The 42845-nt window shown below is 70.7% G+C and carries 44 protein-coding genes and 2 pseudogenes; 23 read left to right on the top strand and 23 right to left on the bottom strand.

The features are described from left to right. The first annotated feature begins 210 nt into the window (after positions 1-210). Positions 211-798, top strand: coding sequence for an SMI1/KNR4 family protein (locus tag ACIRRH_RS40380; RefSeq protein WP_403077926.1), 588 nt, complete (start codon positions 211-213; stop codon positions 796-798). A gap of 352 nt (positions 799-1150) precedes the next feature. On the opposite strand, the gene ACIRRH_RS40375 is transcribed toward ACIRRH_RS40380, so the two are convergent. Continuing rightward, entirely contained in the window at positions 1151-1639 is a 489-nt protein-coding gene (locus tag ACIRRH_RS40375; protein ID WP_403077924.1) for a MarR family winged helix-turn-helix transcriptional regulator, read from the bottom strand. Positions 1640-1794: 155 nt separating this feature from the next. Here ACIRRH_RS40375 and ACIRRH_RS40370 point away from each other — a divergent pair, with 155 nt between their 5' ends. Both ACIRRH_RS40370 and ACIRRH_RS40365 read left to right on the top strand, forming a co-directional pair. Beyond that, positions 1795-2826, top strand: coding sequence for an ABC transporter permease (locus tag ACIRRH_RS40370; RefSeq protein WP_403077922.1), 1032 nt, complete (start codon positions 1795-1797; stop codon positions 2824-2826). 43 nt (positions 2827-2869) lie between these two features. Continuing rightward, positions 2870-3646, top strand: coding sequence for a pentapeptide repeat-containing protein (locus tag ACIRRH_RS40365; RefSeq protein ID WP_403077919.1), 777 nt, complete (start codon positions 2870-2872; stop codon positions 3644-3646). Positions 3647-4089: 443 nt separating this feature from the next. On the opposite strand, the gene ACIRRH_RS40360 is transcribed toward ACIRRH_RS40365, so the two are convergent. Further along, positions 4090-4749, bottom strand: coding sequence for a response regulator transcription factor (locus ACIRRH_RS40360; RefSeq protein ID WP_403077916.1), 660 nt, complete (start codon positions 4747-4749; stop codon positions 4090-4092). Positions 4750-4754: 5 nt separating this feature from the next. Next, positions 4755-5951, bottom strand: a complete 1197-nt coding sequence (locus tag ACIRRH_RS40355) for an ATP-binding protein (protein WP_403077914.1) — start codon at positions 5949-5951, stop codon at positions 4755-4757. An 86-nt stretch (positions 5952-6037) separates the two neighbouring features. On the opposite strand from ACIRRH_RS40355, the gene ACIRRH_RS40350 reads away from it, so the two are divergent. The 6 genes from ACIRRH_RS40350 (at position 6038) to ACIRRH_RS40325 (ending at position 10403) form a co-directional block, all read left to right on the top strand. Further along, positions 6038-6568, top strand: coding sequence for a hypothetical protein (locus ACIRRH_RS40350; RefSeq protein WP_403077911.1), 531 nt, complete (start codon positions 6038-6040; stop codon positions 6566-6568). Next, positions 6565-7611, top strand: a complete 1047-nt coding sequence (locus ACIRRH_RS40345; protein ID WP_403077910.1) for a peptidoglycan-binding protein — start codon at positions 6565-6567, stop codon at positions 7609-7611. Before ACIRRH_RS40350 ends, ACIRRH_RS40345 begins: the two co-directional genes overlap by 4 nt. Continuing rightward, positions 7608-8327 carry an ABC transporter ATP-binding protein gene (locus tag ACIRRH_RS40340; protein ID WP_403077908.1) on the top strand — a complete coding sequence of 240 codons (720 nt, stop codon included), beginning with the start codon at positions 7608-7610 and terminating at the stop codon, positions 8325-8327. The genes ACIRRH_RS40345 and ACIRRH_RS40340 overlap by 4 nt, the downstream gene beginning before the upstream one ends. Then, positions 8324-9577: an ABC transporter permease gene (locus ACIRRH_RS40335; RefSeq protein ID WP_403077906.1), complete on the top strand. Its 1254-nt coding sequence runs from the start codon at positions 8324-8326 to the stop codon at positions 9575-9577. The genes ACIRRH_RS40340 and ACIRRH_RS40335 overlap by 4 nt, the downstream gene beginning before the upstream one ends. Positions 9578-10014: 437 nt before the next feature. Then, complete coding sequence (locus ACIRRH_RS40330; RefSeq protein ID WP_403077929.1) at positions 10015-10170, top strand: hypothetical protein; 156 nt, start codon at positions 10015-10017, stop codon at positions 10168-10170. After that, on the top strand, positions 10167-10403 hold the full coding sequence (locus ACIRRH_RS40325; RefSeq protein WP_403077928.1) for a hypothetical protein: 237 nt from the start codon (positions 10167-10169) through the stop codon (positions 10401-10403). Before ACIRRH_RS40330 ends, ACIRRH_RS40325 begins: the two co-directional genes overlap by 4 nt. Here ACIRRH_RS40325 and ACIRRH_RS40320 read toward each other — a convergent pair. From ACIRRH_RS40320 to ACIRRH_RS40305, 4 genes and pseudogenes are all read right to left on the bottom strand, one after another. Next, positions 10340-10553 (bottom strand): annotated as a pseudogene (locus ACIRRH_RS40320) (transposase); the annotation flags it as partial. The gene ACIRRH_RS40325 and the pseudogene ACIRRH_RS40320 overlap by 64 nt on opposite strands. A 146-nt stretch (positions 10554-10699) precedes the next feature. After that, entirely contained in the window at positions 10700-11461 is a 762-nt protein-coding gene (locus tag ACIRRH_RS40315; protein ID WP_403077904.1) for a lysostaphin resistance A-like protein, read from the bottom strand. A 387-nt stretch (positions 11462-11848) separates the two neighbouring features. Continuing rightward, on the bottom strand, positions 11849-13354 hold the full coding sequence (locus ACIRRH_RS40310; protein ID WP_403077902.1) for a phospholipase A2: 1506 nt from the start codon (positions 13352-13354) through the stop codon (positions 11849-11851). A gap of 160 nt (positions 13355-13514) precedes the next feature. Further along, positions 13515-15194 carry a hypothetical protein gene (locus ACIRRH_RS40305; RefSeq protein ID WP_403077900.1) on the bottom strand — a complete coding sequence of 560 codons (1680 nt, stop codon included), beginning with the start codon at positions 15192-15194 and terminating at the stop codon, positions 13515-13517. Positions 15195-15272: 78 nt separating this feature from the next. Here ACIRRH_RS40305 and ACIRRH_RS40300 point away from each other — a divergent pair, with 78 nt between their 5' ends. Further along, positions 15273-17342 (top strand): hypothetical protein, encoded by a 2070-nt coding sequence (locus ACIRRH_RS40300; protein ID WP_403077898.1) that lies wholly within the window; start codon positions 15273-15275, stop codon positions 17340-17342. 527 nt (positions 17343-17869) lie between these two features. Here ACIRRH_RS40300 and ACIRRH_RS40295 read toward each other — a convergent pair. After that, positions 17870-18112 carry a hypothetical protein gene (locus ACIRRH_RS40295; protein ID WP_403077896.1) on the bottom strand — a complete coding sequence of 81 codons (243 nt, stop codon included), beginning with the start codon at positions 18110-18112 and terminating at the stop codon, positions 17870-17872. A gap of 9 nt (positions 18113-18121) precedes the next feature. Here ACIRRH_RS40295 and ACIRRH_RS40290 point away from each other — a divergent pair, with 9 nt between their 5' ends. From ACIRRH_RS40290 to ACIRRH_RS40275, 4 genes are all read left to right on the top strand, one after another. Continuing rightward, positions 18122-18349, top strand: a complete 228-nt coding sequence (locus tag ACIRRH_RS40290; protein WP_403077894.1) for a hypothetical protein — start codon at positions 18122-18124, stop codon at positions 18347-18349. 110 nt (positions 18350-18459) lie between these two features. Next, on the top strand, positions 18460-18624 hold the full coding sequence (locus ACIRRH_RS40285; RefSeq protein WP_403077891.1) for a hypothetical protein: 165 nt from the start codon (positions 18460-18462) through the stop codon (positions 18622-18624). A 284-nt stretch (positions 18625-18908) separates the two neighbouring features. Next, positions 18909-19304, top strand: a complete 396-nt coding sequence (locus tag ACIRRH_RS40280; RefSeq protein ID WP_403077889.1) for a nuclear transport factor 2 family protein — start codon at positions 18909-18911, stop codon at positions 19302-19304. Positions 19305-19939: 635 nt separating this feature from the next. Next, a complete protein-coding gene (locus ACIRRH_RS40275; protein ID WP_403077887.1) occupies positions 19940-20983 on the top strand; it encodes a Kelch repeat-containing protein in 1044 nt (347 codons plus the stop codon). A 101-nt stretch (positions 20984-21084) separates the two neighbouring features. Here ACIRRH_RS40275 and ACIRRH_RS40270 read toward each other — a convergent pair whose 3' ends face one another. Further along, a complete protein-coding gene (locus ACIRRH_RS40270) occupies positions 21085-21489 on the bottom strand; it encodes a helicase associated domain-containing protein (protein ID WP_403077884.1) in 405 nt (134 codons plus the stop codon). A 260-nt stretch (positions 21490-21749) separates the two neighbouring features. Here ACIRRH_RS40270 and ACIRRH_RS40265 point away from each other — a divergent pair, with 260 nt between their 5' ends. Together ACIRRH_RS40265 and ACIRRH_RS40260 are read left to right on the top strand one after the other, a co-directional pair. Then, positions 21750-21989: a hypothetical protein gene (locus tag ACIRRH_RS40265; protein ID WP_403077882.1), complete on the top strand. Its 240-nt coding sequence runs from the start codon at positions 21750-21752 to the stop codon at positions 21987-21989. 184 nt (positions 21990-22173) lie between these two features. Further along, complete coding sequence (locus ACIRRH_RS40260; RefSeq protein WP_403077879.1) at positions 22174-22785, top strand: hypothetical protein; 612 nt, start codon at positions 22174-22176, stop codon at positions 22783-22785. A gap of 1255 nt (positions 22786-24040) precedes the next feature. On the opposite strand, the gene ACIRRH_RS40255 is transcribed toward ACIRRH_RS40260, so the two are convergent. Together ACIRRH_RS40255 and ACIRRH_RS40250 are read right to left on the bottom strand one after the other, a co-directional pair. Then, positions 24041-24673, bottom strand: a complete 633-nt coding sequence (locus tag ACIRRH_RS40255; RefSeq protein WP_403077876.1) for a hypothetical protein — start codon at positions 24671-24673, stop codon at positions 24041-24043. A 622-nt stretch (positions 24674-25295) separates the two neighbouring features. Continuing rightward, positions 25296-26225, bottom strand: a complete 930-nt coding sequence (locus tag ACIRRH_RS40250; RefSeq protein WP_403077873.1) for an NADP-dependent oxidoreductase — start codon at positions 26223-26225, stop codon at positions 25296-25298. An 87-nt stretch (positions 26226-26312) separates the two neighbouring features. Here ACIRRH_RS40250 and ACIRRH_RS40245 point away from each other — a divergent pair, with 87 nt between their 5' ends. Beyond that, positions 26313-27248, top strand: a complete 936-nt coding sequence (locus tag ACIRRH_RS40245) for an AraC family transcriptional regulator (RefSeq protein WP_403077870.1) — start codon at positions 26313-26315, stop codon at positions 27246-27248. Between the two features lie 77 nt (positions 27249-27325). On the opposite strand, the gene ACIRRH_RS40240 is transcribed toward ACIRRH_RS40245, so the two are convergent. After that, positions 27326-27589, bottom strand: a complete 264-nt coding sequence (locus ACIRRH_RS40240; protein WP_403077868.1) for a DUF6221 family protein — start codon at positions 27587-27589, stop codon at positions 27326-27328. A 255-nt stretch (positions 27590-27844) separates the two neighbouring features. Between ACIRRH_RS40240 and ACIRRH_RS40235 the strand changes: the two genes are divergently transcribed. Further along, entirely contained in the window at positions 27845-28375 is a 531-nt protein-coding gene (locus tag ACIRRH_RS40235) for a hypothetical protein (protein WP_403077865.1), read from the top strand. Between the two features lie 303 nt (positions 28376-28678). On the opposite strand, the gene ACIRRH_RS40230 is transcribed toward ACIRRH_RS40235, so the two are convergent. Beyond that, on the bottom strand, positions 28679-29476 hold the full coding sequence (locus ACIRRH_RS40230) for a hypothetical protein (RefSeq protein ID WP_403077864.1): 798 nt from the start codon (positions 29474-29476) through the stop codon (positions 28679-28681). Between the two features lie 310 nt (positions 29477-29786). Between ACIRRH_RS40230 and ACIRRH_RS40225 the strand changes: the two genes are divergently transcribed. Beyond that, the gene (locus tag ACIRRH_RS40225; protein WP_403077862.1) at positions 29787-30563 is read left to right on the top strand and encodes a hypothetical protein; all 777 of its coding nucleotides are present in this window, start codon (positions 29787-29789) and stop codon (positions 30561-30563) included. A gap of 439 nt (positions 30564-31002) precedes the next feature. On the opposite strand, the gene ACIRRH_RS40220 is transcribed toward ACIRRH_RS40225, so the two are convergent. The 5 genes from ACIRRH_RS40220 to ACIRRH_RS40200 form a co-directional block, all read right to left on the bottom strand. Then, positions 31003-31536, bottom strand: a complete 534-nt coding sequence (locus ACIRRH_RS40220; protein WP_403077860.1) for a hypothetical protein — start codon at positions 31534-31536, stop codon at positions 31003-31005. Positions 31537-31806: 270 nt separating this feature from the next. After that, positions 31807-32028 carry a hypothetical protein gene (locus ACIRRH_RS40215; RefSeq protein ID WP_403077859.1) on the bottom strand — a complete coding sequence of 74 codons (222 nt, stop codon included), beginning with the start codon at positions 32026-32028 and terminating at the stop codon, positions 31807-31809. Between the two features lie 64 nt (positions 32029-32092). After that, positions 32093-32515 (bottom strand): hypothetical protein, encoded by a 423-nt coding sequence (locus ACIRRH_RS40210; RefSeq protein WP_403077858.1) that lies wholly within the window; start codon positions 32513-32515, stop codon positions 32093-32095. Positions 32516-32720: 205 nt separating this feature from the next. Continuing rightward, positions 32721-33521, bottom strand: a complete 801-nt coding sequence (locus tag ACIRRH_RS40205; RefSeq protein WP_403077855.1) for a hypothetical protein — start codon at positions 33519-33521, stop codon at positions 32721-32723. Positions 33522-33625: 104 nt separating this feature from the next. Then, on the bottom strand, positions 33626-34360 hold the full coding sequence (locus ACIRRH_RS40200; RefSeq protein WP_403077854.1) for a helix-turn-helix domain-containing protein: 735 nt from the start codon (positions 34358-34360) through the stop codon (positions 33626-33628). A 391-nt stretch (positions 34361-34751) separates the two neighbouring features. Between ACIRRH_RS40200 and ACIRRH_RS40195 the strand changes: the two genes are divergently transcribed. After that, entirely contained in the window at positions 34752-35063 is a 312-nt protein-coding gene (locus ACIRRH_RS40195; RefSeq protein WP_403077851.1) for a hypothetical protein, read from the top strand. A 222-nt stretch (positions 35064-35285) separates the two neighbouring features. On the opposite strand, the gene ACIRRH_RS40190 is transcribed toward ACIRRH_RS40195, so the two are convergent. Next, positions 35286-35501 (bottom strand): hypothetical protein, encoded by a 216-nt coding sequence (locus ACIRRH_RS40190; RefSeq protein ID WP_403077848.1) that lies wholly within the window; start codon positions 35499-35501, stop codon positions 35286-35288. A 381-nt stretch (positions 35502-35882) separates the two neighbouring features. Then, positions 35883-36353 (bottom strand): hypothetical protein, encoded by a 471-nt coding sequence (locus ACIRRH_RS40185; RefSeq protein ID WP_403077845.1) that lies wholly within the window; start codon positions 36351-36353, stop codon positions 35883-35885. Positions 36354-36702: 349 nt separating this feature from the next. On the opposite strand from ACIRRH_RS40185, the gene ACIRRH_RS40180 reads away from it, so the two are divergent. Beyond that, positions 36703-37089, top strand: coding sequence for a hypothetical protein (locus ACIRRH_RS40180; protein WP_403077843.1), 387 nt, complete (start codon positions 36703-36705; stop codon positions 37087-37089). Positions 37090-37145: 56 nt separating this feature from the next. Here the strand turns inward: ACIRRH_RS40180 and ACIRRH_RS40175 are convergent, their stop codons facing one another. The 3 genes from ACIRRH_RS40175 to ACIRRH_RS40165 all read right to left on the bottom strand — a co-directional run bounded on the left by ACIRRH_RS40175 (position 37146) and on the right by ACIRRH_RS40165 (position 40947). Beyond that, entirely contained in the window at positions 37146-37613 is a 468-nt protein-coding gene (locus ACIRRH_RS40175; protein ID WP_403077840.1) for a hypothetical protein, read from the bottom strand. 721 nt (positions 37614-38334) lie between these two features. Continuing rightward, positions 38335-38715 (bottom strand): hypothetical protein, encoded by a 381-nt coding sequence (locus ACIRRH_RS40170; protein WP_403077838.1) that lies wholly within the window; start codon positions 38713-38715, stop codon positions 38335-38337. Positions 38716-39723: 1008 nt separating this feature from the next. Beyond that, the gene (locus ACIRRH_RS40165; protein ID WP_403077835.1) at positions 39724-40947 is read right to left on the bottom strand and encodes a polymorphic toxin type 28 domain-containing protein; all 1224 of its coding nucleotides are present in this window, start codon (positions 40945-40947) and stop codon (positions 39724-39726) included. On the opposite strand from ACIRRH_RS40165, the gene ACIRRH_RS40160 reads away from it, so the two are divergent. Both ACIRRH_RS40160 and ACIRRH_RS40155 read left to right on the top strand, forming a co-directional pair. Next, positions 40849-41418: a group II intron maturase-specific domain-containing protein gene (locus tag ACIRRH_RS40160; RefSeq protein ID WP_403077833.1), complete on the top strand. Its 570-nt coding sequence runs from the start codon at positions 40849-40851 to the stop codon at positions 41416-41418. The genes ACIRRH_RS40165 and ACIRRH_RS40160 overlap by 99 nt on opposite strands. A gap of 20 nt (positions 41419-41438) precedes the next feature. Then, positions 41439-42524, top strand: a pseudogene (locus tag ACIRRH_RS40155) (IS701 family transposase). Positions 42525-42845 lie beyond the last annotated feature (321 nt).

Raw genomic sequence — 42845 nt, 5'->3', positions numbered from 1 at the left:
TCCACCAGCACCGTCGTGCCGCTCAACACATCTCCCAAGTCCGTGGTTGCACCGGAGAGACATGATCACCCCGGCAGATTCCACGTAACTTTTAAGATGCTCAAGCGCCAGATGTTCGGACGGGCCGGCTTCGCTCTGCTGCGGAAGAGGGTTCTTCTGGCCAGCTGACCACAGCCACCCATAGGGTGACGGGGACGAGAGAAGAGCACGATGGATCCCCGCATACCCCGCCTGCGTCGCAAGCTGGCCGCGATCCCGTTCCAACCACTCCGCAGCCACTCTTTCGGGGAAGAACAGCACAAGTTCTGCCTCGATCCGAAGCTGACGGAAGCACGCGTCGCTGCGTTCGAGGCCGAGCACGACATCGCCCTGCCCGACGCCTATCGACAGTTCCTCACGCATATCGGCGGCTCAGGCGCGGCACCCTTCTACGGCCTCATGCCGCTGGAGCAGTGTTCCCTGCTGGTCATGAATCCCCGCGGAGAACCAGGGAAACCCCGCGGCTTCGACGGCAGAGACCCCAGGGCCCACGGGCGCGACCTGTTCCTCCACATCATCGAGATGGGCTGCACCGACGTATGCGTCATCGCGGTGACCGGCCCCCTCACTGGCCGCGTCCTCATTGGTAACAGCGACGGCTACTGGGGCCCAAACGTCTCTTCCGCTACCGACTTCCTCGACTGGTACGAACGCTGGCTCAACCACATGAGCGCCGGACTCGACAACCGGGCCCTGGAACTCACCTCACCGAGGCTTCGCGCTCATCCAAACCGCCATCGTCTGGCTCCCAAGATCTGACTCTCCGTAATTACTCCACGGAAAGTGAGCCAGAACCCGAGAAATGACGTCACCGCGGTGGGGTGTCACCGGAGTACGGCAGAAACGGACCGCGCTTTTGATCATCGGTCGTCAGACTCCCGGGGCCCGGCGCCGTCGGCTTCAGCGACCGGCTCCTGAGCGGCTTCGTCGGCGTCGGCGAGCGCCCGGTACACCGAGGCCACCGACGGGTGCTTCCCTGTGTTCTTCCCGGTTTTGATCTCCAGCTTCCGGGTGATCTCCGGGACGGGGTCGCGCTTCCGTCCGGACTGGTGGTGCAGTGGCGCGGCCGGGGCACACGGGTCGCGCCACGAGCCCGAACGATTGCGGAGGGCTACCCGTCGCTTCGCCGTGGCTCTGCGAGTGCGGGGCCGGCGGGGGTGGGCGACGTGTCGGCCAGGGTGCTGTTGAGTATTTGCAGTGCGGTGAGTACCGCGTCGACGTCGGCGTCGGGCATGCCGGGAAGGATCTGGCGGAGCGTCGGTTCGGCGTCTCGGCTCCGGGCGTGTGCCGCCTTGGCGCGGGCGTGATCGGCGATGCGGGTGACGGTCCGGCGGCGGTCGGCGGGGTCGGTCTCCAGCTCGACCAGGCCCCGCCTGCGAAGGGACGACACCACGGTGGATACCCGGCTCTGGGCGAAGCCCGTGTGCTGGGCGATGCTTCCCACCGGCTGCGGTCCGGTGGTGTAGAGGCATTCCAGTACCAGCAGTTCGGTGGGCCCCAGTTCCGAGGCGTCCTTCATAGCCGAGACGGCGGCGGCTGAGAGCCGCCTGCCGAGCTGATGCATGTCGGCAAGGCTCATCGGATGGGTCGGCGCTACCAACGCATGCCTCCTTCGGGAACGTCCCCCAAGAATACATCTCCCAGGATGCATCTCGAAAGATGTATCTTTGGAGATGCGTTTCTCGGGGTTGCGCACCCCGTACCGCCAAGACACTCCGAGGAGGAGACGTGGCCCGTCCGACGGTCTGAGTACTGGTGTTCCCGTTCGCGATGGTCGTCCTGCTGGTCGGCATCTACACCGCCGCCATGCACGCTCCGGCTCCGCACCACCTGAAGATCGCGGTCGCCGGACCGGCCTCTGTCACCTCTGCGACGGCCGCTTCCCTGCGCGAGGCGGCAGGCGACGCGTACGACGTCAGCACCGTCACCACCGCCGAACAGGCCCGGCACCTGGTGGCCCACCGGGCCGTGGCCGCCGCCTACCTGCCGGCCCCGACGAGCGATGACCGTGCCGCGGGCACGCCGAGCACGCCCCCCTCGCCCAGCGGGCCCGTGCTCTACGTCGCTTCGGCCGCCGGCGCCGCCCAGGTCAGCCTGGCCGCCGCGCCGTTCGAAGCCGTCGCCGTCCAGCAGCACCAGTTCCTCCAGGTCCGCGACCTGGTCCCGCTCAGCGGCCACGACACCAGCGGCACCAGCACCATGTACGCCGCGATCGGTCTGACCCTCGCGGGCTACCTGTCAGCGGTCATGCTCTCGACCGCGTTCGGCACCGCACTCATCTGGCGGCGCACGACGGCATCGCTCGCCGCCTTCGGCGCGGTCGCCGCGTCCACCGTCTGGCTGATCACCGGCCCGATCCTGGGCGCCGTACACGGTTCCGCCGCCGCCATCCTCGTCACCGGCTGGCTCACCGTGATGGCCGTCGGCGCGGCCACCGTGTTCCTGTCCCGCCTGTGCGGGCGCATGACCGCGCTGCCCGCCGTCGCCATCTTCATGTTCCTCGCCATGCCTGCCTCCGGAGCCGCCCTGCCCATCGAGACCATGCCCGCTCCCATCCGCACCCTGCACGACCTGCTCCCCATGACCTCCACCTACGGCAGCCTGCGCCAGATCACCTACTTCGGCAGCGACAGCATCGGCCGCTACTGGCTGGCCCTCACCCTGTGGGCCCTCACCGGCCTCGCCCTGACCCTCGCGTACGACACCCTCAAGGCCCGCCGCACCCCCCGCCGCGGCGCCACAGCCGACCTCTCCGCCCCCGCCGCCGAGCCCGCCCCCGCCCGCTGACCGCACCCCGGCACGCACCGACCCCCGAAACGAGAACTCCTCCATGACCGACACGCCACTGCCGTTCCCCGACCACACCACCGCCCCGACCGGCCCGACCGATGACCCGCTGACGTTGCTCGCCACCGAAACCGAGCTGACCGGCCTCGACTTCACCGGCCTGGACCTGCGCCCAGCCCTGCGCCCAGCCCTGCGCGGCGCCCCGCAGCGCCGCACCTTCACGCGCTGCGTCTTCACCGAAGCCAACCTGCGCGGCACCCACCTCGCGGACGCCGTCTTCACCGACTGCACCGCCGTGAAGGCCGACTTCACCGGCGCCGTGCTCGACCATGCCCGCTGGCAGGGCGGAAGCGCCGCCGACGCCAACTTCACCGACGCCGACTGCGACGACCTCACCTGCGACGGCACCGACCTGGCCAACACCAAGTGGAGCGGCGCCCTGCTCGCCGACGCCGCCTTCACCGGCTGCCGCATGATCGGAGCCCGCCTCACCCGCCACCGCGGACTGGGCCTGCGCCTGACCCGCTGCAACCTGGCCGTCGCCAACCTCAACGGCGTCAGCCTGCGCGGCGCCCACCTCGTCGGCATCCGCTTCACCGAAGCCGACCTCGGCGGAGTCGACTTCCGCGACTGCCTCCTCGACGACTGCCGGCTCGCCGAAGCCAACCTCCGCGCCGCCGACTTCACCGGAGCGGACCTGCGCGGCGCCGACCTCGGCGACCTCACCATCGCCACGGCCGCCCACTTTCGCGGCGCGATCATCTCCCCCAGCCAAGCCGCTCAGATCTGCAGCGCCCTCGGCCTGACCGTACTCGCCTGATCGTCACCACCGCTCGGGCGACGCCAGCAGTCAGCACGGGTATACGGTCCGATGCTGCCCTGGCAAGTACCGCGGTGACGTCGAAACTCGGGTTCTGGCTCAAACGGAAAGTGAGCCAGAACCACAACTCATGATTAAAGCCACCGGTGGTTCTTCTGCGCGTCCGGCGAAGCCGTCCGCGCCGACCGGGGCCGCCCCGACCGGCCGCTCCCGGCACCGCGCCAACTGCACGTAGGCACCACCGCAGGTACCACCGAGGGCAGCAGCGCAGCTACCACCGCAGCTACCACCGTAGGTACCCCGTCGCCTTCGCCCGCCGCCGAGCGTTTCCGCAGTTCAGAGGCGGTTTTCGGGGTGCCGGAAATTCCGTCGTGATAGACCCCATCACCGCAGGCGCGGGGAGTGGAACGGTCCTGGTCGCCTGGGCGGAGTCCCTTCGGGCCTCACGTCAGGCGGTAGCCGCGGCCGACGATGGTGGTGATCGGGTCGGGGGCTCCGAGCTTGTGGCGCAGTGTCTTGACGGTGGTGCGGACGGCCGTGGTGAAGGGGTCGGCGTTCTCGTCCCAGACGCGGTTGAGGAGGTGTTCGGCGCTGACGAGTTCGCCGTCGGCGCGCAGCAGTTCGGTCAGCACACCGAACTCCTTGCGGGTGAGGGTGACGTGGCGGCCCGCGCGGCGGACCTCGTGGCGGCCGATGTCGAGGTGCAGGTCGCCGCGGGTCAGGACGGCGGGCCGCCGGTCGGGGGCCCGGCGGCCGAGCGCGGTGACGCGGGCGACGAGCTCGCGGAAGGCAAAGGGCTTGGCGAGGTAGTCGTCGGCGCCCAGCTGGAGGCCCTCGACGCGGTGGTCCAGGGTGGCGGCGGCGGTGAGCATGAGGATGCGGGCTGGGGAGCCTTCGCGGATCAGGGCCCGGGTCACGTCGTCGCCGTGTAGGACCGGGAGGTCGCGGTCGAGGACCAGGACGTCGGGGGCGAGGTCGAGGGTGCGGCTGACGGCGGCGGCGCCGTCGTGGACCACGTCGACGACCATGCCGTGTTCGCGCAGGCCGTCGACGATGAGGCCGGCCAGGACGGTGTCGTCTTCGACGACCAGGACTCGGAGCACGGTGTTCACCTGACGGGAAGGGTGAGGGTGACTGTCAGGCCGCCGCCGGGGCGCGCGGCGGCGGTCAGCCGGGCACCGTGGGCGTCGGCGATGGCGTCGACGATGGCCAGGCCCATGCCGGCGCCGGTGGTGCCGGTGCGGGTGGCGCCGCGTTGGAAGGGCTGGCGCAGCGCGGGCACGTCGTCGGGCCGGACGGTGGGTCCGGTGTTGTCCACCCGCAGCCAGCAGGTCAACTCGCCGTGGCCGGTGGCGAGCCAGACGTCGCCGCTGGTGGTGTTGTAGCGGGCGGCGTTCTCCAGAAGGTTGCGCAGGAGGAGTTCCAGCTGCGTCGGGTCGCCGGCGCAGGGGGCGGCATGCAGGCTGGTGTGCAGCCTGGGGGCGTTGGCCGGCCAGGCGATGGCGGCGTCGGCGGCCAGCCGGTCGAGGTCCACGGGGGCGCGGGTCGGGCTGTGCCGGGTCTGGGCGAGGTGGAGCAGGCTGGTGAGGATCGCGTCGCTGCGGGCGGCGGCGGTGGCGATGGTGGCCAGCGCTTGGCGGTACTGGGCCTCGGGGCGGGTGTCGCGGTCCAGGGCCATCTCGGCGGCGGTGCGGATGATGGTCAGGGGTGTGCGCAGTTCGTGGGAGGCGTTGGCGACGAACAGGCGTTGGCTGCGGAACGCCCGCTGCAGGCGGTCGAGCATGGCGTCGAAGGCGTCGGCCAGGGTACGGATCTCGTCGCGGGGTCCCGGCAGGGTGATGCGGGCGTCCAGGCTGTCGTGGGACAGCTCGGCGGCGGTGGAGGTGATCTGTCGCAGCGGGCGCAGTGCGCGGCGGGCGACCAGCCAGCACAGCAGTAGGGACACGGCGGTCAGGACCGCGAACAGTGCTCCGGTGTCGACGACGATGGTGCGCAGGGCGTCGGTGCGGGCCTGGGTGGTGGCGGCCTCGACGATGTCGGGCGGATGTGTGGAGGGGGAGGGTAGCGGTGTGCCCGCCATCGGGGTGGCCGCCATCACGCTTGGCTGGGCGGTGGGGCCGGTGGGACCGGCGTTGCCGGGCTCGATCGCGACGGGGGTGCCGATGCCGTCGATCACCGCCTGTCCCGCGCTGATGAACTCCCGGCGCACCAGGTAGTACATCGCGGCGAGTACCGCCGCCCCGGTGGCCACGAAGACTGCGGCGTACCAGAGGGTGAGGCGCCCGCGGATGGTGATCATACTCATCCGCCCATTGTGATCACACCGGGTGTGTGATCCGTGTGTGTCACCGCCACACGGGGTTGCCACCGCGCGGCAGCGAGGGTGGTGGCATGAAGAGGACATTGCAGGCCCTCGGGTCCATCGCCGCCGTCGGGGTGCTGCTGCTGACCGGGACCGCCGGGTGCTCATCCGGGCCGGATGCGGACGGCGGCAGCGAGTCGGGTGGCGGGGACCGGGCGCAGGCCATGAAGTTCGCGCAGTGCATGCGCGAGCAGGGGGTGGACATGGCCGACCCGCCGACCGGGGAGATCGGCGGCGGTCCGGGCCCCGCCAGGCCCTCCGGCCCGCACGCGAACAACAGCCCCAGCGAGCCGGACCCGGGGGCGGGCGGCGGCGCGTTCGACAAGTGCCGTACGTTCCTTCCCAACGGTGGGATGCCGCGGCCGCTCAGCGCCGCCGACCTGGCGCAGCGGGTGAAGTTCGCGCAGTGCATGCGCTCCCGGGGGATCGACTACCCCGACCCGTCCGTGGACGGCCAGGCGGATGGCGTGCCGGTGGATCCCACCGACCCGCAGGCCACCAAGCTTGACGAAGCGTCCCGCGCGTGTGACGCCGCGGGCGCGGACGGGGCCGCGAAATGAGCCGGCGCACGGTCGTCCTGGCGACGGCCGGTGCGGTGGGCATCGTGGCGGCGGTCTTCGCCACCCTCGGCCACGACGGGGGCGGGCCGGCGGCCGCACCGAAGCCGCCCGCCCCACCGACGGCGCCGGTGACCCGCACCACGCTCGTGGACCAGGTGCGCCTGGCGGGCCGGGCGGACTACGGGCCGGCCCGGCCGCTCGCGGCCCGTACGGCGGGTACCCTCACCTCGCTTGCCGCGCCGGGCACCGTGCTGGAGCGGGGCGACGCGGCGTACCGGATCGACAACCAGCCCGTGATGGTCCTGCTTGGAGAGCTGCCCGCGTACCGGGCACTGGCCGACGGGGCGACCGGTCCGGACGTGCGGCAGTTCGAGGAGAACCTGCGGGCACTGGGCTACGGCGGGTTCAAGGTCGACACCGTCTTCGACCAGTCGACGGCCGCCGCACTGAAGAAGTGGCAGAAGGCGCTGGGCCTGCCGGAGAGCGGCGTCCTCGACCTGGGCCGGGTCGCCTACGTCGCGGCCCCGGTGCGGGTCGCCGAGCAGAGGCAGCACGTCGGTGACGCGGCCGCGCCGGGCACCGCCGTGCTCACCACGACCGGTACCGCCCGGTCGGTGACCGTACTGCTGGAGGACCGGCAGGCGTCCCTGGCGAAGGTCGGCACCAAGGTCCGGCTGCAGGCCGCGGGCGGCACGCCGCTCGAAGGCACGATGACGGCGGTCGGCCGGGCGGTCGCGGCCGACGGCGCCGACGCCGGGCAGAAGGGCGACGGCAAGACACAGGTCACCGTCACTCCGGCCGACCAGGCCGCGCTCGGCGACGGCGCGGTCGAGGTGACGGTGCTGCGCGGGGAGAAGAAGGACGTCCTCACCGTGCCGATCGTCGCGCTGCTCGCCGTCGGCGAGGGCTACGGCCTGGAGGTGTTCGGACCCGGCGGCCGGCACGTGCTGCCGGTCGAGGTCGGCATGTTCGCCCAGGGGCGGGTCGAGATCAGCGGACCCGGCCTCGCCGAGGGCACCCGGGTTGGGGTGGCCGGCCAGTGACCGTCCTCGCCCTCGAAGCGGTCCGCAAGGAGTACCCCGGCGGGGTGGTGGCCCTGGACGACGTCACCCTGGACGTCGCCGAAGGCGAACTCGCCGCGATCGTCGGGCCCTCCGGCTCGGGCAAGTCCACCATGCTCCACCTCGCCGGCACCCTCGACCGCCCGACCGCAGGCCGCGTCCTCGTGGCCGGCCACGACATCTCCACCCTCGCCGACCGGCGGGTCGCCGCACTACGGGCCCGCACCATCGGCTTCGTGTTCCAGCAGTTCCACCTCGCCCACGGCGTCACCGCGCTCGACAACGTCGCCGACGGCCTGCTCTACCTGGGCGTGCCGCTTCGCCGGCGCCGCGAACGGGCCGGGCAGGCGCTGGAACGGGTGGGCCTGGGACACCGGCTGACACACCGCCCGCACGAGCTCTCCGGCGGCGAACGCCAGCGGGTCGCCATCGCCCGCGCGGTGGTCGCCTCCCCGCGGCTGCTGCTGGCCGACGAGCCGACCGGCAACCTCGACAGCGCCTCCGGCGCCGCCGTGGTGGCCCTGCTCAAGGAACTGAACGCGGCCGGGACCACCGTCCTGGTCATCACCCACGACCGCGACCTCGCCGCCGGCCTGCCCCGCCAGATCCTCATGCGCGACGGCCGCGTCACCGACGACCGCCACGCCCCCGCCGGCCCGAGCGGCGGCGCGTGGGCCCCAGCCCGGAGCCGGCCATGATCGACCGTCACATCACCACCGCCGGAACGGACGGTGGCTCCGCCGCAGCCTCGCGAGCAGCCCTGAAGCGGACCCGGCTGAGGCCCGCAGACGTCGCCCGGGTCGGCGCGGTCGGCCTGCGCACCCGCCCGGTGCGGGCGGCACTGTCCGCGCTCGGCATCTCTATCGGGATCGCCGCGATGGTCGCCGTCGTCGGCGTCACCTCCTCCAGCCGCCTCGACCTGGAGCACCGGCTCGCCCGCTACGGCACCAACGTCCTCACCGTCACCCCGGGCACCGACTTCTCCGGCGCGCAGGCCACCCTGCCCGACACCGCCGGCCCCATGGCCGCGCGGATCCCCGACATCGAACACCTCTCCGGCACCGGCCGCACCACCGCGTCCGTCTACCGCACCGACCACGTCCCCGCATCCAACACCAACGGCATCACCGTGCTGGCCGCCCGGGCGGACCTGCCCGCCGCCATCGGCGCCACCGTCGCCGACGGTGTCTGGTTCAACGGTGCCACCGAGCGGGGCGAGGCCGTCGTCCTCGGCGCCGACGCCGCCCGCTACCTCGGCATCGACGCCGCCTCCCCCGACACCCGGGTGTGGCTCGGCGGGCAGTGGTTCACCGTCATCGGCGTCCTCGCCCCCGCCCCGCTGGCGCCCGACCTCGACGCGGCGGCCTTCGTCGGCTGGAGCGCCGCGCAACAGCGCCTCGGCTTCGACGGGGGCACGAGCACCCTGTACATCCGGATCGCCCCCGCTGCCATCGACGATGTACGGACCCTGCTGGGACGCACCGTCAACCCAGAACACCCCAACGAGGTCCGCGTCGCGCGGCCCTCCGACGCCCTCAAGGCCAAACAGGTCGCCAACCAGACGTTCACCGCCCTGCTCCTGGGCCTCGGCGCGGTCGCCCTGCTGGTCGGGGGCGTCGGCGTCGCCAACACCATGATCATCTCGGTTCTGGAGCGCCGCGGCGAGATCGGCTGGCGCAGATCCCTCGGTGCCACCAGAGGCCAGATCCGTATCCAGTTCCTCACCGAAGCACTGTTGCTGTCCGCCCTCGGCGGTATCGGCGGCATCGTCCTGGGCGCCGCCGTCACTACCGGATACGCCGCCACCCAGCACTGGCCCGTCTCCGTCCCCGCCTGGGCCCAGGCCAGTGCCCTCGGCACGACCCTCCTCATCGGAGCCGCCGCCGGCCTCTACCCCGCCATCCGCGCCGCCCGCCTCTCTCCCACCGAGGCACTCGCCCAGCCGTGACCCCACCTGTCCAGGTCCCTGCCCGACCGCCAGAGCGGCCTGGGCCGGGCCATCCCCGACCCCGCCCTGCCGCAGACGGACGGCGCGATCTGGCTACGCTGGACCGGCCGGGACGACATCCGTAGCCTCCACCACGGCGCCGGCCTCTCCCGCGCCTGGGTCGAACAGACCGAGGACGGCTGGGCCACCCTGATCGACGGCCGCCTCGTCGCGCGCCTCACCCAGCTGTTAGGCGACAGACTGTTTTCAGTGCTGGTACGTCAGATTCCGTTCAGCGGTCAGCTCGCTGGGGTGATGCGGTCACGCCGCTGAAGACGTGTGTCGTTGGGGCTGAAGGCTTCTGTCGTTTTCCGCTGAAGGTTTCGTGTCGTCTGGGATGGCCCGCGAGGCTCGGTGGTCGGTGGTCGGTGGTCGGTGGTCGGTGGCGGCCCGGCCGGGTGGAACGCTGGCGCCTGCACCAGGGCTCCACCACCTGGGTCGCCCTGGTCCGCGGGGGCCCAGGCTTCGACGACTGGGCCTGGTACCTCCACCACCCGCACACCATCCGCCAGGCCCCGGAACCCGCCGACCCCCGCGGCCCGGCGAGCTGGTGAACACCGGCAACGACAGCGAGGCCGCCGCCACCGACCTCGCCGACGCCCTCGAAGCGTTCGCCGACCACGCGACCGCACCCGGCACCGCCACCGGGGACGACGTCTGGGTGACCATCGGCACCCCGTACGGAATCGAACAACGCACCCTCCGCCTCCCCACCGGCGTCGCCGACTGGATCACCGAACTGCTCCTCGCGTACTTGGTCGGCATCCCAGGAGGCCCGGCTGAGTAGGTGCTGCATGCCGGCCGGAGTCGCGTCACCGGCGTGCTCGGCGATCGTCCAGCAGTTCTTCCGTGGCAGGTCCGCCAGCAGGCCCAGCACGAATGCCGTTGCCCGGCGACGCGGTTCCACCCGGGCGAACCGGCCCGCCACCCGGGCCATCAGGCCCTCGAATACTGATTGCCACTGGGCAGGGTCTACGCTGTGGCCCACGGCCACCGGCTGATCTTCGTTTGTCGACACAACTCACGATGATCAACGGTGGCCGTCTCCGTCTGCGGACCAGCCCCGCCCGGCAAGATCGAGATCTACAGCTGAGACGGAACACTGCCGGCTCGCCCCGGCGTCGGCACACGCCGCAAGCGTCGGTGCAGCAGCGCGAGGCCCAGTGCGAGGCTGACTGCCATGTCAAGTCCCTGCAGCCAGTCCGGGGTTCGGCCGGGCGAGTAGATCTCCAGGTAATCCGCTAGGGCGTGTACCAGGACCAGTGGCCAGACGCTCCCGATGGCGAGGCGTGCCGCGCCGAGGCAGAACCCGAATAGACCCGCCGACAGCATCTGCCACTGCGTGTTGTCCCAGGACGCCCCGAAGAACAGGAAGTTGTCTACGTGGCCCGCCCCGAACAGCACTGCGCTCAGCACCACCGCGCGCACCACACCCAGCGATTGTGCGACCTGCAGGATCAGCGCGCGATAGCCGAGCTCCTCGCTGAGGCCGATGCTAAGCGTGAGCGCCGCCCCGCCGATCAGCGTCGGCGCGCCACCTGCGAGACCGGGCAGCGCCGCGAGGCCGGCCACCACCGCGACCGGTAGCAGCACCGGCCAGCGGGCGAGCCTGCCCCACGTCGCCACCCCCGCGACCCGCACCAGCCCCCAGGCCCGCAGCAGCACCAACACCGCCACAGCGGCCACCAGGTTGACCACCGTCGCACCCAACTGCGGGAACCAGTGAGGCGCCAGCGGAGGCAGTACCTTCGCCACCAGTACCACCACGCTCTGCCACCCCAACGCGAGCTCCACCGCCCCGAGCGCCGGCCTCCGGCGCACGTGCTCTCCCCAGCGCGTCACCATGCTGCGAGCATAGGCCAGGCCCTGGACATCGGAGCCCCCGCCGCATGGGTCACCGGCGACGAGGTCTACGGCCGTGACCCGAACCTGAGCGCCGGGCATGGCGCGACCTACATCCAACACACGCTTCCGCACCAGACCCACGCTGGAGGCCGGCTCCGGTGCCGCCGGCCGCGCCCGGGGCGACGGCCAGGACGCCGGGGTCGGATCGGTCTGGTGGTGACCTCGGCATCTTCCGGTTTTGCCTGCGTGGTGTGAGCGGGCGCCGTTTCGTCGAGGATCTCGTGTCCGGCGGGGCCGGAGCGTACATGGTGGGTCAGTCCTGGCAAGAATGCGCCGACCACCCGGTGTTCCGGGTGGTCGGCGCGGGTCGTCCGGGTGGTTGGCGGGTCAGCCGAAGGCGATGACCGCCTTGACGTATTTGTCGGCAGTGAAACGGCACGCCTCGCGCTCGGAGGCGGTGTGCTCTGGCATGAAGCCCGGCGCGTCGCAGATGTTGTACAGGTCCTGGCGGAAGATGTCGTCGACGCGTTCCTTGGGGGACGGGCCGGTCAGGCTGTAGCGGAAACCGTTGTCCCCGAACAGGTCCTTGTAGTTGTGGTACCCGAAGTCGTGGCGGATGCAGGCGAGGCTGAAGTCGTAGCCGGGGATCTTGTCCGGTGCGGGGGAGTTGCAGACGTTGGTGTCCCAGTTGAACTCGTAGCGGTCGGGCTGGTGGGTGCGGTGGGCGCCGAGCGCCTCGTACCAGGCGTCGGTCGCGGCTTGCCCGGGCTGGGTCAGCTGTTCGAGGCGTGCGATGCGCTCCTCTCGGCTGGCCGGGGTGACCGGAGCCCCGCGGTTGGTCCAGACGTCGTTCTTGCCGGTGTATTCGTTGAGGGCGGAGCCGTCGGGGGTGATGCCGTAGAGGTGGTCGCCGGACGTGGCGAACGCGGCTCCGGGGTTGCCGATGCGGTTCCACTTGTTCGGGTGCCCGTTGTACTTGAAGATGTCACCGGTTGAATCGTCGGTGGCGAAGAGGGTGTTGGCGGCGTAGATGTGGCCGGTGCGGGTGGTGCGGACGGGCTTCCACTTGTCGCCCGGGCCGGTGTACTCGGACACACTGGAGTGGTCGGTCGCGAGGCGGTAGAGGTTGTTGTCGGTGACGGCGAACTCGGTGCCGGGGCCGCCCAGACGGGTCCACGCCGTGGCGCGGCCGTCGTACCGGTAGATGTCGCCGGAGCTGGGCTGGGTGATGTACAGGGGGCTGTCGGTGGGGTAGTCCGTGGCGAGCAGCGGGTTCGGCTTCGTGGTGGGCGCCTTGGTGATCAGCGGGTCCCGTTTCATGGCGGGTGTCTTGCCGGTGTAGGTGTAGAGCCGGTCGGCCGGACCGCCGACCTTCGTCCACGTGTCGCCTTGGCCGGTGTACTCGTAGACGGCGGTGTGGTCGGGGCTGATGCCGTAGAGGTGCTTGTTGGTGGCGGCGAAGTCGGCGCCGGGCCCGCCGATGCGGGGCCACGACTCGGTGTCGGAGTCGTACCGGTGGATGTCGCCGGTGTCGGGGTCGGTGGCGTAGACGGTGTCCTCGCTCGCGTAGATGTTCGCGGCCTTGTTGCCGACCTTGATCCAGCGGTCCTGGTTGCCGGCCCACCGGTAGATGGCGGAGCGGTCCTTCGTCAGGGCGTAGGCGCTGTTCTTGGTCGCGACGAGGTCGCCCAGCGCGAGCGTCTGGGCCGGGGAGGGCTGGGCGGTGCGGCGCTTGCCGGTGACGGCGTTGGCGGACACGCCGAGGGCGAGGACGCCGGCGACCACCAGGCACAGCAGCCGGATGATCCGGGTCAGCGGTGCGGGCGAGGGTTGCGGGGAGTGCTCGGCGGCCGGGCGGCCGCGTCGGGGACGGGCGGGGAGCCGGAGCTTCACGGGGTTCCTCCTGGAACGGGTAGGTGTTTGGTCGTGCGGGGCAGTGCAGGGGCAAGGGTTGGCGGCCGGTCGGCCGGGTGTGCTTTTCGGGTGGCCGGGTGTGGTGGCGGGTGGCCGGGGCGGGACGCCTTTGGGCCGGGGCTCCTGCGTTCGTTCCGGATCAGGTGGCGACGGGGCCGCTGACCTTGGTCCAGGTGCCGGGGGTGCCGGTGTACTCGTAGATGCCGGAGTGGTCGGGGCTGACGCCGTACAGGTGCTTGTCGGTGGCGAGGAAGTTCGCGCCGGGGCCGCCGATGCGGGTCCAGGTGCGGCGTTCGCGGTCGTACTGCCAGATGTCGCCGCGGGTGCCGGCGGTGACCGTGTCGGTGGCGTAGAGGGTGCTGCGGCTGGTGTAGATCCGGTCGGTGCCCGTGCTGCGGACGCGGTCCCACACGCCGGGTGTGCCGGTGTACTCGTAGACGGCGGTGTGGTCGGGGCTGACGCTGAACAGGTGCTTGTCGGTGGCGGCGAAGTCCGCGCCGGGGCCGCCGATGTCCGTCCAGCGGCCGCTCGCGGCGTCGTACTGGTGGATGCCGCCGCCGGCGGCGGTGGGGGCGGTGTCGACGGCGTAGAGGGTGCCGGTGCTGGTGAGGATCCGGTCGGTGCCCGCGAGGCGGACCCGGTTCCAGATGCCGGGTGTGCCGGTGTACTCGTAGATGCCGGAGTGGTCGGGGCTGACGCCGTAGAGGCGGTCGGCGGTGGCGGCGAACTGGGCGCCGGGGCCGCCGATACGGATCCAGGGGCCGTCGATGCCGGCGGTGTGGAGCTCGCCGCCGGTGTTCTTGTGGGCGGGGTCGTACTGCCAGATGTCGCCCTTGCCGTTGTCGATGGCGTAGAGGGTGCTGCGGCTGGTGTAGATGCGGCTGGTGGCGCCGCGGATCTTCGTCCACGCGCCGTTCGTGCCGGTGTACTCCTCGACGGCCGCGTGGTCCGGGGTGATCCGGTAGAGGCGGCTGCCGGTTGCGGCGACGCTGGTGCCGGAGTCTGCGGGCGCGGGCGCGGGCGCGGCCGGAGGCGGTGCCGGGGTCGACGCCGGGGAGGGCGTGGCCGGTGCCGGGGCGGTCGGTGCGGCGGGTGCCGGCGGTGTGGGAGGCTCCTGTGCCGGTGCCGGTGCCGGTGCCGGTGCCGGAGCCGGAGCCGGAGCGGGTGCGGGGGGCGGTGGCGCGAGCGCCGCTGGGGGCGGGGTTTCGGCGATTTTGCGGTACCGCAGCGGCTGGTAGCCGGACGCGTCGTGGCCGGCGATCTTCCGGTCGTTCCGGTTGGCGGAGGCAGCCATCGTCGGCACTCCGCGCCGGCTCTGCGCGAAGTAGCGGAAGATGCCCTTGGCCTTGTCGGTCCAGCCGGCGAACAGGATGGCGTGTCCGCCGCTGGTCGTGTTCAGTACGTCTCCGGGCTGCAGTTGGTCCCAGGTGGTCTTCTCGGCGACATCCGGCAGGTTGTCGGTGGTCCGGCTCTTGTCGAGCTGCCAGGCCATGGAGATGAAACCGGAGCAGTCCTGCCGGTAGGGGCCGCCGGTGGGATCGTCCTGCCAGAAGTCGAACTTCGGGCCGTTGACTCCCTGGTGGGTGTACGGCACCTGCTTGGCTACCCAGTCCTCGGCGCGGTCCATGATCTGTTCGCGGGTGACCTGCCCGCCCGGGGCCGCGCCGTGGCCGATGGCACCAGTGGAGAGGGGCAGGACGTCGGTGGTGTCGTGCGTGGCGGTGTCGGCATGGGCGGGCAGGACGGCGGCGCCGACGACGAGGGCGAGGCCGGCGAGCGCGGCCAGGCGTTTCGGGCGACGCGACAGGGCATGGTGCATGGCGGTCCCTTCGGGTGGTGGACGGGCCGCTGCCGGGTTGTCGGAAGCGGTGGATCACCACACTGGAACCTGATGTGATTGACCGTCAGGGTAGAACGCTGTGCTTTGGCTGTCGCCGCAGGTCAGCGGGCTCAAAGTGACGCGAACATCGCGAACTTCGGCGAACGTCCGCGAACGTCGGCGAACGAGACGGTCATCATCGAGGGGGAATTCATGGGCAGAGCAGGGCGGGCACAGGGGCCGCTGAAGGGGCGCACGGAGCAGGCCAACGCGCTCGCGTGGTTCGTGCAGGAGCTGACCGACGGCCGCACGGGCGGCGAGCTGCACGCCCGGTACGGGAGAGTGAGGAGCGTGTGGAGCGAGTACCGCTCCGGCATCAAGATCATTCCGTGGGAACGACTCGAGAAGGTGACCGAGGACCGCTTCCCTCACGGCTCCACGCGCGTGGCCAAGCTCCAGGAGGCCCGCCGGCTCTATTTGGCCGCGCGGCGGGCCCAGGCCGAACTCTTGGCCGCGGCGTCCCCGCGTCCGTCTCGTGGCGGCGAACGGCCCGCGCCCGTCGGCGAACGACCTGCGGACAATTCCCCGACCAGCGAGGATGTGCCCGCGCCGGCCCGCGAACAATCGACCGACGATGTGTCGGCCGCTCAGGGCGACGGGTCCGGGGACACCGCCGGAACGGACGTCGGGACGGTAGCCGTCGGCCGTGCGGAGCCTGACAAGGCCGGGCCGGCGGACCCCGGCCTTGGGCCCGCGTCGGGATCCGCGGCTGAGTCCACCCCTGAGCCCTCGGCTGAGTCCACTCTCGAATCCGCCGCCGAGTCCAAGGCTCCCGGCTCAATCCCTCCCACAGTCCCGGTCGGCGGTGCCCCTGCGTCGCCTGCCCGTGGACCCGCCTCGGCGTCATCGGCCCCCCAACCTGCCGACGCTCCTACCCCTGCATCGCCGGCCCCTGAACCCGCCTTGGCGTCATCGGCGCCCCAGCCTGCTGATGCCCCGGACAGTGCCCCGGTACGCGTCCCCGGTAGCCGGAGGCGCTGGCGGATCTGGGCGCAGTGGGCCGCTCTGCTGGCGCTGCTCGGGGCGGTGGTGATTGCGAACCGGTACCAGCAGCCCCGGCACGGCAAGGACACGGCCGCCCCTGCCGTGACCGCCTCGCCGGACGGCCTCTCCCTGCCGTCCGGCCTGGACCTTTCACCCACGCCCGGGCCTCCGGCCACCACGGCGGCGACGCCTCCCACCGAGGCCGCCGGCCCTCCACCCACATCGGGCCCAGCGGCCCCCGCACCGACTTCCCGCCCAACCGCGCCCCCATCCGCAGGTGCGCCGGTGGCCGGCGCGCCCGCTGCCGCACCCGGCGCTCCCACCGTCGCCGCCACCGGCTCCCACCTGTACCGGATCACCCCGGACCACACGGCCGTCGAGGAATACACCGGCAAGAACGGCGCATGGACGAAGATCCGTGGCGCCGCCGGCCAGATCTTCACCAGCAGCAGCACGTTGTACGCGACGGATGCGGCGACCGGTGACATCGAGCAGTACGACCGCGCGCGCGGGACCTGGACGCGGATCGGGAATCCTGGCAGCGGTTTCGCGGCCACCGGCGACCACCTGTACGGCGTGAGCGTCAACCACTTCGGGGTCTTCGAATACACAGGTGCCGGCGACACCTGGGAACAAGTCCGCGGCGCGACCGACCGCATCTTCACCAGCAGCAGCACGCTGTACGCGACGGACGCGGCGACCGGCGACATCGAACGGTACGACCGCGCGCGCCGGACGTGGACGCGGATCGGCGACCCGGGCAGCGGCTTCGCGGCCACTGGTGATCACCTGTACGGCGTGAGCGTCAACCACTTCGGGGTCTTCGAGTACACCGGTACCAACAGCGACTGGAAGCAGATCCGCGGCACCACCGACCGCATCTTCACCAGCCGCACCACCCTCTACGCGACGGATGCGGCCACTGGCGACATTGAACAATACGACCGCGGGCGCGGGATCTGGACCCGCATCGGCGCACCCGGAGCCGCTTTCGTCACCACCGACGACCACCTGTACGGCGTCAGCCCCGACCACTCCGGCGTCTACGAATACAGCGGCGCCAACGGTGTCTGGTCCAGGATCGGTGGCCCAGTTGCTCCCTGACCGCCGGTCACCGGCAGGAACGCAGACCAACTCACCGACTGACCAGGGCGCTCGCCACGGAGGACCAGCAAGACGGTTCCCGCAGCCGCGCCCACGATGAACTCCGCCCCCGCAAATCCGCTCAGCTGGGACAGAAGGGAGACACCCCCAACCGAACACCCCACGACCCGGTCGACGCCGAGGACTACGCGGCCGACGTCGATGCCCTCGAACGCGACGGTGGTGACCCCGAACAGGGCGGGCGCATCTGGCGCAGGATCCTGCGCCTGGCCGGCCCCGCGCTCGCCACGACCGTCGCCACCGGCGGTCCCGGCCGGGGAGGCCCCGGGCGGTCCCGGCTTCGCCCAGGCCCTGCGCCGGATCGCGGCCGACGTCGCCCGCCACCAGGCCGGCCGCTACCAGGAGCCCGCGTGGTGGCGCGACTACAACGGCGCCCGCCTCGGCCTCGACTCCCTGGCCCGTGATGCGCTGGCGGGCCCCAAGGCCCTCGCCTTGCTCTCCCGCTTCGCCCACGAGGAGAGCCGCGCTTACACTGTCGTCGTCTTCGACAGCAGAGCGACGCGGACATCGAGATCGAGGGCGCACGGATCTTCGGATGCCTGCTCCACCTGGCCGGACACTCCGTCAGCGCCGCCTTCTGGTGGAGGATCGCCGCCGGCGCGGGCGACCAGCGCGCCGCCTTCGCCCTCTACCTCCAGCACCTCGGCGGCGGCGAACTCGACGAGGCCCAGTGGTGGCTGACCCAGTCCTGCAACTCCGCCAACGGCCAAGACGCCGCCGTGGCGGCCGGCCTGCCGACGATGCCCGGCTACTACCAGGCCCTGCCCACCGTGATGGGCCCCTGGCACACCACCGAGAACCCCGCCCCCGCCGCCTCGCTCGCCGACGAGGTCGACCGCCTGGTCGTCTACGCCGACGAAGCGGGAGCCGCCCACATCGACGGCATCGCCCGCCGACCCGGACCGAGCCTGGCCAACCGCCTCGAAGAACTCGCCGGCCACCGCTGACCCACCCGGCCCCGGACCATCGACCACGACGGTCCGGAGCCCGGACCCTGGCACCGGACTGACGCCGGACCGATTCCGGCCCCACCCAGCCACGACACCACGGAGCCCAGATGCCCGCCGTCCTTCAACACGCCGCCCTCATCACCGCAGCAAGCGCCACCTGGCATGCCCTCGCCGTCTCCACCGCTGCCATCACCGCGGTCCTCGCCCACAGCGACGCCCGCCGCCACGACACCCGGGAAGTGCTCAAGGTCCTCGTACGCCGCAGCCGCTGACCGCAGAAGCGGAGCCGGGAATACGCTGCGCCACAACAGGCCTGACAGACCCGACTCGAGCGGACAAGCGGCATCCGGGCCCGCGTGTGCCGCCCACGCCAAGCGCCGCTTTCCGCGCCGGACCTGCAAGGGGAAGCCGCAGACACCGCAGGTGTAGCCGACCGGGCCGTCATCCTGGGCGGGTTCCCCACCGCGTGGCGCGGGCAATGGTCCTGACCTCCGGCGAGGATGAAAAGGGCTCCATGAGAGGAGTGCTCCGAACACACGAGAGGAGGAGGCCTGTGATGTTGAACGATCCCATGGCGGCGGTGGTCCGGTACGTCGATGCCTTCAACCACGGTGACGCGAAGGCGATGGCAGCGGCATGCGCTGACCCGATGCAGATTCTTGACGGAATGGCACCGCACGTGTGGCAAGGGCTGACAGCCAGCGAAGACTGGTGGAGAGACGTGCTTGCCGAGAGTGAGCGCGTAGGGGCTTCGGGCTACCGCATCACCCTCGGTGAGCCACGGCACGTCGATGTCACCGGCGATCACGCCTATGTCGTTCTTCCCGCGACCATGACAATGGACCTGTGGGGCGAGCAGGTCACCCAGACCGGCTCGGTCTTCACGGTGGCGCTTCGTAAGGCGGACACGGAGTGGCGACTCACAGCCTGGGCGTGGGCAAAAGGGGCTTGATCGCCTTGCTGGGCCTGCAAGGGCCCACTGGGCGGCACCGAGGGCTCCGGCCGGGAGTCTCGGCGAGCCCGCGCGCTCGCCGAGCCGGCACGGCCAGGGGCTCAACCTCGCCCCGGTCGACCGTGATGCCGATCTCCCAATTCCCCTGCGCCGCTCGCTGCGCGCCCCAGCCCCGCGCCCAGTGCACGTGCTCCGCCGTGACCTTGCCCCCGGGCCTGGGGTCCAGCCCTGCGTCACGCAGCGCGGGGACCACAGCGGCTGGGGTGCTCCAGGAGGCCGTCTGACTCACGTGATTTTCAGCCATTTGCCGACCGCAGCCTCTTGGAAGCCTGGAGCGGTGATCCTCAAACTTCCCGTAGGTGAGTGTTTCTGTAGCCACGTCAGGGATGAGGTGCCGGATGGGTGGGAGTCTCAGGACAAAGGCGCGCACGAAGGTCTTGTCTGCGTACAACCGTGTCGCGCGAACGGCGGCGGCACGCGCGGTCCCATGGTGCGCCCCCATGCAGGGGGTGAGCCCCTCGATCTCGCCCCCACGCTCCTGGCGCCGGTGGCTGCTTGCAGGGACGCTGACGCCCCTGCTGGCCTGGGCGCCGACGCCCGCCAACGCCGAGGGCGCATGGTTGACGCTGCCTCCCATGCCCACCGCTCGCACCGTGCTGGCGGGCACCGCAGCGCCCTGCCCTGACGACGTCGACGGGCTGAAGGGCACTTGCGTCTACGCACTCGGCGGCTTCTTCGCCCCGCCCAACACCTTCCTGAACACGGTCGAGGCATACAGCCCGGCCACCAACACGTGGGCGACACTGCCCTCGATGCCGACCGCCCGAGCCAGCCTCGCGGCCACGACGGCGCCCTGCCCTGACGACGTCGACGGGCTGAAAGGCACCTGCGTGTACGCCCTCGGCGGCCGCAACGCCACCAACGGGGCCCTGAACACGGTCGAGGCGTTCAGCCCGGCCACCAACACGTGGAAGACGCTGCCCTCACTGCCCACCGGCCGCAGCGGCCTGGCCGCGGCGACGGCGCCCTGCCCGGAAGGCGTCGACGGGCTGAAGGGAAAGTGCGTGTACGCCTACGGCGGCGGCAACGCACTGAGCACCGTGGAGGCGTTCAGCCCGGCCACCAACACGTGGGCGACACTGCCCTCGATGCCCACCGGCAGCGTCGACATGGCGGGGGCTGCGGCACCCTGTCCCAAGCACGTCAAGGGACTGGAAGGGACCTGCGTCTACGCCGCCGGCGGCAACGGCCAAACCGTCACCTTCCTGAACACGCTCCAGGCGTACAGCCCGGCCACCAACACCTGGAAGACGCTGCCCTCGATGCCCACCGCCCGCAGCGACCTGGCAGGAGCCGCGGCACCCTGCCCGGACGTACTGGAGGGCGCCTGCGTGTACGCGGTCGGCGGCACTCCCGACTTCACCAGGACCCTGGGCACCACCGAGACCTACAGCCCCGCTTCCAATATCTGGGCGACGCTGCCCCCAATGCCCACCGCCCGCCAAGACCTGGCAGCGGCTTCGGCACCCTGCCCGGACAGACTGAAGGGAACCTGCGTCTACGCCTTCGGCGGTGACAACAGCTCCGGCGACCTGCACACGCTGGAGGCATTCCGGCCACAGCGGCCTGACAGCAAGGACGCAGACGGCCACGCACGGCCCGAGACGTCGAAAGGGTAGACGGAGCTGACCCGACCAGCCCGAGCGGAACCTGGCGGCCGTCACCTCACGGGGTGACGGCCGCCAGCGCTTCTCAGGCACCGACCTCGGCCAGGGCGGTCCTACCAGGCCACGCCCAGGGCCTCCAGCTGCCCGAGCTGCTCGGTGGTGAGCTTGTCCCGCCTCGCCTTCTGGTTGTTCAGCCAGGACCCGAGGGACACCCCGCCCTCCTTGTGGGTGCGCGGCACCCGGACGTGCCCCTCCCGCTCGACGAAGGCCGTCAGCGCCGCCAGGCCGGCACCGAACCGGCCAGCGCGCGACACCTTCGGCTTCGCCTCAGCGGCAGCCTTCGCGGCCACCAGCCCCTGGTCCTCCTCGATGCCGATCGCGGCGAGCAGGTCCCGCTGGTCTTCCTCCAGGCCGGGCCAGCCGGCCCGCTGCGCTTTCACCCATCGCCCGAGCTGCTCACCCTCGAACACGACGTCGGCGGGCAGGCCGCCACCCCGAGGGGACGGCCTCCAGCACATCCTCAGGGCCTGACTACGTACCGCCGGCCCGGCCAGGACGGTTCACCCCTGCCGTGCAGGGCGGGCGGCCAACGTGATGCTGTGCACGCCGGCGAGCGCCAGGACGCCGTCGACGCTCGGCGGGAGTTCACCGGCACCGACCCGCGATACCTCTACCCCGAGGAGTTCCGGGCCTACTACCAGTACGAGCTGTCGGTCGCCCCCGGATGGAAGGTCGGCGGCTGGGGGCCGTGGAGCTTCCGAGACCCAAGGACGATGCGGTGCACCGCCTGCAACTCCGTCATTTCGTCCCGCCGAAGGGCTGGATGGGCAAGCCGGAACGCGGCGGCGGTTTCGAGGACGCCTACGGCAACATCTGGAAGAAGGCGACGGACGGGAAGGACGAGTGGGACGTCCAGGTGAAGAAGGGAACGAAGTTCTCCATCTTCTCCAGCGGCAAGAACCAGGGGAAGGACTTCGAGCACGCCAACATCTCCCCGGACGGATACGTGACGCACTGACCCCGGTGAACCGCCCAGGGCGGTAACACCTTCCGGCCCCGATGGAGAAAGCTAACATCGGGGCCGGAACCGTCCCTTCTCCCGCATTCCCCCAACACCGTTCCACCGTCAGCGAATCGACCGGAACGACCGGCCACGAACTGCCCGGCACCACCGACCGCCCCACCCTGGAGACGACCGCACCATGGCCCTGGCCCCTCACCGACTCGTCTGGATGAACCTCTGGCTGGACGCCCCCGCCGAACAGGACACCGCGCTCACCCGTGAGATCGCCGCCGTCCTGGCCCCGTTCGGCCGCGTGACGGTCATCTCCCGGGGCCCGTACCGGCGCACCCCGGAACTGCTCTCCTACGACGTGGAACTCGTGCCCTCGTCGTCCACCACCGACTGCCTCCGCGCCCTGGGCCTGAGCCCCGACGAGGACGGCGACTGGCCCGCCTGGGAACGCACCGGAGCCGACACCTTCCTGCACCCCGCCGTCCGCGGCGCCCAGGTCGGCGAGGAGGAGGCCGCGACACCACCGCCGTTCGAGAACGGCGACGTGGTGACCGTCCTCGACAGCCCGGCCGCCCGTGAGGAGGGCCTGGTAGGCGCGCAGGCCGTCGTCCACAACTCCTTCTACCTCCCGGACGAGCCCGACCCGCTGCTGCGCCGCTGGTACCACCAGGTGATGCCCGAGGGCCGGGAGACCTTGGAACCCTTCGAGAGCACCGACCTGCGCCCCACTGGCCTCCGCACCGCCGTCACGCACGTCCCCGACCCCGTGCACACCGCCTACGCCGGCCCGCCGGCCTGACCTTTCATGCTCCACATCCCGGCCACCTTCGGATACTCGGCGGCCGGCGGCTGTACGAGGCCCGTGACGCCGGAGCCACCCAGGTCCAGCAGGAGGCGGTCCTCACCGAGGCCCTGCGCGACCAGTACTTCAGGGACGGTGGCCGCCGCGCCCGTGGCCTCGACGTCGAGCTGAACGACGTCGCCTGGATGGACGTCGAGGTGTAGCCCTTGCTGTCGGCACCGGCGCCCGGCACAGCCGCCTGCGCGGCGAAGGCCAGCAGGCGTTGACGCTTTCCCCAACTCCCTGGAAGTTGTGTTGAGTTCGCTGTACCTGGTCGACGGTCAGCGCGTGTACGCGCCTGCCGCCGCGGTCGGCGGCCGTGCCGAAGTTCTGCACCTGGCGGTCCTGGTCGGCCGCAGCACAGAGCCGTGGGCCGGGTGCGGCCGGGCGAACCGCCTGGACGAAGATGGGCTGCTGTTCGCCAACGAGACCGGCACCGCCCGGCTGCGCCGGCCAGCCGTGGAATCGGGGCCGCGGAGCCCGATCGGCACACCGCTGACAGCCCCACAGCGACCCCGTGTCGCCGAAAATGCCAGTCCTGGCCGCCCTAAAAAGGCGGCCGGGATTTTTCTTGTGTACCACCTGACCGAATTCATGGAATCGCAGCGGAGGAAATCCATGAACGAGGCGACTGACGGGTACCGCGAGCATCCGTTTCAGCTGCCGGTGCACCGTGGCCAGGACGGCGCGCTGGTGGTCCCGGCCGCCGCCGTCACCAACCTGCTGTCGCCCTGGTCTGGGAGGGCGGGGCGCAGGGCAGCCAGCCCGGCGACCCGCGACCACCACGGGGCTCTGCGCGGTGCCGGCCGACCTCGCCTGGGCCGGTCAGGCTGCGGAGGCCTGCGAGGCGTCGTTGTCCGGGCGCCCGGCCTGCTTGAGCTTCATCTCGACGCCGGTTCTCCACTGAGCTTCCCCCGGTGTGCGGGAGGTGCTGATCACGGAGAACGCGGACCGCGTCTCCGCCCCTCCGGATGGCATGTGCACGGCCGAAAAATCCCAGACCACAGCCCTGGCCGCCTGCTGACCAGCGGGTCTAGCATTCCCGGCACGGCGGCCCCACCACAGCACCACCGGGCTGCCGAGCGGAGCAGCCGCGCCGTGACCCCGGCGTTGCTGGCCTCCCACCGGCCGGGCCCCGCGGAACACCCCCCTGCCCCCCCCCCCCGGGACCCGGCCGTCTGCGCCACCCCGTGCCGCGCTGACCTGCGGTGCGTCAGAACCGCTCGGTCGCTCGCGCGTCGCCGGTCAGCGCGTACCGGCGGCAGGCGAGCAGTTCCTCGGCGCTGCTGCCGATCTCCTCGCCCAGGACGTGCAGGACCTCTTCGGCGTCCCGCTCGGCGACGTAGCCGGGTACCACCCGAAGGGCGAGCAGCCCGAGCTCGCGGTGCGTGATCAGTCGCTCCTGGGCCAGGCCGTGCCCCCGGGCCACCAGCGCCCGCCATGCCTCGACCGGGTACCCGTCCGGGCCTGGCGCGCTCTCCAACTCAGCGTCCGGCACGTCCGGCCGCCCGCGCAGCTCGGCTACCGCTGCCGCGACCGCCGCACCGATCCGGCCCGGATCCAGTTGCCGGCCGCCGACGTCGGCGCGAGCCTGCGCCAGGTGTTCGGCGACCAGGTCCGCGAGCTCCGCCAGGCGCCCGCGGATCTCGACCACCGCCCGCACCGGCAGCACCAGGGGGCTGTCCCACGCGTGGGACAGCTCCGGCCCGGCCTGGCGGCCGACGACGTCCTCGATCGCCTCGGCGACGGCCGCCAGGTCCAGCAGCCGGTATGCCGTCGACCGCGAGACACCCAGTTCCCCGGCCGCGTACGCGCCCCACGACGGATAGCCCAGAGCGATCCACACCCGGCCGTGTCCCCGGCTGGGAGCGGCTCCCACGCGGTCAGGGCCAGCGCGTCGTCGATCACCGTGCACAGCACGGGCAGCTCACGCACCGGGTCGTTCAGCACCGTGACCGGCATCGCCGCGACCACCGCGCATACCGCCGCCAGCGCGACCCGCTCCCCGGCCCCCAGCACCGGCAGGCCGCCGGAATACGGGTTGCCGGTCACCAGGCCGGCGGCCAGGGCGTAGCGCAGTTCGTCGTCGAGCTGTCCCTCGCCGCCGGGGACGATCTCCCGGCTGCTGGTCTGCTCGATGGCGTCGGCGGCCCGCTCCAGCACCGCGCAGTGGCCCTCCTCGATCTGCCGGGCGGCGAGTTCTGGCACCCATCCGGCGGCCCGTCGGCCCGCTTCGCCCGCTGTGGCGAGCGCCTCGTTCACCGCCTGCCGCCGCTTCCCTTCTCCCTCCTGCTGCGCGTCCTCGGGGGTACCGGGCCGCGTCGCGCCCGGGCAGGGCAGTCACCGTCGTCTTCGTCGTCGTGACCGGGTGAACCTATGTAGGGCCGATCGTTTGCTCAGCTGCGTACACATGAACGTGCTCATCGAGTTGGGCTTGGGGAGCCGGGAACAGGGTACGGCCTCCGGTCTCAGGGGATGATGACGACCTTGCCGCGGATACGGCCGGCTTCACTGAGGCGGTGGACGTCCGCGAGGTCGGCCAGCGGGTGTGATGCGCTGATGTCGAGTGCGACCTTCCCTGCGTCGACGAGTTCCACGAGCGCCGCCAGGTGCGCCGCATCGTTGCGGGCGACCATGTGCATCGCCCTCACCCCGGCGTCGGCAGGCGGTTCGATGGGGGTTGCGATCGAGACGATCCGCCCGCCTGGCCGTACCGCGGATGCCAGAGCAGCGGCATCACGCGAACTCAGCGGAACGAGATTGAGCAGAGTGTCCACAGGGTCATCGAGCGCGGTGGCGACCGGCCCGGCGGTGTAGTCGATCACGTGGTCCGCCCCGTGCCGCCGGACTGCCTGGTCGCTGCGGGCGCTGGCCGTGGCAATCACCTCGGCTCCGGCGTGCTTGGCGAGCTGCGTCACGAAGCCGCCGACCCCTCCCCCCGCGCCGTGGACCAGCACGCGCTGGCCAGCGGCCACCTTCCCGTGCTCGAACACCGCCTGCCAGGCCGTTAGGCCCGCCACCGGCACGGCTGCGGCGTGCGTGAGAGGAACGGACGCCGGTGCCGGAACCAGCAGGGCACCCGGCGCCCGAACGTACTCGGCAGCCGCGCCGGCGCCCTCCAGCCGCCCGACGACCCGGTCGCCGACGGTGAACCCCTCGGCCCCCGGGCCGATCTCGGCAACCGTGCCGGCGACGTCCCAGCCCAGCGTGTAGGGAAGATCCACGGGCAGGAACGCCTGCAGCAGGCCGGCGCGCAACGCGGCCTCGGTGGGGTTGAACGAAGTCGCCGCGACGCGGACGAGCACTTCACCGGCGCCGGGTCGCGGCCGCGGAACGTCGTCGTAGCGGATCACGGACGCATCGCCGAACGCGTGGATACGCGCGGTCTTCATCTTCATGCCGTGAACCTACGGCCGTCCACGGAGACGATCCATGCGCCAGGGTGCCCTGTTTATGCGCGTGCGTCTCATGCGTACGCTCGCCCCATGGACGTGCTCAGCGACGTGATCACGGTGGCGCGAACCGGCCGGCCCCGGTCGGCGTACGTGCGATGGCATGCACCCTGGGGACAGCAGTTCGCGTCCGTACCGGGTTCGGCAGGCTTCCAGGTGATCCTGGAGGGCCACTGCTGGCTCCTGTCGCCGCACGCGGCGCCGGTCCAACTGGACGCGGGCGATGTGCTGTTCCTGCCGCACGGCAGCGGGCACACCCTGGCCGACAGCCCGGCAACCGCAGCCACAGCCCCGGTCTGCAGCCCCGACGACGCCGAGTTGCCCGGACCCTACGCGTCGGACAGCGTCGACCGGCTCGACCAGGGCGGCCCGGCCACCGTGGTGCTCTGCGGCGCCTACCGGCTCGACCCGTCCCGAACCCACCCCCTGCTGCTGACCCTGCCCGACCTGATCCACCTGCCGGCCGATCGGGACCGCCATCCCGAGTTGCACGCGGCGGTGCAACTCCTGGCCGCCGAGGTGGGCAATCCGCGCCTGGGCACCAGCGCAACCGTCCCCGCGCTCCTGGACACGCTCCTGATGTACATCCTGCGCATCTGGATCGCCGAACAGCCCGCCCGCGACAGCATCACCGGCTGGGCCGCAGCACTCAACGACCCGGCGGTCACCGCCGCCCTCCACGCAGTCCACCGGGACCCGGCAACGCCTTGGACCGTGGCGAAACTCGCCGCGGAAGCCGGCCTCTCCCGGGCAACGTTCGCCAGGCGCTTCACCTCGATGATCGGTCAGCCGCCCCTCGGCTATCTGACCTGGTGGCGACTGACCACGGCAGCCCGCCTACTGCAGGCGACGGAAGCACCCTTGAGATCCATCGCCGCCCAGGTCGGATACACCTCCGAGTTCGCCTTCGCCAACGCGTTCAAGCGCACGCACGGGCTGGCCCCCGGCGCGTACCGGCGCCGAAGCTGATTCAACCGAGAGGACAGTGAGCACGTTCACCGGCTCTGGCGCTGATCTTGTGACGCGCTGGAGGCAGATCCCGTTGGTCAATCCTGCGGTCTCCATGCCTCCCGGTAGTCGGGGTGCTCGGCGTACGACTGTGCGAGCGCGCGGAGAGCGTAGGCGAGACCCGCGAAGCGCGGGTCCGAGGAATCCATTGCCTCGTAGTCGCGGGCCAGCATGTTCACCAGGTCGAGCATCGGCAGATGACTGTCGAGGAGAGCGTCCCCGCCGAAGCGGTGGGCCACCTCTGCATAGGCATGGCAGTCCGCTTCATAGCGGGCGTGAAGAAACCTCATGATGTCCTCCATGAGTTGATTCTCTGTGGCCTCAAACTCGTAGGAGGATCCGGGTGCGGAGTAGATCGAGTTTGGCTCTGCCATAGTCGGCGCGCTTGAGAAGTTTGACCCTGGTGACCTGGCCTTCGACCTGGCCGGAGCTCCAGCTGCTCGACAGCCCGGCGACCACAGCGTCCCGGTCGTGCAGGAGGCCGTCGGCGAACTGCCGCGACCGTTCCCGCGACCCAGGACCTCCCCAGCGCGCTGGCCTGGCTCTCCGCACCCGGAGTGGAAGGCCTGGTCCTCAAGAGAACCGACGCCCCGTACCGGCCGGGCAAGCCCGCCGCCGGCTGGCTCAAGTGGCGCGAACGCCACCCCGTCGACCTCATCGTCGTCGGCGTGACAGCCACCGACCCGGCCCACCAGGCCCTCGTCCTCGCCCAGCCGAACCACACCGGCCGACTGCGCCCCGTGGCCGTCACCCTGCCCATCGGCAACGCGCTGCGCGCGGAAATCGCCCCGCTGCTCCACCCGGAAGGGGACGTGCGCGACCTGCCGCAGACCGTCGTCGGCCTGCCCGGCAGCGGGCACCGGGGCCGCTACCTACCGGTGCTGCCCGAGGTCGTCCTGGAGGTCCAGGCAGACCAGGCGACGCCGGAATGGGGGAGGGTTCCGCCACCACGTGCGCGCCAGCCGGATCCGCTACGACATGACCCCCGCGGACGTCCTCCCCACGGAGCCGGCCCGGGCCGCCGAGCCACCGGCGGGGACCGTCAAGCGGACTTGACGCGATCCCTGCGTCCAGCCGCTCTTGCGTGACAGGCTGATTCACTGCGGCCCGGGCCGGGCCGGCACCGAGGAGAGGAACCAACATGGGCAACGCCGCACTGATGGCCGCCATGATCCTGCCGTTCTTCCTCGTGCTGTCCTGGCGCCATCTGCGCACCCTGCGGCGCCCGGCCGCCGATGTGCCCCGCTCCGACCGAATGCTCTCCTGGGCGGTCGTCTCGTTCTGGCTGCGATCCGGCAGGGCGCGAAACCAGTTTTCACTTGTCGCCGACAGCGGGCGCCCAGGAGGGCGCCGCGCCCTTCGCGGAGGACCGAGTCGGGCGGGGCGCCCCGTCAGACGGGGACGTTCTTGATGACAGCGTCGGTCAGCGGCGAGAGCTGATCGGACAGCTTGTCGAGGTCTGCGGTCCGGCCGTCGGACCACTGGGCCGAACCGACGACCACGCCGTGCCCGTAGGCCGCGAAGTTCTGCACGCGGCCGCTGTCGGCCGGCAACCGGCGCAGACCCGAATCCGTGGGCGGGACATGGACGGCGACCTGGAACGAGTCGGCGTGGGAGCCGAGAAAGCTCACCAGGTGCACGCCGTCGCCCTGGTCCGCCATGGTGAACAGCGCCACGTTGTACTGGTTGCCCTCGGCGTCCTTGTACAGCGCCAGGTCGACTCCGAGACAGCCGTGGCCCTGCGTGATCAACCCGGCGAGGGTCGGCGCCACGGTGTCCGGGCCGGTGCAGTTCGAGCGCGCCACGCCCGCCACCAGCGTGTACCCCTGGACCTGCACCGGAAAGACGGACAGCGGCATCGCCGGGACCGGAGCGCCGGATGCCGCCGACGAAGCACCGATCGACGGCGTCGCCACGTGCGGTGAGCGATCGGACGATGCCGGCGCAGCCAGCGCGGGCGGTGCGGCCGGTGCAGGGCTCGACGGCCGGAGCAGGTACGCCCCCGCGCCCGCTGCCACCAGCAGCCCAGCGGCCACCGGAAGCAGCAGCCGACGTCGCGCGCTTCGTCGCACGGGCCGGCGCGCCTGTTCGGCGACACTCGGCTCCCGTACCGCGTTGTTCTTCTCAAACTCCTTGACGAACTCTTCCCACAGGTCGTCACCGGATCCACGCATGCTCACAGCTTCCACACCTTAATGATCACCGCCACCGCTGGGAAGCCGCGCCCCCGTGCCGTCGCTGGTGCTGGTCCTGCCGAACCGGATGGTGCAGCCGTGCCGCCGACCGGCACAGGATTCGAATCGGGAGTGATGCCTCCATCGAGCCGTTGATGCTCAGCAAGCACCCCTTGAACGGCGACACGAGTTTCGGCGTCATTGGGGTACTTGTCAGGTCAGCATCGGGGTGCTCGGGTCGCCTGTGGCTCCGGGCCGACGACCTGCCAGTCCCGTCCAGGCTGCCGGTCGTCGGCCCGAGGCGCTCCAGTAGGCTGCGCTGGCCATGGACACGCACGCCGAACCGGAGCAGAGCCGGCACGACGCGAGCACTTCCGGTCCGCCGATCCGGCGGCTCTTCCGGGACGTCATCGCCGACCGCCTGCCGGGCCGCAGGCCGCCCCAGGCAGCGATGCTGTTCGGCACCGCGACCGACCTCTGCTGGGACGACCGGAGCTTCCTCGGCGACTTCTACAACGAGATCCTCCACCAGGACACCTGCCAGCCCGCCACCGCCGACGGCCTCGCCCTGCTCGCGGCCCTCGCCGTCGACGACCGGGTACCCGCCCGACAGCGGTTCCAAGCCGTCCATCTGCTGTTCAGAGCTGCCACCGTTGCCGAACGCCACCTCGCCGAGACCTGGACGGCCACCCCGCAACGCGCTGATCCCGACAGCGAGGCCCGGGCCCGCGGCGCGGTCCAGGCCCACACCCCGGAGCTGCTGATCCGCTGGCCGGCCGAATGCCCCGCGGTCCGGCTGGCTCTCGCCGGCCTCGCCGTCCTCTTCCCCACCGACCGCACCCTGCCCGCCCTGACCGCACACCTGCAGACCTTCACCCACCAGCACCCCCAGGGCACCGACATCGGCGACTACGTGCGGTTCGTCCTCGTACTCGCCGCCCAGGACGACGACCGGATCCTCGCCGTGACCGAGCAGCTCACCGACGCCTACTGGACGGGAACAGCGCGCGAAGTGCCGACACGGGCACGCTCCCTCCACCTCCTCGGCCAGATGCTGGCCAAGATCGAAGCCGAACTCACCCGGCCACCCGCCGGGCAGTGACCCCTGCAGGCACCACGGGCGAGGCACCACGCGTCGCTCGCGCTCGTGAACATTCACGGGCCTCAAGATCCGCAACTGCTGCCCAAACCGGCGAACAAACGCTGCCCCTAGAAGTGAACGAAGCCACCACTGAGACGGGACACGAGCGGCCGATTACTGACGGTTGATCACATAAGGTCGATATCGAACAATTGTTCTATGAGTATCGACGCGCTGCCCTCCAGCCCCGGCCACCCACCCGGGCGCCCCGGAGACGCCGAGAGGGCGCCCAGGGAGCTCATGCCGCGTACGCGCCCCACGACGGTTCCCCGTCAAGTCGGCGTGTTGAACACGAGTTGCCTTCGTAGCAGGGCACGGGCTGGCTCTGCTGGCCGAAGCGTTCACACAATTCCGGTCGGGTCCACGCGATGGAGATCCTCGTCATTTCAGGATCGGGCCTTCAGCCTGCTCGTACCCGGCGCTCGGGCCGGCCGGTTTCCGAGTCGAGGGCGACCACGAACACCTGGCCGCCCTGGGTGGCCAGCTTGATCCGGTCGGGTCCGTCCCACTGCGCCGAGGTCAGTGCGTTATCGGGGGCGTCGCCGTTGAAGTAGCCGACCGGCCACCGTCGTGCGGTCAGGCCGGAGCCGACGTCCACCGAGACCCACCAGAGCGGATCGATCATCGCGGTGCCCTCGTGGACCACCAGGCTGCGGTCGGAGCGGCCGGGAGCCGGCCGGTCCGCGGTCTTGTGCGGCATGCTGCCGAAGGAGAGCAATGCGAGGGGCGAGGCCAGCAGTGTGCAGCCGAGAAGCGGGACCAGCAGCAGTGTCCTGGTCATCCAGGAGCGGATCCCGATCAGGATGGCGAGGACAACCAGCACCAGTACCACGCCGCCGTACGGCAGCGGGTGGTAGAAGACCTCGATGAGCACCACCAGTCCGCCATACCAAGCGGCTTGAGCCGCAGCGTAGGTCAGTGCGATGAGCAGCATCGCCAGCGTGAGCAGTCCGAACGCGATTGTCCGTCGCTTGCGCCGCGACCCGCGGGGCCGGCCCGAAGGTATGAGCACCTGCGGAGGCACTGTGGGCCGTGGAGGGTGGGGTGGCACCGTGGGTTGCGGGGGAGCGGGCGGTGGACCCGCTGCCCCCTGTGCCGCATTGTCCTCAGACACCGGTTCCCCGGCGACCAGGCCCTTCGTTGTCCGACCGCTCTCGTCCACAGCCCCGCCCCCGGTCATGACACCCCCGCCGAGTTGATCAACCTAGGGGGACAGGCTACGGCTCAGACACGCCGATTCAACAGGGAACGACGGATAGCCCAGGGCGATCCACACCCGGCCGCGGTGCGCCGCGCGCACCCGCTCAGCCAGCACCAGGACGGCGGCGCGCACCTGCTCCACCGACTCGCGCAGCACACAGGTCAGCCGCCGCGCCTCGGCCTCACCGACCGGGCAGCCCGGCTCCTGGTCCCGCCGCTCGCCCACACCCTCCCCCTGCCCGCCCGCGGCCGCCCTAACCCGGCGTTGCCGGCAGGGGCGGGAGGGCGTGTCATCGCCCGGCCGTGTCCCCGGCCAGGAGCGGCTCCCACGCGGCCAGGGCCAGCGCATCGTCGATCACCGCGCACAGCACGGGCAGCTCACGCACCGGGTCGTTCAGCACCGTGACCGGCATCGCCGCGACCACCGCGCACACCGCCGCCAGCGCGACCCGCTCCCCGGCCCCCAGCACCGGCAGGCCGCCGGAATACGGGTTGCCGGTCACCAGGCCGGCGGCCAGGGCGTAGCGCAGTTCGTCGTCGAGCTGTCCCTCGCCGCCGGGGACGATCTCCCGGCCGCTGGTCCGCTCGATGGCGTCGGCGGCCCGCTCCAGCACCGCGCAGTGGCCCTCCTCGATCTGCCGGGCGGCGAGTTCTGGCACCCATCCGGCGGCCCGTCGGCCCGCCTCGCCCGCCAGGGCGAGCGCCTCGTTCACCGCATGCCACCGCTCCCCTGTATCCGGGCCCGGCTGCAGGACGTCCTCGGGGGTAGGGGCCTGCGTCGCGCCCGGGCAGGACGGTCACCGTCGTCGTCTTGGTCGTCATGACCGGGTGAACCCGCGTAGGGCCGATCGGGTTACGGGACGCCGCACGCGCATGGGGCCGATACCGTCACCGGACCCGCCCCGGGGTGACAGACTCTCAGCCATGCGTGATGACCAACCCGGCCGTCCGGCCCGTCGCCCGCTGGCCCAGCCGTTCTCCCACCAGGCGGCCGCGGTCGACCAGCCGCTCGGCGAGCGCCTCCTGCCGGTGCAGCACCTGGACCCCTTCACCGCCCCGGCACCGGCCACACCCGACACCCCGGCCCAGCCCGCCCGACCCACTGCCCGGCGTGCCCTCGGACCCGGCGGCCTCGCCCACACCCCGCCCGAGTAGAACCGGCCGCGCCTGCGCAATCGTCGCCTGCCGTCCCCGCGCACACCGCCCCATGTGCATGCGCGCGGACGGCCTGCGCATGCGCAGGGGCCGGCCGCACGCCACCGGCGTCACCGCGCTGTCCGGGCGGCCGGATACCCTCCCGATCATGGAGACCGGAAACGACGCGCGACGAATCAAGGCCGGCGCAGATATCGACGCGCGGGACCCGATCCTCCTGAAGGCCGCCGCCGGCCTCACCGCCGTCATCCCCCAGTACCTCACCGCCGCCCGCACCCCATCGTCGACACCGCTGGCCCGGCTGCGCCCGGCGCCGGAGCCGACGGTCTCCACGCGTGGCAGCAGCCCGCCCTCGCCCAGCAGCTTCAACCCGCCGGCCCGCACCCGGTCCCGGGCCAGCAGCGTGAGCGCGTCCAGCAGATCCAGGCTCAGCCCGTCCCCGCCGGCCTCGCCCGAAACGGTGCTTCCGATCGTTGTCACCCCCGCACCGTCGGGGTTCCCGGCAGTCGAGGCAAGCAACATGCCGTCAGCAGCCTCGAACAAGTGAGTGGTTGTGGTGGTCATCAGGAGTCTCCTTTGCCCTGGTTTCCACCTAATTCGTCACACATCCGCCACATGGAGGACCGGACGTGCTGGGAAGGAGCGGTTCGAGCTCGAGAGACGGTGGTTCAGCGGTCGAAGACATTGGGCAGCCGTCCGTCGGCAGGGGCCCCGCTCCTGGCGGCGGCATGGTCGGCGAGAGTGCACAGCTGCGCGGGGGTGAGTCCGGCCAGGTCACGGAAGTCACGGGTCATGTGCGCCTGGTCGTAGTAGCCGCACAGAGCCGCCAGATCGGCCAGCGACCGGCGGGTTTCGGACGGCAGGGTGAGCGCCCGTTGGAACCGCAGGATCCGGCTGACGGATTGCAGCGGCAGTCCGATCTGTTCTCGGAACAGCACCTGCAACCGCCGGCTGCCGCGGCCCGTGGCAACAGCCAGATCTTTGGCGGATAACTGCCCGTGACTGGCACGCAGCCGTCTCCATGCCTCGGCGACGACCGGCGAGGGGGGCGATGCGTCCGCCATGCGCCGCGTCAGGACGTTGTCGATGACCGCCCAGCGCCCCTCCCAGTCCGGCACGGCGATGAGCTGCTCGGTGAGCCTCGCCGACCAGCCGGTGCCCAGCACCTCGTCCGGGTGCATGTGGCGGTTTGCCAAGTGGTGCAGCGGCAGCCCCAGGCACGTGTACGCGCCGAGCGGGGTGAACTCCACCTCGACCGACTCCGCAACTCCCTCGTAGCCCCCTTTCACCGATGATGTGTGCAGACCGGCGAGCACCGCATGCGACGTGGTCCGCTCCGCCGGGACACCCCGGGTGCAGCGGAGCAGGCGCAGGGGATCTCCCCAACCCAGGATCAACGTCACTGTGGCGGAGGGAAGAGTGAGCCTGACCGGCCTCGGCCCCGCAGTGCGATGACCTCGGTACATCACGACCTGAGCCCGTAACCGCTCGGGTGCGCGACGTTCCGCGTACCCGCCCCTGTTCCTTGACTCCATGGCGTTTCAACCTCCATCTGCGGCCCACGGGCGGGCGCGCGTCAGCCGAATCCCGTGAAGAGAGTGCGCCTTTGTCCAAGGCAGGGGAACAGGCTCCACAGCAATCTGGACACACGCCACACGGCACCCCGGGAACGCCACGTAGGAGAGTCGCCTTGGCACACAAGGACTCCCTGACCGTTCTTCGGCACGCTTATCTCAGCCAATCCCCAGCAGCCTGTTGGGCTTTGGCTACCGACATCCTGACAGGGAGAAAACGATGCCTTCCACCCGCACCGGCCTTACGGCTTTCGGCCTGGCTCTCGCGACCGGGGCTCTGGTCGCAACCGGGATCTCGCCAGCAGCCGCAACTCCTGCGGACACCACCGGAATCACCACCGGCTGTGCGTCTCTCGCCAGCAACGCCAACGGCCGCGCGACGATCAAGAACATCTGCAACTACCAGATCCGAGCGACGGTGTCCGTCGACTGGGCCTGGGACCCCGCCTGCATCACCATCAATGCGGGGCGCACCCTGAGCATCTCCTGGAATCCGGCCGACGGCCGCGCTGAGTACGCCTACGAGTGCTAGGTCCTGTAGCCGGCCTCGGGTGACTGGAGCAGACCCCGCTTGGGGTCCAGCCAAGCCGAGCCCAAAAGCCGCCACGGGATGAAGCCGACCTCGCGTTCAGTCGGGTTGTTCAATCCCCCCCAGGGCGGTGTGGACGCGCCAGGCCTTCTCCCGGGAGGGGGCTCTCAAGTCCGAGGGCCTCTTCCCGGTGCTCAGCCGCCAGCTTGTTAACCGGGCGGTCGGTTACCGCCCCGGAGCGGCGGCCTCCTGGGTGGCCGGGTCCGGGTCTTTCAGCTGCGGGGTGATCAGTTCGGCGGCCGCGGCGAGGACAGGTACCGGGATGGTGGCCTCGCGCAGGTGGAGGAGCTGGGAGGCGGCGCGCTCGCCGGGGGTTGCCTGGGTGCGGGCGTCGGGGATCAGGGAGGTGAGGCCCCGGGGCAGGGGCTGGCTGCTGGTCACCTGGTCATTCTTCCGTGCCCCGGGTACCGGTGATCACCACGGCCTGCCATCCGGTTCCCCGTCTGGCAGGGGCTGTGATGGTGGCGGGCGATGGCCTCCAACAGCGCCTGGCAGGCATGGCGCCAGCGGACGCCCTCGATGCGCGCCTGGCGCCGGCGGCCCACCCGGGCAGCGGCCTGTTCCGCGCGGCTTCGGTGAGCTCGCGGCCCAGCTCGCCGATCGCGTCCTGCCGGGCGGCGAGCTGCTGCCGGAGCGCGTCCACCAGCCGTTCGACGGCCATCGCCGGATCGGTGCCGAACGCCCGCGCCCCGTGGTGGCGCGCAACGCCGGTTGCGCGTGTGCGGTGGTGCCGACGATTCAGCCCCGAGGGAAAACCCCAGTTCAGAGCAGGGATAGCATCCTGGCATGAGTTTCTCCCCGGGGGTAAACGCGGTCGCTGAGCCGATGCTGTTCGGAGCGCCGACCTGCGCCGTGTGCGACAAGGAGATGGAGCCGGGCGGCAAAGGCAAGGGCGGCCGCCCGCGGAAGTACTGCTCGAAGGCCTGCTCCTCGCGCAGCGACCGCCAGCGGGAGAGGGAACGCCAGGAGCAGGCGCTTGCGGCGGCCTCGGAATCGCCCCGGGGTGAAACCCCACTGCCCGACGGGCTGGTCGGCAACCCCGAGGCGGTCGAGCTGCTGGAGCTCGGCGAGAAGCTGCGCCGCCAGGACAGGGTGTTCCTGCTCCAGCTCGACCGTGCGGCCCGCAGCGGTGACGCCGCCCTGGCCCGCCAGGCCCTGGACGGCGTCCTCCATGCCGCCCACGCCCTGACCGCCCGCCACCGCGAGCTCGCCGAACGGATCCTGGCTGCTCACCCGACCCGGCAGGGCACGCCCGCTGATGCCGCCCCGGCGGCCACCGTTTCGCCCCGGGGTGAAACGCGGCCCGTCCCGGTGGCCCCCCGAGGCGCCGTTGGGGCGGATCCGGCTGTCGTGCCTGCCGGCCGGGCGGCGGCACCCGGTGCCGAAGGACCCGCCACGCCGCCCCGGGGAGAAACCCCGGCGCCCGCAGGTCAGGCCCCCTTCGGCCGCCAGGACCGCCCGGACGGCACCGAAGCCCCCCGGGGAGAAACCTCGCCCACTGCCACGAACCCGTCCGTCTCGCCCATGGCGCCCCGGGGAGAAACCTCCCCCACCGCGGGCGAGCGCGCGCTACGCGAGCCCGGTGGACCGCCACCTGACCCAGCAGACCGCCACCGCCCCTCCTCCGGCCGCGCCCACCGGGCCGGAGCCCATGGAGGTCACCGTCCCGACCGACCCGGCGCTGCGCCGGCTGCCGGACAGCGACGCCGCCGTCGTCCTCAACCCGCACGTGTTCGGCGACTGGTGGTCGCTCGCGGGATGGACCGTCAACCCCGACGTGTACCTCGTTCTCGGTGAGGGCCACCAGGTCGGCTGGGTCGAGCGTGGCCTGCCCGGCCTCGGCGACCGGTGGGTGGCGGTGTACGAGGGCTACTTCATCGGCGACCAGGCCACCCAGGACGCGATGCTCCACGACACCCCCGAGCAGGCCGCCCGCACCGTCCAGCTCGCCTACCTCCACAACCTGTGACCGCACTGGAGCGGTTGGCTCCCGCGCGGTGGCGAACGACCGGGCGGGGGCCGGGTTCACGCCTCCGTCCGGCCGGGGGCGGGGGCGGTGCCGGTCATCACCCAGTGCGGGAAGTGGGCGAGGGGGATAGCGGGCGTGGCGGGGGAATCCGGGTGGAACGTGCCGGCCGGGAAGAACGCCGTCCAGCAGCTCCGGCACAGCCAGCCGGCCTGCCAGGTCTGGAGGTGGCGCTGCCACATTCCCCGCCGCGCGATGTCCGCCACGGACGTGCCGGTGCGGCGCTCGCGGGTCGTGGAGTGCACGATGAGGCCGACGCCGGCCAGCAGCCCGGGCAGCAGGAACACGCCGACCCAGGCACCCGCCTGGTAGGCGCTGCTGGAACCGTCCTGATCGCCGGACTTCAGCTGGGCAAGGATGCCGGTCATGAGGAAGAAGCCGGCGACGGCGAACAACGCGATCGAGACGTTGTGCAGGCGGACCGGGCCCGGCTGCGGCTCAGGCGGCGGGGCCAGTGCCGCCCGCACTCCCCGATCAAGGTCGCCGTCCACCTGAGCTCGCGGCACAAGCACGCACTGATCCGCCGAAGCGCACTGGGGACAGACGGCACTCATAGAAAAATTCCTCCTGCTGGCAGCCGGGTTGGCGGCGCATCACGAACGAACGGCGGACGGGGCATCAGGACGCGACGGCGAGTGCCGGCACCGGTGCCGGCAAGGCACGCGCGTGAGCATGGTCCCCCCGTGGACGAGCGCTCCGAGGCCGAACTGCCGCGAGCATGCGGACGCTACCAGCGCTCTGGCCTGCGCTCAAACATGATTGCCGCCACGACGCCCCGCCGTGGCCTGGGCGGATGCCGTGCGGGGAGGGGTGGCCGGCCACCCCTCCCCGCACGGCGTTTCCGACCCGCCCACCATCCAGCCCGGTCATCGAGCGGGCGCGGCCGACCGGCCGGAGAGAAGAGAAGAAGGGCCAAGCAGCGGCCCTGGAGCGCCGCACAGAACGCCGCAAGCCCCAGGCCCACCGCCAACAACCAACCACCACACAGACAAGGACAAGGGCACAGAGAGGTTGCCGGGGTTTAGCTGGCCTTGATTCGGGTGCCTGACCTACGGAAACGCGATCGTTCCGGTGGTGGCTGGTGGTCGAGGAGTTGGAGGGGGAACAGGTCGGGAAACAGGAGGGGGAATCTTGGGCCCTGGCGGGGCGTCAGCGGGGCGCGGAATCACCGCTGGGGCCGTAGGGGGATCAGCGTACCCGCGCGGGGCCGGCGGACACCCGGTCCTGGGACGCCGGTGTTCGGCCGGTCAGGTGCGGGTCGGTGCGGTGTCGGCGTCGACCAGGCCCGCCGCCCAGGGCGTCACGGACGAGCCGGGCGGCCTGTTCGACGGTGGTGGTGGCCAGCGGGCGCTGCGGGTCGGCGGTGTAGGAGAGGAAGTGGCCCTCGATCACGACGCCCCAGCCGTCGAGGCGGTTGACACCGTGTTCGGTCCAGGCGAGGGCCCGCCCGTTCCTGCGGACGTAGAACAGGCCCGGGGCCCGGGTCCATCCGGGTTGCCGTCCGAGGTCGTGCAGCCCGGCCGCAGCGACCGGAAGCGAGGCTTTCGCTTGCGTCTCCAGGGCCGACACCGCGGTGCTATCCGATGTCCGCCGCGCCACCGCCGACCTCTCCCACCGCAGACTCCGCCTACCCGACACCCCCGAAGCGCGGCGCCTCCGCAAAGCCCTCAACGCCTACCGATCCGCCTGGACCACCCACCAACCTGGTGGGGCCGCTTCTTCGACTACCTGTGAGTCCGCCCCGAGCAGCTCTACACGGCAGGCATTCGGATAGTTCCAATACCCGACGTCACCATTTCACGTCCGACTCCGCCTCCAGCGCCAAGCCATCAACGCCCTCGGCAACGCACTCCGGGCACCTGAGATCCCTGACGACCCGCCAAGTGCAGAACCCGTCCGCTGACGTTACCGTCAAAACAGCGCGAAGCCCCGCCAGAGCCGGCACGGACTCTGGCGGGGCTTCTCCCGTTCAAATCACCGGATCATAATTCGCTGATGCCAGTTATTGCAGGGCATATCTCTTCCTTGCGCGAGCCAGGACATCTACCGCTTGCGTAGATCCAACACGCACTCGCACTGCGGGAGATGACACATCGAGAAGCGAATCTCCAAGCGCGGCGGCCAGGGCGCGCAGGGCTCCTTCTCGTACGAAATCAAGCTCTCCCCCATCCTCGGCGATATTCGTCAATGCCTGAGCCAGGCCGACGGGCCCTCCCACCTCTCGGAGGTGCCTGCCCGCGATGGGAATGGCAATTTCTCGAACATCGCCATCAATGTCCCAATCAACTCCGGTCAGGAATCTCTGGAGCTCAGGCAAGAATTCAGAAGACATCCCCCAGTAGTCGCAGAGAATCTGCAGTGCAAGCCGAGACAGCATGGGGTCCGCCGGCGTACAGAGGTACCTCTGAACGGCTTCTGCCTGGGCAGGCGAGCCTGCGAGCCCAACCAAATGCAAGGCCGTATACAGGTCTCGCCGATTTTCGCAACCTGCGGAGATTGCTTTCATGGCGGCGCTGAGCTCTTCATTAGTCAGCTTCCCTGATTTTGCCCGGTCGAGCATTTCTCTAAAGTCTGTCATCAGTGCCTCGGGGCATATTTCTCGGAGTAGTCAAGCAGCTTACTGGCTTGGCTGAGTTCAGCCTGGAGCCCCGGGAAGCTCGGATCATCGACTCCCGCCTTCGACATCTGGACCTTGATCTGGTGCATGCGGTTCAAGAGGCCCGTCTGCGCATCTCGAACTTCAGCGACATGATCCCACGGAGTTCCGTCCGGCTTCCTTGCCACGACTTCACCGGCGAGTTCTCGCCTGGCCGCATCAAGGTCTCGGAACGTGAGGTGCTCGGCGATCCTGTCTGTCTTAGTCAGAAGACCGCAGCTCGAATTATGCACCAGGACTGGCGTAGCCCCAGCCAGCACATAGTACGTGTGGAGGTTTGCAACAGTCAGGTTGAGGGCGGTCTGCGGTGCCGTGGTGTAGGTGCGGGTTGCGAGAAGAACGACTGGGCCGTGGCCGGGGGAGTAGAGCAGGTGGCCGGTCTGGAGGTCCTGCGCCTCGGTCCAGGTCCTGGTCGTGTCGTCCCAGTAGGGGTGATGGGCGGTCGAGACCAGAGTCATAGTCCTGGTCGTCTGCGAGGCGGCCTTCTCTTCCGGGGCTGACAGGGTCACTTCCGTGAACTTGGTGTCGTCGGGAGTGACGATTTTTGCGGTGACGGCTTCGGGTGATTTCTCGCCTGTTTGAGGGTCGGCCGCGACGACGGCGTCGGTGACCTCGACATCACCTATTGCTTTGGTGGTTCCGTCGGCCATGAGGACCTGGGTGTCCGGCGGAAAACTGTCGCACGGGATTTTCGGCTTTTCGCCGGGGCGAATTCCCTTGGTGGCCTTGTGTGTTACTAGCGCGACCAGGAAGAAGCCTGTGAGATCTCCGGCCGCGGCCCCGTATTCGCCGTTCCGGACTTCTTGGACAATATTGTCGACAAAGTCGATAGTCCCGGTGAAGGCTTCTATCGGGTTTAGGTCGTGAGCGAGTGGCTTGCAGGCGTCCAGGCCCCAGCCGAGCGCGCATCCCTTGAGATCATTGACCACCTGGTACGCACCGGCGACAACATTATCGACGTGTTGCCAGAATGGGCTCTTTGGCTTGATGGGCGGCATTTTCTTGAGCAAGCCCGGGTGGCTGGTGATCTCGTTGGTTATCCACTGGTGGCTTGCGTTTTGGGTGTCGTCCTTGATCGTCCCGTAGTAGCGGCGCTGGGCTTCGTTCGGAACGTAGTCCTTCGTTGTCTCGGCGTAGTTCGTCATGGTGATCGTGCCGCCCGTGCCGCAGTCGTAGAGGGTGCCGCACTCCTCAGCCTTGAGGCCGCTCGGGTCGCTGAGGTTGACGGGGTTGTTCTGGCTGTAGGCGTAGCCGTTCCACTGTTGCGGGTTGGCCAGGTCGAGGACACGAACCTACCGTTGGCAGTCGTGCTCCACCGGCTCAATCCGGTGCTGCGGGGCTGGACGGCGTACTTCCGGCACGGCGTGTCGTCCGCGACCTTCCAGTACCTGTCGGCCTTCACCTGGCGACAGGTCTTCGGATGGCTGCGGCGCAAGCATCGCCGAACCAACTGGAAGACCCTGCGTCGTCGTTACTGCGCGGGTCGATGGTGGCCCGCTGACGGCGAGGTGGTCTTGTTCAAGGCCGCGAAGATGCGGACCAACCGCTACCTGTATCGCGGAGCCAAGATCCCCTCGCCGTGGACCTGCGGGACCACGATCGAAGCGGTCGCCTGAGAGGGCTTGTGGAGAGCCGGATGCCTGGAAACGGGCACGTCCGGTTCGGGAGGCGGTCCGGGGAAACCCACCGGCGGCAACGTCGGCAGGGCGCCCCGGACCGACCTCACACCGTGGCCGAGGAGGCCGGTCACGGCGGTCCGGACCGGATCCAGCGGCTGCTGAACCGGATCGACTGGGACGCGGACGGGGTGCTCGACGACGTACGCGCGTACGTCGTCGAGCACCTGGCCGATCCGGGCGGAGTGCTGATCGTGGACGACACCGGGTTCCTGAAGAAGGGCGTACGTTCGGCCGGCGTCCAGCGGCAGTACTCCGGCACGGCGGGCCGGACCGAGAACTGCCAGGTCGGGGTCTTCCTCGCCTACTCCGGGCCACGCGGCCGGACCCTGATCGACCGGGCTCTCTACCTGCCGAGATCCTGGACCGACGACCGCGAACGCTGCCGGCGGGCGGGGATCGGCGACGAGGTCGAGTTCGCCACCAAGGTCCAGATCGCCCGGCGGATGGTCCGCCGGGCGATCGACGACAAGATCCCGTTCCACTGGGTGACCGCGGATGCCGGCTACGGCCACAGCAAAGGCTGGCGTTCCGAACTCGAACAAGCCGACATCTTCCACGTTGTGGCCACCACCCGCCACGACACCGTGGTCACCCGCCGGGCCCTCGACCACCCGCTCCACGACCTGATCGCCGACCTGCCCCGCCAGAAATGGAAGCGCCGCTCCTGTGGTGAGGGCGCCCACGGCCTGCGGATCTACGACTGGGCACGCGTGGAGGTCCGCCCCTGGCATCGCCCGGACCGCAAGCACTGGGTCCTGGCCCGCCGAAGCCTCACTGAGCCCACGAAGATCGCCTACTACATCGCTTACGCGCCCGCCGACGCCACCCTCAACGAACTGATCGCCGTCGCGGGCGCCCGCTAAGTGATCGAGGAGTGCTTCCAGACCGCCAAGGGCCAGTGCGGCCTGGACGACTACCAGGTCCGGCGCTACGACGGCTGGAAGCGGCACATCACCCTCGCCATGGCCGCCCACGCCTACCTCACCGTCCTGCGGGCCCAGCACCTCGAAAAGGGGCCGGAGCCGCTCGAACGCCAGACCTGATCCCCCTCACCGTCCCCGAGATCCGCCGACTGGTCACCCACCTCACCCGGCCCGTCCGCCGCAGCATCGCCCACGTCCTGCACTGGTCCCGATGGCGCCGCCGACGCCAACACCAGGCCCGGACCAGCCACTACAAACGACGAGGCCACATCCCAAGAGCTGAAGCCTCGTCACTATAAACACCGTTGCAGTACTAGGACGTGTATTCGGTCGTGATCAATGGGTTCGGGTGAGGTCCTTGATCCAGATCATTGCGCCGCGAAGGTGAAGGCCGGCGAGGTAGCTTTCCGGGCTCTTGTCATACCGGGTCGCGATACCTCG

It is taken from the genome of Kitasatospora sp. NPDC101235 (assembly GCF_044767505.1).
Lineage (GTDB): Bacteria > Actinomycetota > Actinomycetes > Streptomycetales > Streptomycetaceae > Kitasatospora.
The sequence above is the reverse complement of the archived record's forward strand: the minus strand, read 5'-3'. Positions and strand labels throughout refer to the sequence as shown.

Excerpts from the sequence above, each read along its gene's own strand:
- ACIRRH_RS40380 (WP_403077926.1), top strand. The coding sequence starts at position 211 with ATGGATCCCCGCATACCCCGCCTGCGTCGCAAGCTGGCCGCGATCCCG.
- ACIRRH_RS40365 (WP_403077919.1), top strand. The coding sequence starts at position 2,870 with ATGACCGACACGCCACTGCCGTTCCCCGACCACACCACCGCCCCGACC.
- ACIRRH_RS40355 (WP_403077914.1), bottom strand. The coding sequence starts at position 5,951 with ATGAGTATGATCACCATCCGCGGGCGCCTCACCCTCTGGTACGCCGCA.
- ACIRRH_RS40350 (WP_403077911.1), top strand. The coding sequence starts at position 6,038 with ATGAAGAGGACATTGCAGGCCCTCGGGTCCATCGCCGCCGTCGGGGTG.
- ACIRRH_RS40345 (WP_403077910.1), top strand. The coding sequence starts at position 6,565 with ATGAGCCGGCGCACGGTCGTCCTGGCGACGGCCGGTGCGGTGGGCATC.
- ACIRRH_RS40335 (WP_403077906.1), top strand. The coding sequence starts at position 8,324 with ATGATCGACCGTCACATCACCACCGCCGGAACGGACGGTGGCTCCGCC.
- ACIRRH_RS40315 (WP_403077904.1), bottom strand. The coding sequence starts at position 11,461 with ATGGTGACGCGCTGGGGAGAGCACGTGCGCCGGAGGCCGGCGCTCGGG.
- ACIRRH_RS40305 (WP_403077900.1), bottom strand. The coding sequence starts at position 15,194 with ATGCACCATGCCCTGTCGCGTCGCCCGAAACGCCTGGCCGCGCTCGCC.
- ACIRRH_RS40285 (WP_403077891.1), top strand. The coding sequence starts at position 18,460 with ATGCCCGCCGTCCTTCAACACGCCGCCCTCATCACCGCAGCAAGCGCC.
- ACIRRH_RS40280 (WP_403077889.1), top strand. The coding sequence starts at position 18,909 with ATGTTGAACGATCCCATGGCGGCGGTGGTCCGGTACGTCGATGCCTTC.
- ACIRRH_RS40275 (WP_403077887.1), top strand. The coding sequence starts at position 19,940 with ATGCCCACCGCTCGCACCGTGCTGGCGGGCACCGCAGCGCCCTGCCCT.
- ACIRRH_RS40270 (WP_403077884.1), bottom strand. The coding sequence starts at position 21,489 with ATGTGCTGGAGGCCGTCCCCTCGGGGTGGCGGCCTGCCCGCCGACGTC.
- ACIRRH_RS40260 (WP_403077879.1), top strand. The coding sequence starts at position 22,174 with ATGGCCCTGGCCCCTCACCGACTCGTCTGGATGAACCTCTGGCTGGAC.
- ACIRRH_RS40250 (WP_403077873.1), bottom strand. The coding sequence starts at position 26,225 with ATGAAGATGAAGACCGCGCGTATCCACGCGTTCGGCGATGCGTCCGTG.
- ACIRRH_RS40245 (WP_403077870.1), top strand. The coding sequence starts at position 26,313 with ATGGACGTGCTCAGCGACGTGATCACGGTGGCGCGAACCGGCCGGCCC.
- ACIRRH_RS40240 (WP_403077868.1), bottom strand. The coding sequence starts at position 27,589 with ATGGAGGACATCATGAGGTTTCTTCACGCCCGCTATGAAGCGGACTGC.
- ACIRRH_RS40225 (WP_403077862.1), top strand. The coding sequence starts at position 29,787 with ATGGACACGCACGCCGAACCGGAGCAGAGCCGGCACGACGCGAGCACT.
- ACIRRH_RS40220 (WP_403077860.1), bottom strand. The coding sequence starts at position 31,536 with ATGCTGCTCATCGCACTGACCTACGCTGCGGCTCAAGCCGCTTGGTAT.
- ACIRRH_RS40205 (WP_403077855.1), bottom strand. The coding sequence starts at position 33,521 with ATGACCACCACAACCACTCACTTGTTCGAGGCTGCTGACGGCATGTTG.
- ACIRRH_RS40195 (WP_403077851.1), top strand. The coding sequence starts at position 34,752 with ATGCCTTCCACCCGCACCGGCCTTACGGCTTTCGGCCTGGCTCTCGCG.
- ACIRRH_RS40165 (WP_403077835.1), bottom strand. The coding sequence starts at position 40,947 with ATGACGAACTACGCCGAGACAACGAAGGACTACGTTCCGAACGAAGCC.